The following is a 54,683-nucleotide window of genomic DNA, read 5'->3' as shown; positions in this document are numbered from 1 at the left end:
GATGATGATGCTCCCGCACCACCACAACCGGCGGCGGAGGCGCCGGACGGCCAACATTAATAATTACCTGCGCCCGAGCCGGGGCAGCAAAGGCCAGGGCCGCTGCCGTGAGCAAAACGGCTGGAAGAAAGAAATTAGACATACTCGTTGGGGTGAAGGAGTAAAGAAGCGAGAAACCCGACAGGCAGGGCAGCAGTCAGCTCAAAAAACACGCCAGCTTCATCTGCGTCCGGTAGTTTACGGTCCAGCTTAACCTCATGGCCGCGCGGCCGCGTACAAAAGCTTAGCCGTTTCATTTCACCGTTTCACCTCACCGCTTTACCCCATACAAGTATGCCACGCACCATTCTCCTGGGCTTGCTGCTGACTGCTGCCGCTACTACGGCCCTGGCCCAAACTACCCCCACCCGCAAACCAGCCCCGGCCCGTACTGCGGCCCCGGCTCCGCGCCCACAGCCAACTCCTGCCAAACCCGCTTCGGATGGGCAGGGCGAATACGTAGCCCCCGACATGACCGGCGCCCCCAACGACCGGGTAACCACTGACTACTCCAACCGCCCCTTCAGGAAGCCAGCCAAAGGCACCTCTACTCTTTCCTCGCAGCCGAAGAGCGCCCCAGTAAAAAAGCCGCAATAACTCTACGGGCAGTAGTAATACCGGGGTACTAATATCCGCCCTGGCCCGCTGCTCTGTGGCTCTGTTTCCTTGAGCAAAAACAACCACAATGAAGCCGAAACCACAGGGCAGCGGGCAAGGACGGGTAGTATAGTTAATCGGGCAGTTGGCTGATGCTACGGGGCTCCAGGCGGGGCTGAGCGTTCATGCGGTGGCGGTAGGCCGTGGAGGTTTCGTAGGCCTTGATACGGGCCCGGTTGATAGACCCCAGCGGCAGGTGCTCGGGCAGGCAGTGGAACGGATTGAACGACAGCACGTCATCAGCAAAGGCCCGGCGGGCAGGGCTGAAAGCATCCTGAGCCTGAATAACGATTTTGCCCAGGCCCTGATAAGGACTCTGGTCTTGGGGCCAGTCCACTGAGCCATCCTCTACGGGCATGGTCTTGAGGTCGGTGCAGAGCTGGGCGCGCAGCTCGTATTCCGCGCCTTGGGTACGAAAGAAATCCACTACCAGGTCGCGCCAGCCGGCGGGCTCCGTAATTTTCACCTGCTCGCCGGTCAGCAGCTGCACATTCGCCGACAGCGGCGCCACGCTGATTTTGGACACGTAGTCGCCGAAACGGATGGCGCCGAGCGTGGTAAAGGTTTCGCCCAGAATGTGGTTGTTAGGGTGGGGCGGCACTACCAGCGGGATTTCCTTTTTGAGGCCCACGGCATCCAGCGCCTGGTTTACCAGCGTACCCGCCTCCGTCATGAGCTTGGTGACTACCTCTGGGGCATTAGTTATTATCTTTTCCTGGCGCAGCTGCATATCGTGGTAGCTCTTGATGTCGCCAGTGGGAATGATGGTGTCATTCACCAGCAGGAAATCCTGAGTTACCTCATCGGCTTGATCGGGCAGAAATTTCTTGCCTTCTACCCCAATGATTTTCACGGCCAACCCCTTCACCGCCGACTGGGTATCGGGGTCGATGGACCCGGGAGCCGACGACAGCCGGATGATAACCGGGTAGATTTTCGGTTCCCGGAACATCCCCTGGGCCAAGTGCTCGGGCAGATTGGGATACACGTGTAGCTCTCCGCGCAAGATGCCGTGGCTTTTGGCGTGAGCGTCGCGGATGGCGTGGCGGTGCTTCTCAAACATGAAGCGGTTCACCCGGGCCATTGACTCCACGGTTTCGTTAATGAGCTCCTGCTCGTTGGGCTGAATTTCTTCTACGCCGGAATCGAAGCGGACGTAGGGTGGAACAATTTCGGACATAGGCATGAATTGATAGCCCGCGGAACTGCGGAGGCCATTCTTCCGGTACGGTCGACCTTGTCGGGAGTTGTGGTTGAACTCTACAACGAGCCTCCTCTGCCATGCACCTGCTGAAAGTTGGCTTTACGGCCGCTTACGGCGGGCGGGAGTACTCCGCCGGGGCTGCGGCGTTACCTGTACCGAATCAACGGTTACTTCGCCGGTAGGCAGCTTAGGCTGGGCCAGGGAGCCGTTGGGATTTACATCGGTAGGAATGGGCAGCGGCTCCGCTTTGCCCTGGCCTACTCCGGATGGCAGTGTTACGCCCGGCACCGGGCTAATACGCTCCGTGGGGTGGTGGCGGGTAGGCATAACGGGGGCGCGGTTTTGGGCCCAGGCGGCGGTAGTGCCCAAACTGAGCAGACCGGCAACGGCAAGAAAACGAGACAGGAGCATAGCAAAATAGCGCAGAAGGTGGCAGAGACAAAGCCGGTGACGGCAGCGCCCCGGGTGGTCTTCTGCCCTACGGCCCACCTGCGCGAAGGTTCCTGCCCGGGGCCGGCTAAACGGAGAAGGGCCCGCCGCCGTAGGCAGGAGAAAACCGCCACCCTCCTTCCTTATCCACTGCTATGCCTCGCCTCCTGCTTGTATTTCTGTTTTTCCTGGGGGTAGGCAGTATGCCAGCCACCCTGGCCCAGTCGGGTGCCGGCATACCGCCCCGCCCCACGCCCTTCCAGTTCGTGAACGACCAGGCCCAGCTGCTGAGCCCCACCGATGCGAAAACCCTGGAAAGCGGCCTGCGCCGCTACGCCGACAACAACGGCATCCAGATAGTAGTAGTAACGGTGCCTACGCTGGGCGGGCAGTCGGCCGCCGACTACGGCCGGGCGCTGGGCACGGCCTGGGGCCTAGGCCAGCGCGACAAAAACAACGGCGTGGTGCTGCTGCTGAGCAAGCAGGAGCGCGCCGTAACTATTCAGGCGGGCTCGGGGCTGCGCAGCCGCATTACGCCCGAGGTAACCAGCCGGGTAATTGGGCAGATGACGCCCCGGTTTAAGCAAGGCAACTACTTTGCGGGCCTACGCACGGGCCTAAACTCCCTGATGTACGCCGCCGACCCCAGCTCCGCCCCCCAGCCCGCCGGTACTGCTGCCTCCGCTCCTAATAGTTCCCCCCAAGCTTCAGACCAAGTTGCCACCTCCCCCGATGAGCTGGCAACAGCCGCGCCTGAACCGGCCGCCGCATTGCCCTCCGCCCCGGTTGCCCCGGCCGAGCCAGAGTCGTCGGGGTTTGGGATTGGCACATTGGTGTTGGCCGTAGTGGTCATTGGCGGCGGCCTGTGGCTGGTGTCGAAGCTGTTTCGGCGGCGAAGCGCGCCGGCAACGGGCAGCACCCCCGACTTCCTGCCCCAGCAGCCAAATCAGCCAAACGGCCCGGCCGGCAACTACGGCCACAACGGCTACGGCAACCAGCAGGGCGGTAATCAACAGGGCCCCGATTTTCTCTCGAACCGGGGTAGTGGCGTAGGAGGCATGGGCGGCGGTTCGGGCATGGGCTCTGGCATGGGCGGCGTGCTACTAACGGGAGCCGCCGCTGCGGCCGGGGCCTACATGGGTAACCGCATGGCTAACCGCAACGACGATAACACGCCCCACCTCTCCCCCGATGCGCCCGCCCAGCCCCTGGACAATCCCGCCCACTCCAACCCGGATGCTGCCGGTGGCAGCGGGGCCTTTCCCTTTCTGGGCGGGGCAGCCTCAGAAGCCGATAGCGCCCCCGATTACTTCGCCCCGGACAGTGGCAGCGCGGAGCCCGACTACTTTTCCGGCGACGGCTCCTCCTACGACGACTCATCCTCGGATGACACCGGCGGGGGTGGCTTTGATGACACCAATGACAACAGTGGCTCCTGGTAAGCTACTGTAGCAGTGCACGTAACCGGCGGCGAGTAGCGAGGCTTTGGCTCTGCTACTCGCCGCTCCCTTTTTCGGGAGGGCTGCCTGAATAGCTCAGCGCTGATTTTCGATGCTTTCGATGGGGGCGGGCAGCTATACGTTGCTGGTTTTCGGGAACCCCAGAAAGCGGCTGACACGGGGCGCTTCGGAGCCGGTATGGTACTGTAGCACTTGGGCTTCGGTGGCCTGATCCTCACGGGTGAAGCGGTGGTGCTGGCGCTCATACTCGCCCCAGGTAGCCACGTAGTAAAACTCCGTCAGGCGGGTAGGCTCCAGGATATCCGTGTACACGCCGGCGCGCAGTGCACCGTTGCGCAGGCGCAGGCGGGTGAGGCGGGCCACGGCCTCGCGGAAAGCTAGCTGGCTGCTGAGCGGCACCTGGTAGTCTACCATTACCACTACGGGCCCATCATCGGCCTCCAGGGCGCCGGGCACATGGGGAGGTGGCCCCAGTTCGGCGGGGTCGAGGTTGAGGCCATCGGCGGAGCGCATGGGAAATGGCAGCGCCAGCGCCAAACTGATCAGCATCCAGGCGGCGGCGGCCAGCAGGGCTGCGTGCAGGGAGGCGCGGTCGGCCAGTTCGCCCCACGCCACGCTGCCCAGCGCCAACCCGGCCTGAAACACCAGCATGTACACGCTCACCACCCGGGCCTGCACCCAACGAGGCACGTGCAGTTGTACGGTAGTGCTAAAGCTGGTCATTACCATCAGCCAGCCTACCCCCGAAAGAAACATCACCGGGTACAGCCCTATTTCGGAGGGAATGAAAGCCAGCCCCAGGTTGGTGCCTACAAACACTCCTGAGCCCAGCAACACCCGCTGGTTATAGGTGAGCCGCCGGCCGGCCCGGCCCATCAAAAATGCCCCGGTAATGGCCCCCGCTCCCAGCCACGACAACAGCACCCCATAGGAACCCGAGCTCAGGTGTAGCCGCCGCGCCGCCACCACCGACAGCAGCGCCCACATGGCACTGGCCCCGAAAGCAAAGGCAAACGTGCGCACCAGCACCGCATAAATAGCCGGTGAGTACTGCACGTACCGCAGCCCAGTGCGTAGCGCCCCGGCAAATCCTTCGGCCGGGCCCGGACTGGCATCCGGGGGGCGCTGCCAGCTACGCACCACCCACCAGGTACCCACAAACGAGAGGCCGTTGAGCAGAAACACGTACCCCGCCGAGTAGTGCGCTATAATCAGTCCGCCCAGCGCCGGCCCAATGGCCCGGGCAATGTTGTTGCTGACGCCGTTGAGCGTAATGGCAAACGGCAGCGCCGGCCGGGGCACCAGCTCCACCGTTACCGTTTGCCAGATGGGCATGTTGATGGCCGCCCCAATTCCCAGCAGAAACGTGAGTCCCAGCACACTGGCAGCCGATATGTACCCGGCCAGCGTGAGGCTACCGAGCACCAGCGCCACCACGGCCATAAATGCCTGCGTGAACAGCAACAGCCGGCGCCGGTCTACCAGGTCGCCGAGGGCACCGGCGGGCAGGCTCAGCAAGAAGGCCGGCAGGCTGGTGGCGGTTTGCATAAGGGCCACCAGCAGGGCCGAAGTGGTTAGGGTAGTCACGAGCCACACTCCGGCCACGTTCTGCATCCAGGTACCCACGTTTGATACCACGGAAGCCAGCCAGACGGCCCGAAACACCGGGTACAGGAAGGGCGTGCGCAGGGAAGGCGCTTTCATAAGGAAACAGAAGCCGTAAAGTGGCGGCCGCACCGCAAATAACCCCCGGAGTCCGCCCAGGGTTGCGCCCCCGCTAATTACCCGGCCTACTTTCTCTCGAGCAACTCCACACGCAAACAGCCGCTTCCCAAGCTGGAAAGCGGCTGTTGCTCTACTATTTAGCGGCTCGTGGCCGAGGCAGCTATTTTTTCAGCGTCCGAACGGGGGCGCCTACTTTCACGCTGGGCTGGAGGCCACGGCTGCGCTTCTTCTTCTTCTGCGCTTTCACGCGCAGACGCCACCGTTTGTACACGCCCAGTTTTTTCATTTTGTGGCGGCTGTTACCACGGTACGGCTTGTAGTTGGGCCGGCCACGCTTGGTAGCCTTGCGGAACAGAGAAATGCTGCTCGCCATTTCGGTGCTGGCGGGGTCAGCTACTCCGGCGGTGCGGGCCAGAACCACCTCTGGTTCCAACAGCATAACGAAGGCCAAAAGCAACAAGAGTAGTGTTTTGAACATAAGAGAGGAAAAGAGGTGGTGAAAAGAAAGCAAGCCTTCTGTGCCAAACGAAATTCAGTACAGCCATCTTGCTAACAGTGAAGGTATAATAAACTCATTCACTAAAAAAATTCATATTTTCATGAATATTTTGCACATCTAATGTTACAAACAAATTATTGTATTTTTTCTACACACACTCATGTAGCAACCTTTAAAAGTAGGTGGGCAGGAATACGTCCGGCTACTTTCAGCACTAGGTCAAAGTCTATTGCTCACAAAAGTTTGTTGCTCACACATGAAAAAACCCACTACCGGTAACGGCAATGGGTTTTGGCGGCTAAAAAAGGCCTGTGGTTTTGGCTTTATACTCTGGAACACAGCCAGCGTACTGCCTCGCCCTCGTCCGTAAACTGGTTTAGGGAGCAATAGTCGCCGTGGGTATGGGGCAGCTGCGGGAGGCTTTCATCCTGCACATCATCGGCCTGGTAGGGCGCAATCAGGAAAGCCAGGTACACATGGCCGCCCAAGTACTGACGCAGCAGCGGATAGAAGTCCTCGGTGAGCCAGTGCACATCCCGGGCATCTACCTGGGTCCGGCGGCGGGAGTCAATCAGCCAGCGGCGGCACGACTCGCAGGAGGTAGCGTAGCGCATGAGTTCCTGGTAACCGGCCCGTAGCTCGGGCGAGGTAGTTGGGCGCGTCCAGCGGGCAGTTACAATACCCAGGTCGGAGCGGTGGGTTAGCTGAAGGAAATCGGCAAGGGAGGTAGTGGTCATGCAGACAACGCGACGTGGCACATAGGGAAAGGAGTACCCCGATACGGGCCCGCAGGCAGTTACGTTGGTACGGCTGAGCTTACTGGCGGCTACGGCTGCTGCGGCTTGGCTGGTGGCACCGGCGTTTCCGTGGGCCGGATATCGTAACGGCGGTTGAACTCTGCCACGGCCCCGGAGCCCACGTTGCGCTTGGTCACCACTATCATTACGCCGTCGGCCGCCTCCGCCCCAAAAATGCGGGTAGCGTCGGGGCCCTTCACTATGTTCACGCTGGCAATGGTGCGGCGGTTAAGCTGGTTGATGACCTCCTGGGTGGAAGGTTGCCCATCCAGAAAATATAGGCTGGGGCCGCTGGCCTGAGCGGGCGCGGCCGGAGTAGCCTGGGCCCGCGCGGCCGGAGCCGTAATGCCCAGCAGCAACAAAAGGCTGGTGCCGAAAGCAGTAGAACGAAGAGTGGTAAGGATACGCATAGGCCCAGGCAGCTCACAAAGTTTGTGCCGCAAGCACGAGCCGCTACCTGTTGCCCCATTTTAGGCAGGGCAGCGGCTCATACTTGGTTTTGTGCTACTCTACGTACTTACGCTTATTTGGTGGTAATCAGAACAGCGCCTTGCCGGCCTTTTTCACCGTACTTCTTAACTGCCTGTTCTGCATCGAGTACATACACGCTCTTCATACTTCCGGCGGGTACGGAGAAATTATCCAACGGCATTTCTACCCCATCCACGACTAGAAGCCGCCCCTGCAGCTCAGCCGCCGAAACTTTCTTGCCCGCAACCAGTGCCTCCGTTATGGTCTTGTCTTGCGGGCTCTGCCCTTGGAACGTGATGTTGTACTTGGTATGGAAAGCGCGCAACGCATCAGAATTTTCTCCCTCCTTGGTAACAAGCAATATCACACCCTTATCACCCATTTCGCCAAAATCCTGACGAAATGCGGCTTCGTTGAAGCCCGGCATGAATTTGCGGCCTTTCAGCACATGCATGCTTTTCAGAGCGGCCGGGTCTAATTGCCGGGCTGCTGCCTGGGTGGAAGGAAGACCATCAACAAAGTAGAACGCTTGGTCAGCCATAGTTTGGGCCTGCTGCTCTACAGAACTTACGGGTTTGGGTAACTCAGCCTGTTTTGGCGTAGCGCAGCCCACGGCCAAGCCAGTGAGCAAGGTAAAGCCAGCGGCGTAGCGCAACAGCTGCCGCCGGCCGGAAGGAAGGGAGTTCATCATACGAATACGGTTTTTGAGGGTGATAAAGGAGAAAGGCGTGACCAATGCCGGCCCCGCGGCCAGCGTACTCAGCCGCACCAGACTGTATTGGTATTGCTTCGGGGCCAGCTGGCTCTCATGCAGCACGGCGGCATCGGCAATGAACTCCAGGTTTTCCTGGGCGGCCCGCAGCCACAGCCAGGCGGCGGGGCTGGCCCAGGCCAGCATGCGGTGCAGGTGGCCCAGCAGCACATCCAGGGTGTGGGCCTGGCGCACGTGCACCCGCTCATGCAGCAGAATGGTAGGCAACTCAGCCGGGGCGTGGTGGGCGGGGTTGAGGTAGATGGCGCGCCCAAACGAGAACGGGCTCACCTCCCCTGCCACCGCCCGAAACTGCAGTCCAGCAAGTTGTGCCGGCCGGGAAGCCCGATGCAGCCGCCACAACGATGCGCCCTGCACCAGCAGCAGTACCAGCAGCACAGCCACGCCCAGCCCATAAGCCATCAGCAGCCAGGTTTCGGAGGTAGGCCCGGTAGCAACTACAGGTAGCGCACCCGGGGCGGCTGGCCAAGTAGGCAGCACTACAGCCAGCGGCACGGATGGCGCTACCGCTGGGCGCAGGCTACTCAAATCGAGCACCGGGTACAGGGCCGCCAACCCCAGGGCGGCCAGCAGATACGCCCGGTTGAGCTGATGAAACGTGAGCCGGCGCAGCAGCCCATAGTACACCCCCAGCAGCAGCAGCAATGCTACTTGGGTTTTAAGCAGATACAGCAGCAGGGGCGGTATCATGGCCGGGACTTACGGTTTTCAATCATGTCAATAATATCCTGCAGCTCCTCGGGCGTAATTTTCTGCTCCTGGGCAAAAAATGACACCAGCTCTTTATAGGAGTTGCGGAAGTAGTTGCCCACAAAGGAGCCCAGGAAACGCCGCCGGTACTCCTCGGCCGTCACGCTAGGCACAAACCGAAACGTGTTGCCCAATTTGCGGCTGCTCAGGTAGCCCTTGCGCTCCAGGTTGCGCACCGTGGAGGCCAGGGTGGTGTAGGGAGGCCGGGGCTCGGGCAGCAGTTCCAGCACATCTTTGATGAAGCCGCCGCCCAACTGCCAGAAGCCCCGCATAGCCTCTTCCTCGGGTTGAGTTAATCGTTCCATTGGGTTACATCTTTTTATACGAATCTTTCGTAATTCTACGAATAATTCATACTTGCTGGTTATCAACGATAAATATTTTTTCTATCAAAAAAGAAAGAGGCCACTTGCATGATGCAGGTGGCCTCTTTGGTCTTGGTGCTTTTGTGACAGCAGGGCACTAGCTCAGCGGCTGCTGAACGGTGTAGAGACGCGAAGTGTCGCGTCTCGTCGTTGCTGAGGTTGTTTACCGGGTGTGGTTCCAGTCGTTCAACAATGAGACGCGAAGTGTCGCGTCTCTACACCCTTCTTAGAATCACCCTTCACTAAACAGCATCAGCACGCTCAGAACGGCCCGGCGGCTAAAAAAGCCGCCGGACCGGGACGCTCTGGGCTACCAGATGTTGGCGCGCACGTTCTGGGCGCGCACCATTTTGGCGTCTTCCTTGCAGCCAAAGGCTTCGTAGAACTCGGGCATGTTCATGAGGGGGCCGTTGGTACGGTACTGAGCTGGGGAGTGAGAGTCAGTAAGCACCTGCTGGCGTAGGTACTCGGGGCGGGCGTTGGTACGCCACACCTGCGCCCAACCCAGGAAGAAACGCTGCTCGGGCGTGAAGCCGTCGTAGCGGGGGCGGGGGTTGCTGCCGTACTTCTGTTGTAGTTCTTTTTGCAGGGCCGAGTAAGCCAGGGCCAGGCCGCCGAAGTCGGCCAGGTTTTCACCCATCGTCAGCTTGCCGTTCACAAACACCGAATCCAGGGGCTGGAAGGCCGAATACTGGGCGCCCACCATGTCGGCGCGCTTCGTGAATTCGGCGGCGTCCTCCTTGGTCCACCAGTCGCGCAGGTTGCCCTGGGCGTCCGACTGCCGGCCCCGGTCGTCGAAGCCGTGGGTGATTTCGTGGCCGATTACCGCGCCCATACCACCGTAGTTTACCGCGTCGTCGGCCTTGGGGTCGAAGAACGGGGGCTGCATGATGCCAGCCGGAAACACGATTTCGTTGAGCGAGGAGTTGTAGTAGGCATTCACCGTGGGCGGGGTCATGCCCCACACCGAGCGGTCAATGGGCTTACCGTAGCGGCTCAGGTTGTCCTTTGATTCCCACTCGCGGGCGGCCAGCACGTTTTTCAGGTACGATTCGCGGCTCATCGAGAGGGCCGAGTAGTCCTTCCACTTGTCGGGGTAGCCGATTTTGACGGTGAAGGCGTTGAGCTTCTTGAGGGCCTCCTCCTTGGTGGCGGCACTCATCCACTCCAGCCCACGGATATGCTCGCCCATGGCTTCCTTGATGTTGGCCACCATCTGCTGGGCCTTCACCTTGGTTTCGGGCGCGAAGGCCTTGTCCACGTACAGCTGGCCGAAGGCTTCGCCCAGCGCGCCATCGGTGGCGCGGAGCATGCGCTTCCAGCGGGGCTGCTGCTGCTTGGCCCCACTCAGCACCTGCTGAAACCGGAACGATTCATCCCCAAACGACTGCGGCAGCGCCGACATCAGCGAGGACGTGAGGTGCCAGCGCAGGTAGGTTTTCCAGTCCTGGAGCGGCTCCTGCTTGAGGGCGGTGCTGGCTTCCTGCAGGAACTCGGGCTGGCCCACAATCACCTCTTTGGCCGAGCTGAGGCCCAGGGCGGGCAGCATCACGGGCAGCCCCAGGTTGGGGTATTTCTGGGCGGCCTCGGCCACCGTCATCTTGTTGTAGTTGGCGTACGGGTCGCGCAGGGCTACGCGGTCCTTGCTGGCTTTGGCGAGCCGGGTTTCGAGGCGCAGCACCGTGGCGGCGCTTTTGGCAGCTACAGCCGGGCTTTCACCCAGCATCTTGAACGTGTTGGTGAGGTAGGTAGTGTAGGCTGTGCGGATGGCTTTCGAGCGGGCGTCGTCCTTGAGGTAGTAGTCCCGGTCGGGTAGGCTGAGGCCGCCCTGGCTGAGGTAGAGGGCGTACTCGTCGCTCTTTTTACGGTCCTGGCTCACGCCCAGCCCGAATACCGAGCGGGTTTGCAGGCGCTGGGCGCGCACCAGCTCGGTTTGCAGCCCTTTGAGGTCCTTCACGGCGTTGATGCGGCTGAGCTCTGGCTGCAGGTACTTCAGGCCGGCTTTATCAATAGCCACCGAGTCCATGGCCGTGGCATAGTAGTCGCCTACTTTCTGCAGGTTGGAGCCCTTGGCGGCGGTTTTATTGGCGGCCGAGGTTTCCAGGATCTGGCGCATCACGGCCTCGTTCTGGTTGATGAGCCCATTCCAAGAACTCCAGCGCGACTCGGCGGCCGGAATAGGATTGTTCTTCAGCCAAGTGCCCGAAGCGTACTGAAAGAAGTCGTCGCAGGGGTTTACTGACTTATCAATATTGGCTGGATCAATCCCGACACCGGGCAGCACGGGGCCAAGCTGGGCCGTAGCCGAAGCATCGGCCGTAGCCGGAGCAGCGGCGGGCGGTGTGGTGGCGGTGGTAGCGGGCGTGCTGGCGGCGCAGCCGGCCAGTGCCATACCGGCTGCCGTGCCCAGGGAGAGCAGGAAGGTGCGTTGTGGGGTCATTGGTGGAAGATTGGAGGTTGTGGAAGAAGTTGAAGACGTTACAAACTAGAGCTAGTTCCCCTCCTTAGAAAGGAGGGGCTAGGGGTGGTTGATGGCCGGTAGAACGGGTTTTAGAACTAGCTCTAGATGATGTTCAACGGGTATCAACCACCCCTAGCCCCTCCTTTCCAAGGAGGGGAACTAGTTTTTAGCTTTGGCTACCAAATCACCGCCCGCTCGGCGGCGGGGCGGACCATTTTCTGGCCCGGCGTGCAGCCAAAGGCCTGGTAGAACTCGGGCATGTTCATGAGGGGGCCGATGGTGCGGTACTGGCCGGGCGAGTGGGGGTCGGTGAGGATTTGCTGGCGCAGGGCTTCGGGGCGGATGTTCTGACGGCGCAGCTGGGCCCAGCTTAGGAAGAAGCGCTGCTCGGGCGTAAAGCCGTCGATGAGGGGGCGGTTGCCTTTGCCGTACTGCTTGTCGAGCTGCTTCTGGAGGGCGGCGTACACGATGGTGAGGCCGGCGAAATCGGCCAGGTTTTCGCCCATGGTCAGCTTGCCGTTCACGTACACTGAATCCAGGGGCGAGAAAGCCGAGTACTGGGTGCCCACCACGGCGGCGCGCTTCGTGAATTCGGCCGCATCGGCGGGCGTCCACCAGTCGCGCAGGTTGCCTTCCGAGTCGTACTGCCGGCCGGAATCGTCGAAGCCGTGGGTCATTTCGTGGCCCATCACGCCGCCGATGGCGCCGTAGTTCACCGCGTCGTCGGCTTCGGGGTCGAAAAACGGGGGTTGCAGATAGCCAGCCGGAAACACGATTTCGTTCATCGGCGGGCTGTAGTAGGCGTTGATGGTGGGCGGCGTCATGCTCCACTCGGTACGGTCAATGGGCCCGCCAAACTTCTTCACGTTCTGCTGGTATCCCCACTGACGGGCCGCCAGCACGTTTTTCAGGTAGGAGTCCCGCGAAATAGTCAGTTGGGAGTAGTCTTTCCACTGGTCGGGGTAGCCGATTTTCACGCGCAGGGCGCTGAGTTTTTTGAGGGCTTCCTGCTTGGTCGATTCGCTCATCCAGGTGTTGGTCCGGATGTGGTCGGCCATGGATTCGCGGATGTTGGCCAGCATATCCAGGGCCTTCTGCTTGGCGGCGGGCGAAAACGCCTGATCCACGTACAGCTGCCCAAAGGCTTCGCCCAGGGTGCCATCGGTAGCGGCCAGCATGCGTTTCCAGCGGGTGGGCTGCTGCCGGGCCCCGCTTTGCACCTGCGCAAACCGGAAAGCTTCGTCGCTAAAAGCCTTCGGCAAAGCTGAAGGCACTGACGACACCAGCTGCCAGCTCAGGTAGGTTTTGAGGTCCTGCAGCGGCTCCTGTTTCAGTACGTCGCTCACTTCCTTGAAGAACTCGGGCTGGCCCACAATCACCTCCTGGGCCGCACCCAACCCGTTGCGCTTGAGCAAGGCCGAAGGTTGCAGGTTCGGGAACTGCCGGTCGGCCTCGGCCACCGTCATCTTGTTGTAGCTGGAATATGGGTCGCGGAGCGAAACCCGGTCTTTGCTGGCTTTGGCGAGCCGGGTTTCCACGCGCAGCACCGTAGCGGCTTTAGTGGCGGCTATTGGCTCAGCATCGCCAAGCAGCCTGAAGGTGTTGGTGAGGTAGGTGGTATAGGCCGCACGGATGGTTTTGGAGCGGACATCGTCCTTGAGGTAGTAGTCCCGGTCGGGCATACCCAGGCCGCCCTGGCTCATGCTTACGGCGTACACCGAGCTGTTTTTGCGGTCGGGGCTAACGCCAGCCCGGAAAAAGGCGCCGGTACCCAGCGTCTGCTGGCGGGCCATTTCTACCCGAAAAGCGGGCAGATCTTTAATGGCGGCAATGCGCTGCAGCTCCGGTTTCAGGTACGTGAGGCCCGCCTTTTCCAGTCCCACTGAGTCCATACCAGAGGCATAGAAGTCGCCTACTTTCTGCAAGTTAGATCCTGCGGTGGCCGAGCGGTTGGCCGCGGCATCTTCCAGAATCCGGCGCAGCGTGGCCTGGGTACGGTCGCCGAGCAGGTTGCGCGGGCCCCAGCTGGAGGCGTAGCCCGGCACCGGGTTGTTGCGCAGCCAGTTGCCACCCGAAAATTGGTAGAAATCCTCGCAGGGCGACACGGCGCGGTCCACATCCTGGGGGTTGATGCTACGGCCGGGTACAGTGGCGGCAGCGGTAACGGCCGGCGTGGTGGTGCTAGGCGTGGTAGTGCTACTGGTAGTGGCTGGCTGGGTGGTGGCGCAACCGGCCATGGCCAGCAGCAGAGCCGCCGCGCCGGCTCGGTTTGGTGCAGAAAGGTTTTTCATTCGGCGAAATACAGAGTAGGCTTCGCCTAAGGTCGCGCTGAATAGGGAAAGGTTGCGGCAGCCGGGCAGCTCGCTAAAGCGTAGCGGCCGGCAACCCACTGGGCTACCGGCCGCTACGCCCGCGCAAAACGCGGGTTTGGCACCTTACTGGGACTGATTCTGCTGGGCCTGCAACCAGGCAATGGCCTGGCCCTCGTCGGTGAACTGGGCCGACATGGGGTGGCCGGTAACGGGATGAAACAAAGCCGGGAAGGAAGGCGAATCGGTGGATGCCAACAGTTGACCGGGAGCCAGCAGGAAGGCAATGCGGATTTCCCCGTCCAGCTTTTCCAGGGCTATGCCAGGCACCTGGGAATTTACCCAGGTGGTAATTTCCACCACTGTGCGGAAACGTCGGCGGGCATCCAGCAGCCAGAAACGGCAACTATCAACTTCCGCCGCCGCCCGGAACAGCTGAATATAATTCTCTTTCACCTGCTCGGCCCTGGTTATTTCCACCATCCACCGCCCCACCAGAATGTGCAGGTCGGGGCGGTAGACGATGGGGAAATCGGGGGTGGAGTAGTCGGACATGCGCAGGAAACCAGCCGTAGGGTGCACCGGGCACCTGCAGGCTGACCTTGAGCACATACGTAAGCTAGCTGGGCAGTTGTTACTTGCTTTGGCTTTTTAGTGGCGCGGCTTGGCCCGCTCGTACTGCACCGGCCAGGCTACTTCGGCTCCTAGCTCCCGGGCGGCGCGCAGGGGGAAATAGGCATCCCGCAACGACTCCCGGGCCAGCAGAATAACATCAGCCTGCCCGGCCGCCAGAATTTGCTCAGCCTGCTGCCCTTCAGTAATCAGGCCAACGGCACCGGTAGGCAGGCCCGTTTCGCGGCGCACCTGCTCGGCAAACTGCACCTGGTAGCCGGGGCCCACCGGAATATCGGCCTTGGGTACATTGCCACCGGTTGAGCAGTCGAGCAGGTCCACGCCGTTTTCTTTCAGGATGGCCGCCAGCCGCACCGTATCCTCGGCAGTCCAACCGCCCTCCATCCAGTCGGTAGCCGAGACGCGCACCCATAGCGGCAGGTGCTCAGGCATTTCGGCGCGGGTGGCGGCCACTACGTCCAGCAGCAGCCGAATCCGGTTTTCAAAGGAGCCACCGTAGGCATCAGTGCGCTGGTTGCTGAGCGGCGACATAAACTGGTGGAGCAGGTAGCCGTGGGCCGCGTGCACTTCCAGCACCTCAAATCCCACCTCCACGGCCCGGCGCGCACCCAGGCGGAATGCCTCTATTACTTGCTGAATACCGGCTTCATCCAAGGCCTGAGGGGCGGTTTCTTCGGGAGTGAAGGCTAGGGCCGAGGGGGCTACCGTGAGCCATCCACCGGCCCCGGGGCCAAGCTGCTGGCCGCCTTTCCAGGGGCTGGCGTGGCTGGCTTTGCGGCCGGCGTGGGCCAGCTGAATACCGGGTACGCAGTCCTCCTGCTTCAGAAACTCCACAATGCGCCGGAGGCCGGGCAGGTGGTCATCGTGCCAGATGCCTAAGTCGTCGGGGGTAATGCGGCCCTCGGGCACCACAGCCGTGGCTTCCAGCAAAATAAGGGCAGCCCCACCCACGGCCCGGGAGCCCAGGTGCACCAGGTGCCAGTCGTTGCTGAAGCCATCCTGGGCGCTGTACTGGCACATGGGCGAGATGACAATGCGGTTTTTGAGCGTAATGCCGCGCTGCTGCAGCGGCGTGAAAAGCTGGGCCATTGTAGTAAGAAGGGTGACGTCAACGTAGGGGGAAAGATTCCTAAACCATCAGTTCCTGCTTAGGGTTATCAGTGGCCGGAGCAACTACCTGGGTTGGTGACTTCAGGCGGCGTATTGCTGGCAGAGAATAAAGTATTTCCGCTTCTTGTTCGTCAGCCGGAGTGGAACCAGCTATTTGGCCAGTTTCACTACCGCATGGCAGCAACTGTACATATTTATTTCGGGCAACAGATTGCGTACAACCAATTGGTGTCGTACATTTGTAACCAAATTTGTTACTTACTCTCGCATGAACACCCGTTTCGCCGTGGCAACGCACATTCTGGCCTATCTGGCGCACGCCGGCAGCCAGCCAGTGTCGTCGGAGGTGTTGGCCAGCAGCGCGGGCACGCATCCGGTGGTGGTGCGCCGCCTGGTGGGCACCCTGCGCGAGGCGGGCTTGGTGCAGAGCCAACGCGGCGCGGGTGGCGGCACCCTACTGGCCCGCCCGGCCACCGACATTTCCCTGCTGGATGTGTTCCGGGCCGTGCAGGAGTCGGAGCCCGATTTGTTTCAGGTGAACAGTACCAACCCCAGCTCCCACTGCGACCTGGGCCGGGTAATGCAGGAAACCCTGGACGGCCTGTTTGGCCCCGCTATTGAAGCCATGCGCGCCGCCCTGGCGGCCGTGTCGGTAGCGCAGGTGAAGGAGGAGCTTGGCAAGCACTTACCCCAGGGCTGTCCCGGGGCTTCTGGTTGAGGCTTTTTTATTTCCCCGGAAATGTAACCACATCGGTTACTATCTGTTTTTCACGCACTTCCGTCGCCCGCAGTGCAGGCGGCATGTTTCCACCACCTGGCCGCCCACGGGCGCCGCTGGTGCAGGCCGGTAAGCCCGGCACCCCGTTTCCATGAAAAAACTTGTTGGCCTGGGGCTGATTCTGACGGTTGCGGCCGGTAGCGCTATGCTGCCGCTGTGGCTGCCTACCACCGATGCCCAGGCAAGCTCCTTCTCAAGTACGCCTGCCCAGTTTCAGCTGGTGGCGCGCACCCTCCCCGATTCGGCCACGGCGGTAACCGGGCAACCTGTTCTGGCTGGCCAGGCTGGCCGCGTACACGAGGTGTACATTCAGGAGGGGCAGCGGGTGAAGCAGGGCCAGCTGCTGCTAAAGCTGCTGGAGCGCCTGCCCAGCGTGCAGCAGCAGCAGCTTCAGGCCCGGCTGCACCGCCAGCAGCGCACCCTCGCGGCCCTGCAGCAACAGCCCGCCGCCGCCGCCGAGCTGGCTACTGCCTGGCAGCAGCTGGAGGATACCCGCACCCGGCTGGCTCAGTGCGTGCCCATGCTCAGCTTTGTGTACGTGACGGCCCCGGCCGCTGGCATCATCCGGCAGCCTAGTGCCACCCTGGGCGACCAGCTAACGGCTTATTCGGTGGTGGCTTTGCTGGCGCCTGAACTCCCCGCCGATACCACACTCCTACTTACCAGCGTTGAGTAGCCTCCCGCCGGAGGCGTAATCCGCATTTTCTTGTTTTTGCCTCGTTTCTTATGGAACAGCTCATTCACTACCAAGTGGAGCGCATGCTCCGCCGCAAGCGCCGTAATCCGGCGCTCACGCTCACCTCTTCTTCCCGTCTTCAGGAGGATATCGGCCTCGATTCCATTGATTTAGTGGAGCTGGCCATTAACCTGGAGCACCGTTTTCACATCGAAATCAAGGACGCGGAAATGGAGCAGCTGCGCACTGTGCAGGACGTGCTCAACTGTGTAGACCACCACCTCAGCGGCCTGCTGATTGATTAGCCCCGTGGGCCTTTGCCGAGCGTAAGGGCCCGCAACTATTTCCGCCAGCACCCAGCTGGGGCAGACCAGATTAGGTTATTTTTCCACTGGCTCCTGGTGAGCGGCCTGCAACCAGGCTATGGCCTCCCGCTCATCAATGAACCGCTCCCCCACAAAGGGCTTGTCGGCAAAGAAGCTGGCGGGTGGGAAGGCGGCGTCGGCCTCCACGTCGCGCATGATAATGGGCACCAGCAGGTACGCCAGGTAGGTACGGCCGCCCAGACGGGTGTGCAAACCAGGCAGGAAGGTATTTATCATCCAGCCGGCCCCTTCCCGGTCGGTGTTGGAGCGGCGGCGGGCATCCAGCAGCCAGTAGCGGCAGGTATGCACCTCGGCCTTCTCCAGCAGGTACCGGTAGCCCTGCTGCATTTCATCCAGCGTTACGCGGCGCATCCAGCGGGCCAGCAGCACATCCAGGTCGGCGCGGTAGGCAACATCCAGGTAATCAGGAATGGGTAGCGGCATCGGGACAAAGAAGAAGTGCTCAAAGGTAGGTGTTGAAGTAGGCATTCAAACAGCCACCTCGGCCTGCTTTGGCAGAAACTCGACTAAATTCGTATAGTTGCCCATGATTCCACTGATTGCCTATACCCAACGCCTCACGCTGCTGGCTGCCAGCCGCGCTTTGCTGACGGCTGAACTTCAGAAACCCCGGTATTTCCCTGTTTTGCTGGGCGCCGAAATGCCTCAGCACTGGCCACCCGGCGAGTACGATGCGGATGCCCAGCAATTCTTTCTGGACCAGCTCACGGCCGGGGGACGAGACGCGGCCGGCTGGTACGGCTGGTACGCCCTGTTGCGGGCCGGGGCGGAGGCCCCCAAAAATACGTTGGTCGGGGCCGGCGGCTTCCACGGTCCGCCCATTGATGCCACGGTTGAAATCGGGTTTTCGGTGGCTGAGGATTGGCAAGGCCGGGGCATTGGCTCCGAGCTAGTAGCCGGGCTGCTGCGTCATGCCGCCGATACCACTATGGTGCGCTACATCACCGCCCGCACCACGCCCACCAACGAGGCGGCCCGCCGCACCCTAGAGGCCAACGGCTTCAAGCGCATTTCCGATGCCCTCGACGCGGAAGGCCGGCAGCTCTATGGCCGCGACATAACGGAGGCCGACAAAACCCCACCCAAGGCCTGATTTGCTGGTTGTTAGTTGGTGGTTGTCAGAACGGAATTCTTCCTGACAACCACCAACTAATACCTTATTTTTCCGGGTACTGCGGATCAAGCTTTACCAAGGCGTCGCGGAGGGTGCGGGCTACCACGTAGGCTTTGTACCAGTTCTGGTCGGCGGGCACGATGTGCCAGGGGCAGGCGGCGGGGTTGCAGTGCGCAAATACGTCTTCGTACACTTCTTTGTAGGCCGGCCATTGGCTGGCTTTGTGGTCGTCGGCGGCCTCGTACTTCCACTGCTTGGCGGGGTCGGTGCGGCGCTCCTCCAACCGCTCCCGCTGCTCCTCCTCCGATACGTGCAGGTAGAATTTAAGCACCGTGGTACCGGCCTGCTGCAACAGCTTTTCAAACGCGTTGATGGCCGTGAACCGTCGGCGGGCCTCTTCGGTGGTAATCAGCCCGTTTACCCGCGTAATGAGCACATCCTCGTAGTGGGAGCGGTTAAACACCTGTACCATGCCCCGGGCCGGTACCTGCTGATGCACCCGCCAGAGGAAGTCGTGGGCCAGTTCCAGCTCGGTGGGCTCCTTAAAAGAGTGTACCTGCACGCCCTGGGGGTTGATGCCACTGAACACCCGCCGAATCAGCCCATCCTTGCCGCTGGCATCCATGCCCTGCAAAATCACTAGCACACTGTGCTTGTTCTCGGCGTACAGGCGGTCTTGCAGGTCAATCAGTTCCTGGCGCAGCTTTTTCAGCTCCCGGAGCGTAGTGTTTTTGTGGTGGTTTTCCGGGGCCCGTGTGGGTAGTTTTTTGAGGTAGAGGGCAGGCATAGCGGTAGAAAACAGGGGCTGAATGTTGCTAAAAAAGGGGACCGTTTTACGCGGATACTCCAGTACTACTCATCTGCTTCCCTGCCCTATGCTGCAAGGACTGCGCACCATAGTATACCCCGTAGGCAACTTGGCGGAGGCCAAAGCCTGGTATAGCCAAGTGCTGGAACAGGGGCCGTACTTTGATGAGCCGTTCTACGTGGGCTTCAATGTGGGCGGCTATGAGCCGGGCCTCGACCCCAACGGCCCCGTAGCCGGGCAGTGCGGCCCCGAAACGTACTGGGGCGTTTCCGATGCAGATGCGGCCTTTGCGCGCCTGGTAGCGCACGGCGCGCACCCTCACCAGCCCGTGCATATGCTAGCACTGCTGAGAGCCACCTCCTGGCGCTTTATTGAAGGCCTGCTGGACCAACTGAAACGGCACCTGCGCTACGCCTAACCAGGCAAAAGCAGACAAAACGCCATTGTAAATCCTGCTTGTCGGGTATTCATCAGACTTTTTGTCTAGCTAATAAGTGTAACTGGAGCAGTTGCAGTTTGGTACGGGATTTGAAATACTCCTGCTACAACTAGAAAGGACCTTTCGTATGAACCTGATCAGCAAAGATTTCATCCGTACTATCATGCCTCACCTCGACCTGATGAACACTTTGGGTGGCGGTATTGCGCAGGCTAGCCTGCGGGTTGATAAGCGCGAGAAGGGTGTGGTGGTGCGCATTGCGGCACCATCCGTCAGCCCCAACAACTTTCATGTAGTCCTCAACGAAAACACCCTGACGGTATTTGCTGAGTTCCGGCACTCACCCGAAGACCAGCTGGCGGCTCCGTTGTTCAGCCGCGTGCTGGAGCTGCCCGCCGGCCTCGATGCTGCCCGTATTGATGCTGTGTTCGAGGGCCAGGAGCTGCACGTCCGGATTCCGTATCAGGACAACGCCGAGCCCCGCGAAATCACCATCAAGCAGCGCTAACCCGCCCGACTTTCCTTACCTGCCCATAACGCCGGGACCGACCGGCCGCTTGTTTCACCCGCCACTGCTACCCGCAGTGGCTTTTTTATTGCCCGTTAGGGGTTGAACAGCGGCCAGAGCAGCACGAAGGCCAGGGCCAGCGCCACGTAAAACCAGCCCATAATCTGGCCCCGGTAGCGCCGGGGCAGGCGGTTGCTTAGCACCAGCACGGCCACTACCAGCACCGCCAGATACAGCAGCAGAAACACCACCGCCTTCACCCAGTTGCTCACAATGGTGTTTTCGGGCTGCATCTGGTCGGGCATGCCCATGCCGGAGGTAACCAGCTTGAGGGTGTAGTACGTCACCACCTCAAACGCCACAAACAAACCCGCCCCCGCCCAAAAAGCCAGGGGGCCGTTTTTCTGTTGCACATCAGCCATAGTAGTGGTGAAGTTGTGAAGGGTGAAATTGTGAGTTGTTCGCCCTGTTGGCGCGGATGATGCCGGGTGAAACCGGAGCGGTAAAGAAGTACAAGGGTGCGGCGCGGGCAGCTGCTCCACCATTGCACAACTTCACCCTTCACAATTTCACCACCCTACCGCCGGCCCAGCACCTGAGCCGTGCGGGTGCGGATGTACAGCTCCTCAACCTTGGCGCGGGCCCAGGGCGTACGGCGCAGAAACGTGAGGCTGGATTTGATGCTGGGGTCCACGGCAAAGCAGTTGATGCGGATGCGGCGGTCCAGCTCCGGCCAGCCGTAAGCGGCCACCAAGTACTCCAGAATTTGGGCCAGGGATACGCCGTGCAGCTCCCGAATCAGGTGGCCGGATTCGTCGCGCACATCCTGGGGCAGGTTTGATAAATCAGCCATACGTTCGAGCAGATAAGATACAAAAGTGCAAAAACGCCCAGGCATTTAGCTATTCGCCGCCAGCTTTTCGAGGGTTTTGGGCACCAGAAACGTACGTGGGCACGTTACCTTTGGCAGTAATCGGTCTGTTTGTATGCGCGCAACCCGCTCTTCTCCTCGCTCCGTAGCTGCCCCTGCCCGGTGGCGGCGGCCGTTGCTGCTGGCCGTGCTGGCGGGGCTGCTGCTGGGTGCCGTATGGTACGCGCGCCATCAGCGCCAGGTACACCGCTACGCCCGCCGCGTATACGCTTCCCTTACCAGCGGCTCGCTCACGGGCCGCGAGAAAACCCCTTTGCTGGAAGGCTATTCGGTTCACGGTATTGATGTATCCTCCTACCAGGGACGCATCAACTGGCCGCTGGTGGCCGACCACCGGGTGCGGTTTGCCTTCATTAAGGCCACGGAAGGCGTCACGCTGCGCGACAGTCGGTTTCAGGGCAACTGGCGCGGGGCGCGGGCGGCGGGCATCTACCGCGGGGCCTACCACTACTTCCAGCCCAACTACGACGCTACCAAGCAAGCCAACCTCTTCACCCGTACCGTGCCCCTGGCCCCCGGCGACTTGCCCCCCGTACTGGACGTAGAGCACGCCGAGTTTCACGATGTAGCCCAGATGCGCCGGGGGGTAGCTACCTGGCTGCGGCTGGTGGAGCGCCACTACGGCGTGCGGCCCATCCTGTACTCCAACTATAGCTTCTACAAGCGCCACCTGGCCGGTCACTTCGATACGTATCCGCTGTGGCTGGCGCATTATGAAGTAGCCCAACCCGCACTGCCCCGCGAAAAATGGATTATCTGGCAGCATTCCGATGAGGCCTACATTCCCGGCATTCGGGGCACAGTTGATTTCAACGTGTTTCAGGGCAACTTTCAGCGGCTGCTGGCCCTGCGGATTCCGGCCCGGGGCCAAACGGGCACCTCCAACTAACTCCGATTGTATTTATGCGCATTTCCTGGCGGCTTACTACTTCCTCGGCTTTACTTGCTGGCCTGCTGCTTGCGGGCTGCGCGGGTGGCTCCGGTGCCTTTACCCAAAGCGGCAAAGCCTCTTTCTACGCCGATAAGTTTGACGGCCGCAAAACGGCCAGCGGCACCGTGTACCGTTCTGAAAAGCGTACCGCCGCCCACAATACCCTGCCGTTTGGCACGGTGGTGCGCGTGACTAACCCGCGCAACCACCGCTCCGTGAAAGTAACCGTCACTGACCGGGGGCCCCACGCCAAAGGCCGGGTTATCGACCTCTCCAAGAAAGCGGCCCGGAAAATTGGCATTATTGAGGCCGGCGTGGCACCCGTAGAGCTGAAAGTGGTGCGTAAAGCCCGCTAGTTTTCCCCGGTTTTCTTTACCCTTATTGCCCAATGCGAATTCGTAAGAAAGTACAATGGACGCAACCGGCCGAGGCTGACCGGTTTACTCAACTCGGCATTTTTGTAAAAGCCGCTGAAGCCCAGGGCTGGAGTGAGGCTGAAATTCAGTTTGTGATGGACGAGGTAGTGGAAGCCCGCGACGAGGCTGAGGTGGCTCTCATCTTCCAGGATTACACCCAAACGGCCCGCCGCTAAACCAACACCGGCTGCCCCGGCCCAAAAGCCCGAGCAGCCGGTGGCTGGCCTGCGCATAGTGGTGTGCGGGAGGCTATTTTTTCTTCATTTTGACTTTACCCTTGCCGTTTTTGGCCAGCTGCATCAGGCTGTCCTGCTCGGCCTTCATAGCCATAGTAGTCAGACGGCCTGTCAACGACATATAGTCGCCTTCTTTCAGTACGGCCGTAGTGCCGTCGGGCATGGTTACGGTGCCCGTGGGGTTGATTTTGGTGCCATTCACCACGCTGGTTTCAGCACCCAAGGCCTCGGTGTGCGCGTCGCGGGTTACCATTACTTTGCCCTCTTTCATCATGAAGCCATCCTTCATGGTCACACCTACGGGCGCGGCAGCCTTGGGCCGGGGCTGAACCGGGCGGCGAGGGGGCAGTTTGGTCTGGGCTTCAGCCGTGAGAGTGGTCAGGCTCACAAATAGCAGAGCCCCGGTGAGAGTAGGATACCATTTCATACAGAAGAGAGGGAGTTGGTGGAAAATAGTTGATGAGAGAATGGACTTGCAGCTGAGCGGAGCAGAGTTACCAAATTACGGAACTGCCGCCGATTCAGCCACGCATGAGCCGGTAACCCCACACCGAATGGTTTCGTTTCAAAATAGTCGGGTCGCATTTTTTCGAGGTTGTGGTCCGGCCTATTCCCCTCTCATTCCGCCCTCTCCTGCACAGCCGTGGACTACAAAGACTACTACAAAACCTTAGGTGTTGAGAAAACCGCCACCAAGGACCAGATCAAAAAAGCGTACCGCAAGCTGGCCCGCCAGTACCACCCCGATGTGAACCCCAACGACGCCGAAGCGGAGCGCAAATTCAAGGAAGCCAACGAGGCCAACGAGGTACTCAGCGACGACGAGAAACGCCAGAAATACGACCAGTTAGGGGCCGACTGGCAGCGCTACCAGCAGGCCGGCGCGGGCCGTGGCAACCAAGGCGGCGGCTTCGACTGGGGCCAGTATGGCCAAGGTGGGGGGTACGGAGGCGAAGACCCATTCGGCGGCGCTGATTTTTCCGACTTTTTCAGTTCTATGTTTGGGGGTATGGGTGGTGGTAGCGGCGGGGGCAGCACCCGGCCCCGTGCCGGCCAGGACTACCAGGCCGAGCTGGAGCTGAGCCTGGAAGACGCCTACCACGGCGGCCCCCGTACCCTCACTGTAAACGGCAAAAGCCTGCGCATCACCATTCAGCCGGGCGTGGAGGACGGGCAGGTCATTCGCCTGCGCGACCAGGGCGGCCCCGGCCGTAGTGGCGGCCCGGCTGGCTCCCTCTACATCACCCTGCGCATCCGGCCCGATGCCCGCTACTCCCGCGCCGGCAACGACCTGACGATGGACGTACCCGTGAGCGTATACACGGCCTTGCTTGGAGGCGAGCAAACAGTTGACACCCTGTCGGGCCCGGTAAAAATCACCCTCAAGCCTGAAACCCAGAACGGTACTCGCCTGCGGCTGCGGGGTAAAGGCTTTCCGGTGCATCGTCAGCCTGGGCAGTTCGGCGACTTGTACTTACGCTTGAGTCTGACGCTGCCCCAGAACCTGACCGAGCAGGAAAAAACCTTGTTCCGCCAACTGGCCGACCTCCGCAACTAAGCCTTCCCCACTCTCTTCCATCGACGCCTGACCTATGGAAACTCATATCATCACCATCACTTACCACGACTGTGCAACCTGGTACGGGCTCAGCGAAGCCGACGTGCGCGAGTTTGTGGACCTTGGCCTGCTACAGCCGGCCCCCGATGTGCCCAATGCCCTCCGGGAGGAACCCATTCATGTAGCCCGCTTGGCTCGCCTGCACCACGATTTGGGCTTGAACAAAGACAGCCTGGAGGTGATTTTAGCTATGCGCCAGCGCCTGGAGCAGATGCAGCAGGAACTGCATCAACAGCGCGCCCGGGTTCACCAGTTGGAGGTATTTCTGCGTGGATCAGGCCCTCTGCTAGACGTAAACTTTCGGTAAGCAGTGCGCCAGAAATGGAAGACCCGTTCCGAAATGTTGCATTATGTAAAGGTAAAGCTCAACTATGGGCACAACCTTTCTTGGTAGTTGGGGTATAAAAGGCCAATCTGGAAAGCAGATAGTTCCTCATCAGCCACCTTTTTTTTTCGAATATGCCTCCACGCATTCCCCTCCCGAAGGTGCTGGCGCTGGGCCTCGTTGCCTGTGCTGCCACCCCTCATTTCTCGCACGCCCAAACGGCCGACCGCAAAACTGCCATCGGCATTAATGTGAGTGCCATGCAGTACAAGGGCAACTACGGCTCTGACTACTGGGACTGGAGCGAAAACAAGTATGCCCCCGGCATCACCTTCAGCCGCTACATTTCCAAAGGCCTAGATGTGCAGCTGAGCGGCAACTACGTGGAGCTCAAAAAAGACACTCCGGCTGGTGCTCCCTTCTTCGGTAGCAACTTCGCTACCAACGTGGTGAACGTTAACCTGGGCCTGAAATTCAAGCTGTTTGGCGAGGATTCTCCCGTGCGGCCCTACTTGCTGGCTGCTCCCGGCCTCACCTACACCAGCCGCGAGGGTACGTTCAACCGCAATGGCGTAAGCACCAACATTGCTAACGACAAGAACCACTTCGACCTGTTCGGTGCCGCTGGTATCGACTTCCACTTGGGCGATGCCGTAACGCTGTTTGTGCAGACCGGCCAGCACGTGCCGCTGAATGCCAACATCGATGGTGTTGAGCCCCGCGACGACAACAAGTTCGACGACCGGTTCCTGCAGCACACTGTGGGCCTGAACGTGAACCTCGGCAAAATGAAAGACGAGGATAACGATGGTGTATCGGACAAGAAAGACAAATGCCCCGGCACTCCCGCTGGTGTAGCAGTTGACCTGAACGGTTGCCCCCTCGACGGCGACGGTGACGGTGTGCCGGATTACCAAGACAAATGCCCCACCGAGAAAGGCCTGGCGGCGCTGGAAGGCTGCCCCGACCGTGACGGTGATGGTGTGCGCGACGGCGACGACAAGTGCCCCGACACCCCCGGCAAAGCCGAGCTGCAAGGTTGCCCCGACTCGGATAACGACGGTGTAATCGACCAGAACGATAAGTGCCCCAACACTCCCGGCGGCGTAGCCGTGGATGCCAACGGTTGCCCCTTGGACAAAGACGGTGACGGTGTTCCTGACTACCAAGACCGTTGCCCCAACCGTCCCGGTCCGGCCTCGAACAAAGGCTGCCCTGAGATGAAGGTGGAAGAGAAGAAGCGTCTGCAGGAAGCTACCAAGTACATCCAGTTTGAGTTCGACAAGGCTACCCTGAAGCCCGTTTCGTTCCCAACCCTGGACGGCCTAGTGAAAATCCTGAACGACTACCCCGACTATTTCCTCGGCATTTCGGCCCACGCCGACAACAAGGGTGATGACGCCTACAACCTGCGTTTGTCGGATGAGCGTGCTGCTTCGGCCCGCGCCTACATGCTCCGCAAAGGCATCCCCGAGGACCGTATCGTGTCGCATGGCTACGGCGAAACCAAGCCAATTGCGCCGAACACTACGGAAGCCGGCCGCGCCATGAACCGCCGCGTAGAGTTTGACGTGTACCTGCCCGGTGACCCGAACCCTGCCGAAACCAAGTACGGTGCAGCCCCCGAAATTCCGGCCGCTCCAGTAAAAGCAGCGCCCGTTAAAAAGGCTCCTGCCAAAAAAGCCCCGGTACGCCGCAAATAAGTTGCGCACTAGCTAAAAGTAAAAGAGGCCCGCTCAGTTGAGCGGGCCTCTTTTTTTGTTGCCTCCTGCGTACATTTCCGTTGCCACCAGATGAGTTGCGTTTCGGAAGCGGCAAGCCGACGAGTTGGTTTCAATTCGCTGAACGTCATGCTTGGGCGTTTTCAGACACAGTCTAATATGCGGCCGTCCCAACGTCAGCATAGGCCGTTTGTGGTTGAGGTAGCAGTGTGAGTTAAGCTGCAACAATCGTCACGGTGCCAGCAGCCGGCACCGTATGGCACCGAAATGCCGCTTACTTCCTACACCAGATCTACGGCCAGGGCCAGTAGCAAACCAGCCAGAGTAGCCAGCAGCTTACGCACGTTTAGGCTATGGTCGGGGCTGGTTTCAAAAAGGATGGTGGTGGATACGTGCAGGAAATTGCCAGCCACCAAACCCAGCAGGCCCGCGTATAGCCCGCCCGTCAGCAACTGCTCCAACACCACGTAATTGCTCACCACAATACCCACTGGCCCGGCCACTGCAAACAGCAGCAGATACGGTACCGCCCGTTTAAAGGAGCCCAGGCGCAGCAGTAACGCCGCCATCAGGGCAAATGCCGCCGGAATGTGGTGCAGCGCTACCCCCGCCAGAATAGCGTAGAAATTCTGGCTGACGTCGCCAGCCTCCGGGGTTTTCACTAAAATACTGCCTTCCAGAAAGGAGTGCAGCACCAGAGAGAATAGCAGCAGAAATGGCACCCGGCCGGCGTGCTCGGTGTGGTGGTGTACGTGGCCGTGCTCCACGCCCTGCGAAAACACTTCCAGCACCATCTGACCGAAAAAACCCGCCAACACGAAGTAGCCCACCCGATGCCCCGGCAGCATTTGCAGGGCCTCAGGCAGCAAGTGCGTAACCGTGAGAGTGAACAGATAAGCCCCGCTAAAAGCCAGCAGCGGCTTCATCCAGGTGGTGCGCGCAGTGGGCAGCAGGCGGGTAAGCCAGCCAGCTCCCAGCACGGTCAGGAACAGCGCAGCAACAGCAAACCACATAAGCAAGGCAAAATTGGGCTACCCGGCACGCATCGATCCAAAGCCGATGCCCGCGGCGCGGCATGAAACTACTTTTTAAGCACAAAAATCATCCGGGGGCTGGTAGCCGGGTCAAACGGCCGTAACTGGTAGTCGCCCAGCACCTCGGCCAGGCGCAGCCCCGCCATCCGGAAGTATTCCTCAAACCGCTCCTGCGTGAGGGCGCGCACCCGCTCCTCAAAGCACTGCTCCTGTCCCTCATCGTCCCGGAAACGGATTTCCTTCACAATGAAGTCGTTGTTGAAATGCCGGTACAGGTAAAAATCGGTACCATCCACCGTTTTGGTTTCGTGGGCTACCAGGGTCCGAACAGCTTGCTCTGTGTTCAGAAAGTCAATAACCAGCTTGCCCCCAGGCCGCACTACTGCTGCGGCGTTGCGCAGGGCTACCACGTTTTCGGCCTCCTGCTGAAAGTAGCCAAAGCTGGTAAACAGATTCAGCACCAAATCAAACGGGCCGTAGGGCAGCGGGTCGCGCATATCGTGTACCTGAAAGTGCAGTAGTTCGTGGGCAAACTGCCGGGCTGCCCCAATGCTCTGGGGCGACAGATCCACGCCCGTTACTTCAAAACCCTGTTCGCTGAGGTAGCGAGCGTGCCGGCCTTTACCGCAGGCCAAGTCTAGCAGGCGAGCACCGGACTTAGGGTGCAAATGTGCCAGCAACCGGCCCAGAAACTCCTGGGCTTCCGCGTAGTCGCGGCTTTGGTACAGGCGATGGTAATACGGCGAGTCAAACCAGGTACTAAACCATTCGGCGGGTTCTGGGAGCATAGCGAGAAGCAATCAAAAACAGAAAAAGGGCGTTTACACGCCCTTTTTCTGTTTTTCAGTAACAAATACGGGGCTCCATATTTGCAATAATGTTGCAAATATGGAGCCCCGCTCGTTTAAATCAAAGCTGAGCAGCAGGCTTGGCAGCTGGGTTGGGCTCCAGGTCCATCTGGCACACCGGGCATTTACCGGGCTTGTCGCTGGCGCTACCCTCGCACCCCATTGGGCAGATGTAGGCCGCTGTAACCGCCGGCATGGCAGCCGAATCAGCGGGAGCCGTGGTATTCGCTGCTGAGGACGTAGCAGTTTGCTCAGTGGCCGTTTTGGCTTCGCAGCCGGCTAATAGCACCACTGCCAGCAGCCCACTAAGGCATCCTACCTGTTTCAGAAAGTGTTGTTTCATTGAAGCGGCTTACTTCTTAACGTCCGTCGTGTTGTTGGAAGTTGCCCCTTGGTTGGTAGCCCCCGTGGTGCTGGAGTTGTTCTCATCCTGCTTGGGGTTGGTGCGTACACTCTGGCGAGCTTCGGGGCTATTGGTTTCAGCGGCGTCCATTGCATCGGCGCTACGGGCACCCTCGGCGGTAGTGCGCTTGGCCTGGTTAGGCTCGTCCAGGGTTACTTCCGAGCTAATTGGCTCCTCAATGGCGCCGCCTTTGTGCTGGCTGGGGGCCTCGGCGGTGTGCTGGTCAAAGTTATCGGACGAGCGGGTACCGGGCTCAATCATATCCGTCGATACCTTTTTGTCGGGGCGCCAGTCAGATGGTTCGCTGCTGCAGGCGTTCAGGGCCAGCGTGGCTACGGCCAGGGCGGAAAGGGCGAGTTGCTTGGTCATGAGGAGGGTTCAGTTATCTAGTATCGTGAGTTCAGAAACAGAGAAGAAGTGCTTACCCGCCGGGCAGCAGGTTTTTGCGCCGCAACATAGCATCAAACAGCTTTTGGTCGTTGGCGGAATTGAAAATCCGGTCGGGCACCTGCACGAAGATGGGGGTGTCAAAGGTTTTGGCCACCCATAGGCGCCAGCCTTTCAACTCTTGGGGCATTTCCGGGGCCTTCAACGACAGCAGATATCCATCGGCCTCCCGCTGTACGTGCCCGATCATGTCCCAGGTTAGGCGCATGCCTTCTTTCTCATTACGGCGTAGCACAATCTGTTTGTTGTCAAACTCATACGCTAATTTTTCGAATAGCGGCTTGGTCTGCTCCACCTGGGTTACGCCCGTTACCTGGGCCGAGCGGAACAGTACGTAGGCCAGCGTGAGCAGCAATGCTACCGCCACCCACCACCAGGAAGGCCAAATCAGGGCGGGTATCAACCCCACTGCCAGCGGAATAAGGGCGTACCACCACTCCTTGCGCCACACCCGGCCCATGGCTATTTTGGTGTAGGTGTCGGTGTCGAGCTGGTGTTTTTTGGTCCGGATGGCCAGCGGTGAAGCGGCCTGTTGCTGCTGTTGTTGCCGGTAGCCGCCGCGTTGGTTAGGAAGTTGCATTGTATGTTAGTTGTCAGTTGTTAGTTGCTGGTTGTTAGTTGTTAGAACTACACTAACAACCAGCAACCAGCAACTAACAACTTATTAAAATGCTTTCAGGCTCATGTCCAGGCTGCGGATAGAGTGCGTGAGGGCACCCACTGAAATGTAGTCGACGCCGGTAGCGGCTACATCCGCTATGGTTTCCTCCGTAATACCGCCGCTGGCTTCCAGGGGGAAGCGGCCCGCTACCAGGGCCACGGCCTCACGTAGCTGGGCTGGGCTCATATTGTCGAGCATAATCCGGTCGATGCCGCCGGCCTCCATAGCCTGCTGTACTTCGTTCAGGGTGCGCGTCTCTACCTCTATGGGCAGCTGGCGGCCGGTGCGGGCTAAGTAAGCCTGCGAGGCTTCAATGGCCTGGCGGATGCCGCCGGCGTAATCCACATGGTTATCCTTGAGAATAATCATGTCGAAGAGGCCATAGCGGTGGTTTACCCCTCCCCCGATCAGCACGGCCCATTTTTCGCAGAGGCGGAAGTTGGGGGTGGTTTTGCGCGTGTCCAGTAGCCGGGCCTTGGTGCCAGCCAGCAGGCTGGTAAGGTGGGCTGTGCGGGTGGCAATACCGCTCATGCGCTGCATGCAGTTGAGCACCAGCCGCTCAGCAGTCAAAATACTCTGGGCCCGGCCCTCCACAATAAATGCCACGTCCCCGTATTTCACGCGGGCTCCATCGGCCAGGTGCTGCTCCACGCGCAGGTCAGCGTCCACGGTCCGGAAGATGTGGTGGGCCAGCTCTACCCCGGCCAGCACGCCCTCGTCCTTGATCAGCAGGTGGGCACGGTTGCGAGCCTCGGCCGGAATAGCCGACAGCGCCGAGTGGTCACCGTCGCCAATGTCCTCGGCCAAGGCAGTACGAATGAAGGTGTCGAGAGCTTCGGAGGTGAGATACGAGGGGGTTTGCACGGTGCAAAAATAGCAAAAAGGGGCCGTTCCATTGCCCTCGGCTCCCAAACCAGATTTGGGTAATTACCAAGCACAAAAAAAGCGCCGTGGAAGGTTTCCACGGCGCTTTTGCTCACCGGCAGCTCCCGCTGCGGGGTTAGTTATTCCTTAGTAAAGTCGATGGTAGCAATTTTGAGGCTGCCACCTGCCTGTTTCATTTTCACAAACATGCGGTACGCCCCATCTTTCCCGGTGTATTTGCCCACGGCGTAGGGCGTGCCTTCGTTGCTGCCGCCGTAGTGAATGAAGTCAAAGGAGGCCGGGGAGTGCTTGGCGAAGAAGTCCCGCATCACAAATTCGGCCTGCGTGGCGCTGTAGCTCTGCTTGTCGCCATCAAAGCCCAGCTCCACGGTGGGCGCAAAGTACTGCGCCAAATCACGGGAAGAGGAACTGCGGATAGCGGTGCGCACGGGCCCAAAAGCCTCGCCCTGGGCCATGGCCCCGGCGGTTAGCAGCAGGCTGCACACCAACGCAAGGGCCAAAAAGAATGTACGTTTCATGCTAACAGTATAGGTTCGTCATGCAGGGTGCTAAAATGGTGCCAAGCTGGCGGATTGCCCGGTGGCTGGGCCGGACGGGTATTTCTCTGCCACCAAGTTAGGCAAAACGTGGGCGTTTCGCCGCATCTGGCCTATCTTTGCCGGCATGAACAAACAGGTATTGCTGGTTATTCTGGACGGCTGGGGGCTGGCGCAGAACAAGGAGGTTTCGGCTATTGATCAGGCACGTACGCCTTTCGTCGATTCTCTGTTTCAGCGCTTCCCGCACAGCAAGCTGCAAGCTTCCGGCGAGGCCGTAGGCTTGCCCGACGGGCAGATGGGTAATTCTGAGGTAGGCCACATGAATATTGGGGCCGGCCGCGTGGTGTACCAGGATCTGGTGCGCATCAACAAAGCCATTCGGGAGCGGAAGCTGGCTGCCATGCCCGCCTTGCTGAAAGCTTTCGAATACGCCCGCCTCAACAACAAGCCCGTGCACCTGATGGGCCTGCTCTCCGATGGGGGCGTGCATTCCCACATCGAGCACCTGAAAGCGCTGTGTACCATTGCCCACGACCAGGACGTGCACAATGTGTTCATCCACGCCTTCACCGATGGCCGCGACACCGACCCCAAGGGTGGGGTGAGCTACGTGAACGACCTGGAACAGCACTTGCAGCGCGGAGCCAGTGGCCGCATTGCCTCCATTGTGGGCCGCTATTACGCCATGGACCGGGACAACCGCTGGGAGCGGGTAAAACTAGCCTACGACCTGCTGGTGAATGGTAAGGGCACACCCTCCCAGAACCTGATCCAGAGCATGCTGGACTCCTATAAAGAAGGCGTGACGGATGAGTTTTTGAAGCCCATTGTGAAAACCGGGGCCGATGGGCAGCCGCTGGCGACCATTCAGGAAGGTGACGTGGTGCTGTGCTTCAACTTCCGCACCGACCGGGGCCGGGAGATTACGCAGGCCCTCACGCAGCAGGATTTCCATGCGTTTCAGATGCACCGCCTTAACCTGCACTACCTCACCATGACCAACTACGACGCCACCTTTACCGGCGTCACCCCCATCTTCGAGAAGGACAACCTGGAGCAGACTTTGGGGGAGGTGCTGGCGGCCCACGGCAAAACCCAGATCCGCATGGCCGAAACCGAGAAGTACCCGCACGTGACGTTCTTTTTCTCGGGAGGCCGGGAGGTGGAGTTTGCCGGGGAGAAACGCATTATGCGCAACTCGCCCAAGGTAGCCACCTACGACCTGCAGCCCGAAATGAGTGCCTATGAACTGCGCGACGCCCTGGTGCCGGAGCTGCAGGCCAAAACCACCGACTTTGTAGTGCTCAATTTCGCCAACACCGACATGGTGGGCCACACCGGCGTATTTGAAGCTGCTGTGAAGGCCGCCGAAGCCGTGGACGAATGTGCCAAAGGCGTAATTGAAGCGGCCTTGGCCTCCGATTATGCCTGCATCATCATTGCTGACCACGGCAACGCCGACATGATGATTAACCCCGACGGCTCACCCAACACGGCCCATACCACCAACCTAGTGCCCTGCATCTTGGCTAGCAACGACTACCGGGGCGCCGTAGCCGACGGCAAGTTGGGTGATATTGCTCCCACGGTATTGCAGCTGATGGGCCTTTCCCAGCCCGAGGCCATGAGCGGCCAAAGCCTGCTCCGCCCGGAATCCGCCCCGAATGCGTAAGTACGCCGCCGCGCTCCTGGGCGGGTTGCTGGGGCTGGCAAGCTGTGGCCCCGGCGACACGGCCACCGTGCGCCCCAACCCAGCCAACCGCAAGCCGGCGTACTTCAACCTGCTCGGCTTTCTGGAGCAACAAAGTACCCTGCTGGGCCAGCGCCGGCCAGCCGTGGAAAAGCAAGTGCTGCTGCGCGACGGCCAGCAGGAAGTAACCCGGGTGCAGCCTACCGAATGGGCCAAGGAGCTACAGATTTTTCAGCAGGCAGACATCAACAAACCGGCCCTGCGCGGCCTCTACGTCGTCGATTCAGCCGCTTTGTCCTCAGGCTTGGTGCAGCACACCTACCGCCGCCTGCCCGGCACCGACCACCCTGTGGAACAGCTTACCGTAGTGAGCCGGGACAGTGTGGTGCAGGATATTACCGCCTCAATAGATCAGGACAACCCGCTGGTATATTCTGCCAAAACCGTGGAACTGCACTGCCAAAATGGCCAGCTTACCAGTTACCGCGTGAACGGCGTGCAGAAGCTGATTCTGTTCGACTCGGTGCGCTACGCGGTGCGGGGCCGGGTGCTATAGCCTATTCCAGGTAGGGCTCCACGTGTACCGTGCTGAGGCGGCCGCTTTGGTACACCATTGAAACGTAGTTCGTGCGCTCCGAGTCGCCAATACGCACTTTGTCGATGGTGCTGGCGGCGGGGCGGTGGGCTGAAGCCAGGCGGGTGCGCAGGCGGCGGCCATAGGCGGGCTCGAAGTTCACGACTACGGCGTCGCGTAGCAGATCCTTTTCCGGGGCGCGATAAAACTGAAACACATTGCCTTGGTGGCGCACTAGCAGGATGGTATCTATCTGTCCGGCCTCGTAGAGGTTGCGGTGGGGTTTGCGTGCTGCTATGTGGCCACCATTCCGAAGTAGCTCCTTCACCGTGGGTTCTTCGCCAAAGGGCTGCCCGGCCAAGGAGTCGTTGGTGAGTCGGACCAGCCGGGTAGCCACGGGCGCAGAAGCAGGCTTGGTGGCGCGCGTAATCTGGGCCGAGGGTTTGCGGTTGGAAGCTTTACCCGTTGTTGGTCCCGTACCGGCAGTACCCCACCACAGGGCCACGTACAACGTGGCCGCAAGGGCAGCTTTTCCGGTGGCAACGAACAACAGGGCAGGCATGGGGCTTTTTTTCAGCCCTATACGCGAAAGTAAGGCCAGCGGCTTGCCGGGCTGCGAATATTTCGCTCAGTCAGTGTGCTTTACCCCACAAGCCCCGCTACTGCCCCATAAGCGTGGCCAGCACCCAGCGGCGGCCGCCGTGGGTGCGGTGCTCTCCCAAGTAAATGCCCTGCCACGTACCCAGGGCCAACTCTCCGCGCGTAATGGGCACTTGCACGGCATGGCCCAGCAGGCTGGCTTTGAGGTGAGCCGGCATATCATCGGGGCCTTCCAACGTGTGCTTGAAGTATGGGGCGTTTTCGGGGGCCAGGCGGTTAAAAAACTGCTCGAAATCGTGGCGCACAGTAGGGTCGGCGTTTTCGTTGATGCTCAGGCTTGCGGAAGTGTGCTGGATGAAGAACTGGGCGGTGCCCACCTGTATCTGCTCCAACTCGGGCAGCTCCGCTACCAGCAAATCGGTAATTAAGTGAAACCCTCGGCCTACTGCCGGCAGCCGCAACCGTTTCTGAATGAAGTACATGGGTTAGTTTAGTGACGAGTAGTGGGTAGTGAGACATTCGCCTGATAACCAAAGAAAAAGTCAGCCGCATGAGCCTCTCATTACTCCGTACTTTCTACTTACTACTCCCTCTACGGATTCACCCGCTCGTAGGCCCCAACGTCGGGAGTGGAGCTGTTGCGTGAGCGGTTAAGCAGGTCCCGGGTAAGGCCCGGCAGCGGCAGACCTTTGTTACTGGCCGGCGAAAGGGTATCCAACTGGAAATCCAGGGTTTTGCCCCGGAAGCGTATCGGCGTGCTTTTGAACAGGTAAGCGGGGCCTTCCGTGGGGTTGAGGATATTGCCGTTTTTGCGCTGGCCCAGCGGGTTAGTATTGTCGTACTCCTTGGTTTTCAATACACTGCTACTGATGCTGATAGTACTGGGGTACAGCTCCCCATTGGCAAATGCCAGCTCATTCCCGTCCTTGTTGGTGCCCCACACAATACTGTTGCGTATGGTCAGACGTGGGGCCACGGGTGGGGTGGGCATCTTGTTGATTTCGATGGAGGGAGCCAGCAGCACCGAGGGCTTGTCGTGCAGCAGGCGGGGGTAGTTGGCCACCGTCACGTAATCCAGCTGGTTCACGTTGCCAACCCCGAACAGGGCGTACTGCTCACAATTGGTGATGAGCGTGTTGCGCACCACGAAGTCCCCGTATATCCCCAATAAAGCGGCTCCATCAATCCCGAAGCCACTGCCGGCAGTGGAGATATTGCTGAACAAGGAATTCTCCACCAGCACGTTGGGGTGGGGCTGGTAATTGCGGCGGTTGAAGAAAAACAGACCGTAGTTGCTGTTCTTGATTTCCGTGAAGCGCACCACATTGTCGCGGCTCAGGGTGTCGAACTGAATACCGCCCCACTGCCCGGGCACTTCCCGGTATTGCTCCTCGCGCCGGTCGCCCTGGAAACGCACAAAGTTGCGGTCCTCGGGCTTCAGCTCCCCGGTAGGCTGGAAAGCAGGGTTACACAACAGCCGCCCCTGCACCACCAGAAACGAGCCGGCGTGGGAATAAATGCGCGCCCCGGCCTCAATAGTAAGCGTGGCGCCGCGCTCCACCAGCACCGAGTTGTAGATAACGTGCGGTTTATCGGAGCGCCAAGTAGTGCTGCGCCGGATGCGCTCTGCGTCGTGGAAATAGGCATTCTGGCCGTAGCTAAGCACCTTCACCAATTGCTCGTTACCGTTGGTGCGGAAGCGCAAATCATCCACCACCAGGAAGGGCTTGAGGTCGGAGGGTGTGGGGTCGATGGTGGCACGCACCAGCACCAGCAGGCTGTCTTTACCCCTGATTTCCACGTCGCGGGCTGTGGAGGTGGCGTCGCCGTTGATGAGCAGGCTGTAGTTCACGCCCGGACGGTTCTGCAGACTGATTTCGGCCACGCGCACGGCCCGGGCGTTGCGGTTGTACACCCACAGGCGCTTGCTTACGGTGCCCACTGAGGCGAATACCGTGTCAAACTTCACCGTATCCTCGGCAAACTCCAGCTTGGCGCTGCTATCCGTGGTAACTATATCCTCCTTCGGCTCACAACCGGGCAGCACTACTACCAACGACGAAAGCAACAGGAAAAACGGGAGTAGAAAGCGCATAGAGCAAGCCGGAGAAATCGTCTAAAACTACTCATCCTGAGCGCGGCGCAGAACCTTCTCACCGCAAAGTTGCTACCGAACGGTTTCGTTCTGGTGTGAGAGGGTCCTGCGCCGCGCTCAGGATGACAAACGCTTGGGCAGTTGGATAAATTACACCACGCCTTCCTGCAGACGCTCGGCGCTTTCGGCAATGCGCAGCTGCTCCACAAACTCGTCGATGTTGCCGTCCATTACCGACGACAGGTTATACACCGTGAGGCCGATGCGGTGGTCGGTTACGCGGCCCTGCGGGTAGTTGTAGGTGCGGATTTTATCCGACCGGTCGCCGCTGCCAATCATGCTCTTGCGAGTCGCGCCTTCGGCTTCGTTCTTTTTGGCCAGCTCGATTTCGTAGAGGCGGGAACGGAGTACCTGCAGGGCCTTATCGAAGTTTTTAAGCTGCGACTTCTGGTCCTGGCACTGGGCCACAATGCCGGTGGGCAAGTGGGTGAGGCGCACGGCCGAGTAGGTAGTGTTTACCGACTGCCCGCCGGGACCCGACGACATAAACAGGTCTTTGCGCACCTCGTTCATATCAATCTGCACATCCAGCTCCTCGGCCTCGGGCATCACCACAATGGAGGCTACCGAGGTGTGAATACGGCCCTGCGTTTCGGTGGCCGGCACGCGCTGTACGCGGTGCACCCCTGATTCAAACTTTAGCTTGCCGTACACGTCCTCGCCTTTCACGGCTAGGATAATTTCCTTGTAGCCGCCCGAGGTGCCCTCGGTGGCGTCTACCAGCTCCATTTTCCAGTTCTGCTTTTCAGCGAAGCGCATGTACATGCGCTGCAGGTCGCCGGCAAAAATGGCCGCCTCATCCCCCCCGGCCCCAGCCCGGATTTCCATGATAATGTCCTTGCTGTCGTTGGGGTCTTTGGGGATAAGTAGCTCCTTGATAACGGCTTCCAAACGCTCCTGCTCCGGGTAAAGCAGTTCCAGCTCGTCCTTGGCCATCTGGCGGAAGTCCTCGTCTTTCTCGGTGGAAATGACCTCCTTAGCGCCGTCGATGTTGGCCAGCACGTTCTGGTAGGCCTTGTACTCGGCCACGATTTTGCCGAGGTCCTTGTATTCCTTATTGAGGGCCTTGAAGCGTTTCATGTCGCTCATGGCTTCGGGCTGGGTGAGCTGCTCGCTCACGTCCTCAAAGCGCTGTTGGATGGCCTCCAGTTTATCTAGCATCTTGCCTTCAGAAAATGTATTGGGAGTGCAAAGGTAAGCAAACGCCGCCGAGGATATATACGGCTGATGCTCTTGACGAAGAACAGCCTTATCCTGCCCGTTACTAGCTCGCTCCCCGGCCTGCAGCACGCCCGTAGAAATCGTAAATATTTCTCTGTCTAACTGTTGGCCGTTTCAAATAATTCCTACTTTGTGGTCATCAAACCCGCGCTTATGGTCCGGCCCTGTGCTACCCATGCTCTGAACTGCGCACTGCCAATTGCTCCAATTGGTACCGGGACACCCGTGACTACAACCCGCTAAGCGGGCCGCGGAACTCCTTTTCACCCTATACTTCGCAGCCCGCTTCGCCGGTACGCTCCCCACGGGAGCCACCGGCCCGAAGCGGGCTTTTTCTTGTCCTTTATGCAGCTGAACGCTATGCAGGTGTTGAAATTCGGGGGCTCGTCGGTGGCGACGGCCGAAAACATGGGTAAAGTGCTGGTACTGGCCAAAGCCGCCGCCCGGCAACGCCCCACGGTGGTAGTAGTATCGGCGCTGGGCGGGGTGACGGATACGTTGATTGACGCCGGCCGCCGCGCCGCCGCCTCCAATGCCTCCTACCGGGACTTGTTGCGGGAGCTGGAGCAGCGCCACCTGGAAGCCGTGCGCGGCCTGCTGCCCATCACTGGCCAGAGCGGGGTACTCAGCCTGGTGAAAACGCACTGCAACGAGCTGGAAAGCCTTTGCGACGGAGTATTCGCGCTGGGCGAGCTATCGGCGCGGACGCTGGACCGGCTGGTGAGCTACGGAGAGTTGCTGTCGTCGCGGCTGCTGTCGGCAGCGCTGGCGGCCCGGGGCACGGCCCATCAGTGGCTGGACAGCCGGCAACTCATCTGCACCGATGCCCGCTATGGCCATGCCGCCGTGGATTTTGCCAGCACCAACCCGCTCATTCAGGCGGCTGTGACGGGCGAGGTGGCGCTGTATGTGGCCCCCGGCTTCGTAGCCAGCGCCCCCAACGGCAGCACCACCACCCTGGGCCGGGGCGGCTCCGATTACACTGCCGCCATTTTTGCCGGAGCCCTGGGTGCCGAGCGACTAGAAATCTGGACGGACGTAAGCGGCATGATGACGGCCGACCCGCGCCTGGTGCGGGCCGCCCGGCCCATTGCCCGCATCAGCTACCAGGAGGCCATGGAGTTGTCGCACTTCGGGGCCAAGGTGCTGTACCCGCCCACTATTCAGCCAGTGATGCGCGCCGGTATTCCCCTCTGGATCAAGAACACGTTTGCCCCCGATGACGCGGGCACGCTGGTGGAAGTGAGTCCGCCGGCCAACCATGCCTTTGTACGGGGAATTTCCAGCATTGGGCCAGTGGCGTTGCTGCGGCTGGAAGGGAGCGGCATGGTGGGCGTACCGGGCTTTTCGCGGCGGCTGTTTGCGGCCCTGGCCCGGGAGCAGGTCAACGTGATTCTCATCACCCAAAGCTCCTCGGAGCACTCCATTTGCGTGGCCGTGAGCACCCCCGACGCCGACCGGGCCCAGCAGGCCGCCAACCAGGAATTCATCCACGAAATCAGGGCGGGCCTGCTTGACCCACTGGACCGGGAGGACGAGCTGGCCATTGTGGCGCTGGTGGGTGAGCAGATGAAAAACCACCCCGGCATCAGTGGGCGGCTGTTTGGGGCGCTGGGGCAGAATGGGGTGAACATCCGGGCCATTGCTCAGGGCTCATCGGAGAAGAATATTTCGACGGTGATTCGGCAGCAGGACGTGCGCAAGGCCATCAATGTGCTGCACGAAACCTTCTTCGAGGCCACCACCCGGCAGGTGAACGTGGTGGTGGCGGGCGTGGGCAACGTGGGCCGCAAGCTGCTGGAGCAATTGCACCGCCAGCAACCCTGGCTGCGCGAGAAGCTGCACCTGAACCTGCGGGTAGTGGGCCTGGCCAACAGCCGGCAGTTTGTGCTGGCCGAAGAAGGCATTGACCTGGGGGACTGGGAAACGACCCTGGATACCGGGAAACCCTTGAACCTGGAGCAGCTCACGCAGGAAGTACTGGCCCTGAACCTGCGCAACACGGTGTTCGTGGATGTAACGGCCAGCGCCGAGGTGGCCCAGGTGTACGAGCAGCTGCTGGCCCGCTCGGTGGCTGTGGTGGCCTGCAACAAGGTGGCCGCTTCCGCGGAGTATCAGAGGTACGCCCGGCTGAAAAGTCTGGCCCAGGAGTTCAACACGCAGTTTCTCTTTGAAACCAACGTGGGCGCGGGCCTGCCCATCATCGGGACGCTGGGCGACCTGCTGCGTAGCGGCGACGAGGTGCAGCGCATGCAGGCCGTGCTGTCGGGTACGCTCAACTTCGTGTTCAATAACTACGACGGCACCCGGCCCTTTGCCGAAGTAGTGCGCCAGGCCCAGGCCGAAGGCTACACCGAGCCCGACCCCCGCCTCGACCTGACCGGTGTGGACGTAGCCCGTAAAATCCTGATTCTGGGCCGGGAGGCTGGCTATGCGCTGGAAATGGAAGAAGTACAGAACGAATCCTTCCTGCCCGCTGCTTGCCTGGAGGGTGACGTGTCGGCTTTCTACGAGCAGCTGGCTGCTCACGAAACCCACTTCCGCAGCCTCTATGATGCGGCCGCGGCTCAGGGCCAGAAGCTGCGCTTCGTGGCCAGTTTTGCCGAAGGACAAGCCCGCGTGGGGCTGGAAAGCGTGGCTCCCGGGCACGATTTATACAGCTTACAGGGCAAAGACAACGCCGTACTCTTCTACACCAACCGTTACGTGGAGCAGCCCTTGGTAATCAAAGGCGCCGGGGCCGGGGCCGAGGTTACAGCTTCCGGCGTATTTGCCGATGTACTGCGGGCGGCACAGGCGTAGCGTGTCTTACCCGAATTGAATTCTATCCAAAGCCTGTACAGCCTCTTACCCTTATACTTTTTCGATGCCTTTTTCCTCTGAGACTGTCCGGGTGCTCGCCCCGGCCACCGTGGCCAATGTGGTGTGCGGCTTTGATGTGCTGGGGTTTGCCCTGAGCGAGCCCAACGATGAAATGCACCTGCGCCTGACTGATGAGCCGGGAGTCCGTATTATTAACGAGGATAAGTTTGACCTGCCGACTGAGCCCACGCGCAACGTGGCCGGCGCGGCGTTGCTGGCCATGCTACGGGCCGCCCCGGAAGTAACGGGCGTGGAGGTGCGCATCCATAAAACCATCCGGCCGGGTAGCGGCATTGGCAGCAGCGCCGCCAGCGCGGCCGGGGCCGTGGTGGGCCTGAACCATCTGCTGGGTAACCAGTTCAGCAAGTCGGAGCTAGTAGAGTTTGCCATGTATGGGGAGGAAGTCGCCTCCTGGGTACGCCATGCTGATAACATTGCTCCGGCTATTTACGGGGGCGTCACGCTCATTCGGGCCACTACGCCCGCGCCCGATGTGGTACCCTTGGATGCCCCGCCTCTGTTCGTGACGGTAGTACACCCTCAGATTGAGGTGAAAACAGCCGACGCCCGCCGGATACTAAAGCAAGACGTACCGCTACGCGACGCTATCCGGCAGTGGGGCAACGTGGGCGCGCTGGTGGCCGGGCTGCTGAAGCATGACTACGCCCTCATTGGGCGGGCCCTGGAAGACGTAATTGTGGAGCCCGTGCGCAGCATCCTGATTCCGGGGTTTGAGCAAGTGAAAAGTGGCAGCCACGCCGTTGGGGCCTTGGGCGGGGGCATATCGGGCTCAGGCCCCTCCCTGTTCATGCTCAGCCAACACGAAGCCACCGCCCAGGCAGTAGCGGAAGTAATGCGCCGCACCTACGAGCAACTGGGCCTGGCGCATTTCGTGTACCAGACGACCATAAACACAACCGGCTGCCGGATTCTACCCGTCTGATGTAGAGACGTGACACTTCGCGTCTCGTCGTTGAACGACCTGGACTTGCGCCAACCAAACAACATCAGCAACGAAGAGACGCGAAGTGTCGCGTCTCTACATCGGCCTTCCCAACTCAACCGCCATGCACTACTATAGTCTCAACCGCCAGTCCGATTCCGTTGATTTCCGGACGGCTACCGTGGCGGGTCAGGCCCCGGATGGGGGTCTGTATTTCCCCGAAACCATTCCGCGCTTCCCGGCTGGGTTTCTGGAACAGCTACCCCAGCTGCCTGCGGCCGAAATTGCGCTGACTGTGCTTCGGCCCTACGTGGGCGACACCATACCAGAAACGGAGCTGGCCCGCATCTGCGCTGAAACCGTGAATTTTCCGCTGCCGGTTGTGCCCGTGACAGAGCGAATCAGTGCGCTGGAGCTGTTTCACGGGCCCACGCTGGCGTTCAAGGATGTGGGGGCGCGGTTCATGAGCCGCTGCTTGGGCTACTTCTCCCGCCACGAAACCCAACCTGTAACGGTACTCGTGGCTACCTCCGGCGACACCGGCGGGGCCGTGGCCAGTGGGTTTCTGGGTGTGCCGGGTGTGGAGGTGGTAATTCTGTACCCGCAGGGCCGGGTGAGTCCGGTACAGGAGCAGCAACTGACGGCCCTGGGTCAGAACATCCGGGCCCTGGAAGTGCGCGGCAACTTCGACGACTGCCAGCGGCTGGTAAAACAGGCCTTCCGCGACGAGGAGTTGCGGCAGCGGCGGCAACTCACTTCAGCCAATTCCATCAACGTGGCCCGCTGGCTGCCCCAGCAGATATACTATGTAGCGGCGCTGGGCCAGTGGCCCCGCGCGCAGCCGCCGGTGGTGGCCGTGCCCAGCGGCAACTTTGGCAACCTGTGCGCCGGGCTGCTGGCCTATGCCTCCGGGCTGCCGGTGGCCCACTTCGTGGCGGCCTGCAACCAGAACGACGCTGTGCCCCGCTACCTGCAGTCGGGCCAGTACGCCGCCCAAGCAGCCGTAGCCACGCTGTCCAACGCCATGGACGTAGGCGACCCGAGCAACTTCGGCCGGATTTTGGAGCTGTTCGGGCACCAGTACCCGGTATTGCGCGAGCTGCTGAGCGGTTACTCTGTATCGGATGCGGCTACTACGGCTACCATTACGCGGGTTTTTCAGGAAACCGGGTATGCGCTCGACCCGCACGGGGCCGTGGCCTACTACGCGCTGGAAGACTACCTGCGCCAGCATCCGGAGCAGCGCGGTATTTTTCTGGAAACCGCCCACCCCGTCAAGTTTCCGGCAGCTGTGGAAACTGCCACTGGCCAGCCAGTACCTATTCCAGCCGCGCTCCAGGAGTTGATACAACAACCCAAACAAAGCACCCTGCTGGAGCCGGAATACGAGGCCTTACGGGCATATTTGTGGGAGTAAATGCGTTGTTGCCGGTTGTATCATGTACATCCTGAGCCTGCGAAGGGCCTTGTTGCGTTGGCACGAGTTGCTGGACCCAGGATAAGACCCTTCGCTTCACTCAAAATGACAGCCCCTCACTCCTCCCGTCTGCCTCCCATGCGTCCGATTATTCGCCTTCTGCTCCTGCTGCCCTTCCTGCCTGCCTGCCGCCCCGACCAGGTGGAGCACCTTAGCAACACCAAAGAGCTGGCCGTGGAGTCGGCGAACTGGGAGGTGAAGCGCATTATGCCCGCCGACTTGCTACGAGCCACCCGCTGGGCCGGCGACTCTCTCACGCGCACGGCCGAGCGGGAGCTGCGCCGAGTACTAACGCAAAAACTGGCCGAAGGCGGCGTAACAGCGGCCCTGCCTTACTGCCGGCCCGAAACCCTACCGGCCCCTGATTCGCTGGCCAAGGTCTTGCAGGCTTCCTTGCGGCGCATCAGTGGCCGGCCCCGCAACTCGGCAAACAAAGCTCCCATTTCTGCGGCCGAGTTGAACCCCGCCGACACAACCCGCCGCGTAGCCCGGCTCAGTGCTGAAGTATTCACGTATCAACGCCCTTTAATGCTTAACGACCAACTCTGCCTGCGCTGCCACGGTACTATTGGGCAGGATGTTTCGGCCGCCGACTATGCCCTCATCCAGAAGCAATACCCCCAGGATCAGGCCACGGGCTACCAGCTGGGCCAAGCCATGGGCGTGTGGCGGGTGAGCCTGCAGCGCCCCGGCGTGGCCGAGTTCTGGACGATGAAGACGCGCAAGGTGATGAAGAAGCGCAAGCCGCTGTTCTAAGGACGGGACTAACCTTTGCGGTCGTTTTTCAGTTTGCGGTGGTATGAACACTGCCGATTCTACTCAACTTCCGGTTATCATTATTGGCGCGGGCATGGCCGGGTTATCCTGCGCCTGCTACCTGCACCGCGCCGGCCGGCCCGTACTGCTGCTTGAAGCCGCCGATGCCGTGGGCGGCCGCGTGCGTACCGATGTAACGCCCGACGGCTTTCGGCTTGATCGGGGCTTTCAGGTGCTACTCACGCGCTACCCCGAGGTAGAGCGCCTCATCGACTACGGTGCCCTGAACCTGCAAGCCTTTCGCTCCGGAGCCGTTATCCGCCTGCCCGATGGCCAGGAAACTACTCTGCAAAATCCCTTGCAGCAACCCACGGCCGCGTTTTCGGCGCTTACCTCCCGCATTGGTACCCTGCCGGATAAGCTGCGTATTGTGAGTATGGTACAGCATGTGCGCCGCTTCACCAGTGAGCAGCTGTTGAGCCGTAATTCCAGCAACCAGTTGTCTACCGTGGATTTCCTGCGGCAATACGGCTGGAGCGAGCAAATCATTCAGAACTTCTTCCGCCCGTTTTTCGGGGGCGTGTTTCTGGACCGGAGCCTGAGCACGGCAGCCAACTTCTTTGAGTTCGTGTTCAAGCAGTTTGTGGAAGGTGAAGCGGCCATTCCGGCCCTGGGTATGCAGCAGATTCCGGAGCAGCTGGCCGCCCGCCTGCCCACCGGTAGCCTCCGCCTGAATACACCCGTCCGCTCCGTTGAGGGCACCACCGTGCACCTTGAAAGCGGCGAAACCCTGCAGGGCGCGGCAGTAGTAGTGGCCGTTGATGGGGAAGCGGCGGCCCAGTTGCTACCGGCCGCTGCGCCTACGCCCGTACAGTGGCGGCGCACCACCTGTACCTACTTTGCGGGCCCCGCCTCCCCAGCTCGTGCCGATAAGCTGTTGCGCCTGAATTCCTCCCCAACCGCGCTGGTCCACAACGTAGCATTTCCGTCGGAGGTGGCGCCGGCCTATGCTCCGGCCGGGCAGCGGCTGATATCCGTCAGCACCCACGGGGAGCATGGTCTGTCTGAGGCCGACCTAACGGCCAGGCTGCGGCAGGAGTTGACTGAGTGGTTCGGGGCGGCGGCAGCCCGGTGGCAGCATTTGCGCACCTACGCTATTCCGTACGCGCTGCCTGTTTATCCCGCCGGGCAGGCAGCGCGCCAAACGCTCAAACTCTCAAATGGCCAGTACCGCTGCGGCGACTACGCGGCTTATCCTTCGCTCAACGCCGCCCTGGCCTCGGGCCGGGAGGTAGCCGACATGATTCTGAGCGCGTAGCTTCTTCCTCATGTAACACCGCAACGGGCGGCCCGCACTACTGCCGGGCCGCCCGTTGCGGTGTTATGCGTTGAAGTCCAACTCGACCTGCACGGGGCAGTGGTCGGAGTGTACCACGTCGTGCAGCATATCGGCGTGGCGGATATGCGGGGCCAGGGCATTGTCAACCAGCAGGTGGTCGATGCGCCAGCCCACGTTGCGGGCCCGGGCTCCGGCCCGGTAGGTCCACCAGGAGTACCGGTCGGGCACGGGGCCGTGGTGGTGACGGAAGGAATCGGTGAAACCATCGGCCAGAAAATCCCGGAACCACTGCCGCTCCTCGGGCGTGAAACCGGGGCTGTTCTGGTTGGTTTTGGGGTTACGCAGGTCTAGCTCGGTTTGGCAGCAGTTATAGTCGCCGGCAATAACCAGCGGGGCTACTCCGGCGGCTTGCAACTCCCGCACGTAGCGCCGGAAAAAGTGAAGCCACTCCACTTTGAATGCCTGCCGCTCCGGCCCGCTGGTACCCGAGGGCATATAGGTATTCAGCACCGAGCAGTGGGCAAAATCCAGCCGGAGCACCCTCCCTTCATCGTCGTAGCAGCTCTGCCCGCAGCCCTCCACCACGGCCAGCGGCTTTTCCAGACTGAAGGTGGCTACGCCGCTGTACCCGGGTTTCTGGGCCGTGTGCAGATAAGCGTGGTAGCCCAAGTCCGTCAGCGCCGACACATCCAGCGGCTCCCGCCCGGCCTTGATTTCCTGCACGCACAGCACATCGGGCCGCACCTGGGCTACCCAGTCGGCCAAACCCTTGCTGAGGGCTGAACGGAGGCCATTGAGGTTATAGGAGATGATGTTCACTTAGTCTTCCTGCGAATCGAAATACTCCAAAATGTGCCACTTGAGCATGCGCTCCTGCTCTTTGAGGTTGGCAAAGGGCAACGGCTGCAACAGGCGGTAGTGGGGCCAGCCTTCCTCGTCTACCCGCTCCAGCTCGTAAAAGCCCGAGAAGCTGAACAGTCGGCAGGTAGCAATGTGCATCAGGTCCTGCTTCTGCTCCTTGGTAAACGGGCCGGCGCCCTGCCCCAGTTCCTGCACGCCAATCAGCAGCAGCAGAGCGTTCATATCGGGCTTTTTGCCGAAGCGGGCGCGCATCTCGTTCATCAGCTCCCACCAGCGCTGCTCAAACTGGGCCTCGGTTTCCTGCGGGTCCAGCATGGCTAGGCGTTGTGCAGATGCTCGGGCGCGGGCGTGGCGGCTTCTTCCTTCAGCGCTTCCCAGTACTCCACGGCCCGGCGGAAGTGCGGAATCACAATGCTGCCCCCAATCAGGTTGGCAATGGCAAATACCTCGTATACTTCCTCGTCGGTGAGCTTTTCCTCGAAGCACTTGCCCAGGTGGTACTTGATGCAGTCGTCGCAACGCAGCACCATGGAGCAGGCCAGGCCCACAATTTCCTTGGTTTTGACGTTGAGCGCCCCTTCCTGGTAGGTGTTGGTATCGAGGTTGAAAAACCGCTTGATGACTTTATTATCGGCCGCCAGGATTTTTTCATTCATCCGCTGGCGGTAGTCGTTGAATTCTGAAACGAGGCTCATAGGGCAGGTAGGTAACCGTGAAAACAACTTCCAGAGCTATTCCGGAAGTCGGGTTTAAACCTTAAAATTAGGGAGAAGTTTGCCGCCTTTCAGGCGCGTGCCGCTATTCTGTGACTTTATCCATTATCAACTATGCCCTTGCCCGCCATTCTCTCCGATTTTGTGAGCCTGCTGTTTCCCCAAGTGTGCCTGGCCTGTGAGGATGTGCTAGCCCGGGGTGAGGAACATATGTGCACCACTTGCCGGGCCCAACTTCCCTACACCGATTATCACCGCCTGCCCCTGGAGCAAAACCCTTTGGCCCGCCGATTCTGGGGCCGGGTGCCGGTGCAGCACACGCTCAGCTACCTGCGGTTCCAGAAGCACGGCCGGGTACAGCACTTGCTCCACCAGCTCAAGTACCGCGGCCAGCAGGAGGTGGGCCGCGTGCTGGGCCGCTGGTACGGGCAGGAACTCCGGGAAGCCCGCCTCCACCCTGCCCCCGATCTGGTAGTGCCCGTGCCACTCCACGCCCGCAAACTGGCCCAGCGCGGCTACAACCAAGCCGACAGCTTTGCCGAGGGCCTGGCCACCGGCCTCCAAATTCCGTGGGCGGCCGAAGCCCTCCGCCGCACTACCTATACCAACTCCCAAACTCAAAAAAACCGCATTCAACGCTGGCAGAACGTAGAAACCGTGTTTGCCGTGGCCCAGCCGGAGTTCATCCAGCAGAAACACGTGCTGTTGGTCGATGACGTCCTTACTACCGGCGCCACCCTCGAAGCTTGCGCCGCCGCGCTTTTGGCCGCCGGCGCTGCCCAGGTCAGTATAGCCACCATAGCCACCGCCGACCGGTAGTTGCGTAGATGGTACTCGGCGTATCGTGCGGTGCCTAAAAAGCAAAAAGGCCACCTCAAACGAGGTGGCCTTTTCGATTGCAGCCTGAATCCGGGGTTAGCGGTTCGAGCCGGCGTTGATCATGGCGCAACGGAAACCGATGGTTGCCGTGGCCGAGTCCTCGGCCATGAAGCGCCGGGTACCGGGCGAGAGCCAGTAGGCTACATCGCGCCAAGAGCCGCCTTTATACACACGTACGTGGTCGTCGATGAGCGACTGATAACCCTTTTTGTCATACTTCTCCGTGGGGTCCAGGAAGCCGTTCCGACGGAAGGGGTTCAGATCTTCCACGTCTTCGTAGGAAAGCGGACGGTAGATATCCTGCACCCACTCGTTCACGTTACCCGACATGTTGTACAGGCCGTAGTCGTTGGGTGGGTAGTTGTAGATATATTCCGTAATCATGGCGCCGTCGTTCAGCGAGCCGGCAATACCAGCGTAGTCACCACGGCCGCGCTTGAAGTTGGCCAGGAACTGACCCATGCCTTTACCATAAGGGTTCCGCACTTGGCGACCATCCCAGGGATAAATACGCTTGTTCTCCTGATTCTCGTTGCCGGTTTCCTGAGTACCGATGAGCGCCTGAGCAGCGTATTCCCATTCAGCCTCTGTGGGCAGACGGTAGTTGGGCAGAGTGTTGCCATTCTCGATGGCAATCTTGGTGCCGCCGCCGTCTTCAGAAGTGCCCTCAGCCGCGTCGCCGCTGTCGCCTTTCTTCTTCTTTTTCTTGCCAAACAGACCACCACCGCTGCTGCTGCCGCTGTCACCATCTTCACCAGCCAGACGCTCATTTACTTTCGAGGTCCGCCAAGTGCAGTAGTCGTTAGCCTGCAGCCAGCTTACACCCACTACGGGGAAGTAACGGAAACCGGGGTAACGCAGGTAATAGTCTACGTAAGGGTCGTTGAACGACAATTCGCGGGCCCACACCGTGGTATCGGGCAGCGCCGACTGGTAAAACTCCTCGGAGGAGTCTTTCCGCACGTAGTGCAGGTATTCCAGCCAGTGGATGTTGGCCACTTCGGCCTCATCCATGTAGAAGGAGGCCAGCGTTACGGTACGCTCCAGGTTATCGTGGGTCATGGCAATGTCCTCTTCAGCGGAGCCCAGCACGGTGCGGCCACCTTCGATAAACACCAGACCGGGACCATCCGGGATACCCTGGTAATCAGACACCTTCATGCCTTCCTCGGTATTGTACTCAATGCCCGTGGTGGAGCTGTACTTACCGGGTTTGGTAGCCGTGGGCGGTCCGCCCTTACAAGCGGCCAGTGCGCAGGCTCCCACTACAGCAAAGCGCAGGTACTTGGAAAAATTCATGATCAAGTTGAAACTACCTGTGAGAAAAGCGTTTAGACAAGGCAAGTCGGCTGCAATAATACAAAATTTTAGAAGGCGGGGCAAGGAATTGTCGGGTAATTCCGCCGTTTTAGCCGGCGCCAGGCCACTTCCAGCGAATCGAACTCCCGCAGGGCCAGCGAAATTTCGTGCGCTCCACCTAAATCGGCGCTGAACTGACTGAGGCTCATATCGTAGCTATACCCCAACCGAAAGCTGCCTACGCTAACCCCGGCAATGGCCGCCAGCACCTGCTGGGGCCGCTCGGCACCAGGCAGCGGAACACCCCGGTATACAGCTCCCACCGTGAGGGGCGTAGCTGTAAAGTACAAACCAGCTTCCGCGCGCTGGGAGCCCCCTTGCCGGGTATAGCTCACGGTGGGGGTCAGGCTGATTTCCTTAGGCTGCTGCTTCACAGTTGTTCGCACAAAGTATACCTTATAGCCTCCTTGCAGATTAAGCCGCAGAGGGAGTGTGGCTTGCGTAACGAAACCAAGGGTCGGCTGGTTCACATGGTGGGCGGCAGCGCCTACCCAAAACTGCTCCGTGTAGAGCAGCCCGCCCACCCCAGCCGTTACGTAGTGCACCGGCTTATAGTCGGCTACCTCCAGGCTAAGGTTTCTCACTACACCATCATCGGAAAGCTGGTCACCAAACACCAGATTCCCGTAGCTGACGCGCTGTAGCCCGTAGCTGACCGAGGCTCCGCCACTCAGATTGAGCTGCTCGTTGAGCCGCAGGTGGTAGGCGTACACTCCGCCAGCCTGGAAACGGGTATAGCCCACGCTGCCGGTTCGGTCATGGTTAACAAGCAGGCCGGCCGCACTGTGCTGGTTCCGGAACCGATAGTCGGCGGCCAGCTGGCTGGTTTGGAACGTGCCGGCCAGGGTAGGAAACTGGTTGCGGTAGCTCAGCGTGATGCTATAATCATCGAGCAAGCCGGCATAAGCCGGGTTTAACTGCATGCGGTTGGCGTAGGGCTGCGCGAAATAAAGGTCCTGGGCCTGCGCGCTGCCTGAGGCCGCCGCTACCCATAGGGCTAGGAGCAGCCAATGCTTTCGGGAGCAGAGCCATTGAGGGCAAAGACGATATCTGGCGCGAGAAACCCACATAAACTGCCTGACTAACGGCGGCCGCCCGTATTTTGGTACGTGCCCCCCTCATCTGGGCCTAAAATGGCATTTTCTTTCCTGATTCTCGGCACTATCCGCCGCATTGGCCGCGTTCAAGCAACTTTGGGCACGCTTTTTTACTCTGGATGCCAAAGGTCCGTGGGGGTTTCTCCTACTTTTACCTTAGCTGCTTGATGTGCTGGCAGCTCTGCTCCGGCACCAGCCCACTGGTTTTTGCTCCTCCTTTTTCTCCTTACTCTTATGCGTAAATTCTTTGTCGGACTGCTGATTTTCCTGGTTGTTCTGGTGGCGGGGCTAGCCTTGGCACCGGTACTGTTCAAGGACAAGCTCAAAGCAGCTTTTGATAAGCAACTGGCCCAGCGCGTACGGGCCACCGTGGAGTACGACCCTGCCAATGTGGACGTAACGCTGCTCAGCTCCTTTCCGGATCTGGCGCTTCGGCTCAACCAGCTGCGCGTAATTGGGCAGGATTCTTTTGCCCGCGACACGCTGGCTTACCTGCCTGAAGTGCGGGTGGGGCTGGATGTAATGAGTGTACTCAGCGGCAACCAGATCAAAATCAAGAACGTGGTGCTGGAGCAGCCCGATATTCATGTGCGGGTATTGAAAAGCGGCCGGGCCAACTGGGACGTGTATGTATCCGACTCGGCGGCGGCGGCCAAGGGCCAGGATACTACGGCGGTTAACCTGGCCATCCAGGGCTGGAAAATCAACAACGGCCGCCTGCGCTACGACGACCAGAGCATCCCGTTCGGGATGCAGCTGCGCGGCATAAACCACTCCGGCTCCGGCGACTTCGCCCGCAACATCTTCGATATGGTAAGCCAGACCACCGCCGAAAGCTTTTCCATGCAGTACGACGGCACGGAATACGTGACCAACAAGAAGCTCGACGCCGACGTGACCATGGCCATGAACCTGGAGCAAATGCTCTTCACCTTCAAGGACAACCAGGTGAAGCTGAACGATTTTCCGGCGTCCTTCCAAGGCTCCATTGGCTTGCCCAATGCCACCGACATCACCTACGACCTCACGTTCAAAGCCCTCGAAACCGACTTCAAGAACATCCTGAGCCTGGTGCCGGGTGCGTATACCAGCCAGTTCAAGGATATCAACGCGGCTGGCAAGGTGGCGTTTGATGGCTACTTCAAGGGCGTGCAGAACGCCGTAAAAATGCCCGGCTATGGTGTAAATCTGCAAGTGAAGGATGCCAGCTTTAAGTACCCGCAGCTGCCCCAGCAGGCCCGCAACATCAACGTGGACATGGTGGTGGACAACCCCTCGGGCTTTACCAACAACATTAAAGTAAATGTGAAGCAGTTTCACCTCGACTTGGGCACCAACCCTATTGATGGCAACGTGGCCATTGATGGCTTGGAGCCGATGAAGGTGGATGGCCGGGTGAAAGCCAACGTGGACCTGGCGGAAATGATGAAAGTATACCCCGTGCAGGATTTGCTGCTGCGCGGCAAGCTGTTCGTGGATGGTACGGCCAAAGGCGTTTACTCGAAAACCCAGATGCCCGTGGTGCAGGCCAAAATGAACCTGACCAACGGCTACGTCAAGAGCAAGCAATTCCCGGCTCCCATTGAAAACCTCACGCTTAACGGCACCGTCACCAACCCCACCGGCCAGCTCAACGATACCCGCGTCAGTATTCCCCAGTTCCGGATGCTGCTGGACGGGGAGCCCCTGGAAGGTCGCGTGGCTACCCAGGGCGTGGACAAGATGGCCTTCGACGCCGACGTGAAAGGCACCGTTGACCTGACCAAGCTCACCCGCATTTTCCCCCTGCAGGGCATGACGGTTACGGGCCGCCTCAACGGCAACGTGGCCGCCAAAGGCAATATGGCCGACATTGAAGCCGGCCGCTACCAAACCGTAGTTGCCTCGGGCACGGTCAATGCCCAGAACATAACCTACAAGAGCACCGACCTGCCCCAGGGTATGAAAGTAACCCGGGCTACGGCCACGTTCAACAACAACCAGATTGCCCTGCAGAACATGGCCGGCTCCGTCGGCTCCTCCGATGTTGCGGCTTCCGGCACGCTATCTAACTATATGGGCTACCTGTTCACGCCGGGCCAGCCGCTGCGGGGCAACCTCTCGGTGAACAGTTCCCGCTTCAACGTGAATGAGTGGATGGTAGACGAAGTAAGTGGGCAAACCACTGCCACCGGGGGTAGCGCGCCTACCACGGCCCAGGGCGTGCTGCAAATTCCCCAGTTTCTTGATCTGACGCTGAACTCCACTGTTGGGCAAGTGGTGTATGACAATCTAAAGCTGGATAACGTGAAGGGCACCGTAGTAGTGCGTGATGAGGCGGCTACCCTGTCTAACCTCACCTTCAACACCCTGGGGGGCTCTTTCGCCACCAACGGCAGCTACAGCAGCAAAAACTTAGCACACCCCAAGTTCAACTTCGGCCTCAACATCAAGAATCTGAATTTTCAGAACGCCTTTAAGGCATTCAGCTCAGTTAAGGCCCTTATTCCGCTGGCTTCGCAGGTAGAAGGTGTTTTCTCCACCAATTTCAACGTAAGCGGCGAAATGGGCCCTGATATGATGCCGGTGTACAGTACCCTTACCGGTAAGGGGCTGTTTGAGATTGTGCGGGCCGCTGTAGGCAATTCTACTGCCCTCACCCAAATTAGCAACCTAACCCAACTACAGGAACTCAAGCGCTTGGTGGTGGAGAATAAGGACGTAGCGGCCGAAATGCTCAACGGCAACTTTATCGTCAAGCCCTTCGATTTCACAGTAGGCCAAATCAAAATGACGGTCGGTGGCTCCAGCAACGTTAGCGGAAACTTGGAGTATGTAACGGCGCTCAACGTGCCCACTGGCCAGATAGGCAACCAACTCAACTCGAAGCTGACGCAATTAACCGGTGTGCAAAACTTGAAAGGTACTGACCGGGTAACGCTGGGCCTCAACATTGGCGGTACTATGAAGAACCCTGTTGTCAAGCTCACTACTGGCAGCGTGAAAGCGCAGGCCAAGGATTTGGTGCAAAACATCGTGCAAGCCAAGGTAGATGATGCCAAACTGAAGCTACAAGCCCAAGCCAAAGTCGCCCAAGACAGCCTCCAGCGAGACTTGCAGCGCAAACAGCAAGAGCTAACGCTGAAGGCTCAGCAAGAAATAGAAAAGAAGCGCTTGGAGGCTCAAGCCAAATTGCAGGATAAAGCCAAACAAGGGCTCAATAACCTCATCTTCGGCAAACCCAAGACCCAACCGGCCAAGCCCGCTGAGCAACCCAAAGCGCCAGCGGAAGAGCCAAAACCTGCCCCCAAGGCAGATACCACCAGTTCAGGACAATAGAACTGTAAAAAGCCAGTTACACCGGCAAATTGGCCGGCTTCTTGCCCCACCAAAGCAGCTGGTTGTGTATGTAGCGCGCCAGCTGCTTTTTTTCCACTCTTACACCATATTATGTTGCGCCGCCCTTTTCTCTACACAGCCCTCCTAGCTGCTCCATTGTACTTTGCTAGCTGCAGCAAAGACAATGACTCATCGGATAGTTCTAAGCTGGAGGTTCGCCTTATAGATGCCCCTGGCGACTTCCGCGCCGTTGTGCTCGATGTACGACAGATCGAGGTGCACACTAAAGAAGCCAGTTCTACCGAAGGTTGGTACACTCTCCCTTTCCAAACCCAAGCCATTAACGTGATGGAGTATGTGAATGGGAAGTCAGCCTTGCTTACAAACACAGATTTTTCGCCCGGCACCCTCACGGAGGTTCGCCTCTTGCTTGGCCCCGACAACTACGTTATCGGCCGCGACGGACAGCGCTATGATCTAAAAACTCCAAGTGGGCAAAGCTCCGGAGTTAAACTTAAACTCGATAACGTGACCTTGCGTGACCGGGAAACGTATCAACTCCTCCTCGATTTCGACGTAGCCAAATCCATTGTAGAGCGAGGCAACTGGAAGCCCAATAACGATAAGAAGGAGCGTTATCTGCTTAAACCGGTCATTCGGGTAGTTGCCCAGGACATCAGAGGTGGCTTACGGGGCACCGTAACTCCTACTGCCGCGCTGCCTCAAATCTTGGCAATTCGCTCCTCTATAACAGTGGCAGATACCTTTAGCACATCGGCCGATGCGGCCGGCAGTTTTCAATTGGGAGGTTTGCCCTCCGGCACATACCGAGTTGAGTTTTATCCTAGTACTAACGCTCCATCGGGTCAAGCTGCCTACAAGAATATTATCCGTAACAATATTACCGTCGTAAATGATCAGACAACTGATATCGGCCAGACTGCCCTAAACTAAAACGTCCTCGTAATAAAGCAGAAGCCCTACTTAAGTATTTAAGTAGGGCTTCTGCTTTATTACGAGGACATAAGCAAAGTTCTAAAGCCGAACAATGGTTTACTGCCGTCTTTTCTCTGAATTATTAGTCTACAGTAGAAAGCCAGTTTTGATACAGCATAACAACTATGCCTTTTCTATCAGCACTTAAAGCCATACAGCCAGAAGCTGTACTGTAGCATTGCCCCGAGAGTAGGTAGCAGTCCAACACAATCACCCACCCAGCCTGCGTACTGGCGGAGCCCAGCCAGCGAAGAAGCGCTTCCACTACTCCCATCAGAAGCACACAGCCCCACGGGCACGCAGCCACTCCCTGCCCTGCCCGGCAGCCCGGCAATCGGCAGCCCATGGCCCCGCCCCACCCCCAGCGGGGAGGAGCCACAGCACAGACGCAAGGCGGAACCCGGGAGCAGCAATCAGCGGCGGGCACTGGAAAGAGTCGGCCCGGGGCGTGGCCCGGC

General features: G+C 59.8%; 58 protein-coding genes (1 of these 58 running past the window's edge). 24 read left to right on the top strand and 34 right to left on the bottom strand.

Annotated elements, in window-relative coordinates; translation table 11 throughout:
* Positions 1–142 carry the 5' portion of a hypothetical protein gene (locus tag ROI90_RS09610; RefSeq protein WP_315998126.1) on the bottom strand. It extends 137 nt beyond the left edge of the window, so only the first 142 of its 279 coding nucleotides appear in the window; its start codon is at positions 140–142; its stop codon lies off the left edge, out of view.
* 191 nt (positions 143–333) lie between these two features.
* Here ROI90_RS09610 and ROI90_RS09605 point away from each other — a divergent pair, with 191 nt between their 5' ends.
* Positions 334–636: a hypothetical protein gene (locus ROI90_RS09605; protein WP_315998125.1), complete on the top strand. Its 303-nt coding sequence runs from the start codon at positions 334–336 to the stop codon at positions 634–636.
* 133 nt (positions 637–769) lie between these two features.
* On the opposite strand, the gene ROI90_RS09600 is transcribed toward ROI90_RS09605, so the two are convergent.
* Positions 770–1,876 carry a catalase family protein gene (locus tag ROI90_RS09600; RefSeq protein ID WP_315998124.1) on the bottom strand — a complete coding sequence of 369 codons (1,107 nt, stop codon included), beginning with the start codon at positions 1,874–1,876 and terminating at the stop codon, positions 770–772.
* Positions 1,877–1,999: 123 nt separating this feature from the next.
* Positions 2,000–2,311 (bottom strand): hypothetical protein, encoded by a 312-nt coding sequence (locus ROI90_RS09595; RefSeq protein ID WP_315998123.1) that lies wholly within the window; start codon positions 2,309–2,311, stop codon positions 2,000–2,002.
* A gap of 173 nt (positions 2,312–2,484) precedes the next feature.
* Here ROI90_RS09595 and ROI90_RS09590 point away from each other — a divergent pair, with 173 nt between their 5' ends.
* On the top strand, positions 2,485–3,771 hold the full coding sequence (locus ROI90_RS09590) for a TPM domain-containing protein (RefSeq protein ID WP_315998122.1): 1,287 nt from the start codon (positions 2,485–2,487) through the stop codon (positions 3,769–3,771).
* A gap of 132 nt (positions 3,772–3,903) precedes the next feature.
* Here ROI90_RS09590 and ROI90_RS09585 read toward each other — a convergent pair whose 3' ends face one another.
* The 10 genes from ROI90_RS09585 to ROI90_RS09540 all read right to left on the bottom strand — a co-directional run bounded on the left by ROI90_RS09585 (position 3,904) and on the right by ROI90_RS09540 (position 15,660).
* Complete coding sequence (locus ROI90_RS09585) at positions 3,904–5,493, bottom strand: MFS transporter (RefSeq protein WP_315998121.1); 1,590 nt, start codon at positions 5,491–5,493, stop codon at positions 3,904–3,906.
* 181 nt (positions 5,494–5,674) lie between these two features.
* Positions 5,675–5,992 (bottom strand): hypothetical protein, encoded by a 318-nt coding sequence (locus ROI90_RS09580; RefSeq protein WP_315998120.1) that lies wholly within the window; start codon positions 5,990–5,992, stop codon positions 5,675–5,677.
* 344 nt (positions 5,993–6,336) lie between these two features.
* On the bottom strand, positions 6,337–6,750 hold the full coding sequence (locus tag ROI90_RS09575; protein ID WP_315998119.1) for a hypothetical protein: 414 nt from the start codon (positions 6,748–6,750) through the stop codon (positions 6,337–6,339).
* A gap of 89 nt (positions 6,751–6,839) precedes the next feature.
* Complete coding sequence (locus ROI90_RS09570; RefSeq protein ID WP_315998118.1) at positions 6,840–7,220, bottom strand: hypothetical protein; 381 nt, start codon at positions 7,218–7,220, stop codon at positions 6,840–6,842.
* 113 nt (positions 7,221–7,333) lie between these two features.
* A complete protein-coding gene (locus ROI90_RS09565) occupies positions 7,334–8,743 on the bottom strand; it encodes a M56 family metallopeptidase (protein WP_315998117.1) in 1,410 nt (469 codons plus the stop codon).
* Entirely contained in the window at positions 8,740–9,108 is a 369-nt protein-coding gene (locus ROI90_RS09560) for a BlaI/MecI/CopY family transcriptional regulator (protein ID WP_315998116.1), read from the bottom strand. The genes ROI90_RS09565 and ROI90_RS09560 overlap by 4 nt, the downstream gene beginning before the upstream one ends.
* Positions 9,109–9,478: 370 nt before the next feature.
* Positions 9,479–11,608 carry a M13 family metallopeptidase gene (locus ROI90_RS09555; RefSeq protein WP_315998115.1) on the bottom strand — a complete coding sequence of 710 codons (2,130 nt, stop codon included), beginning with the start codon at positions 11,606–11,608 and terminating at the stop codon, positions 9,479–9,481.
* A gap of 197 nt (positions 11,609–11,805) precedes the next feature.
* Positions 11,806–13,920: a M13 family metallopeptidase gene (locus tag ROI90_RS09550; protein ID WP_315998114.1), complete on the bottom strand. Its 2,115-nt coding sequence runs from the start codon at positions 13,918–13,920 to the stop codon at positions 11,806–11,808.
* Positions 13,921–14,064: 144 nt separating this feature from the next.
* Positions 14,065–14,493: a hypothetical protein gene (locus tag ROI90_RS09545; protein ID WP_315998113.1), complete on the bottom strand. Its 429-nt coding sequence runs from the start codon at positions 14,491–14,493 to the stop codon at positions 14,065–14,067.
* Between the two features lie 96 nt (positions 14,494–14,589).
* Positions 14,590–15,660, bottom strand: a complete 1,071-nt coding sequence (locus ROI90_RS09540) for an NADH:flavin oxidoreductase/NADH oxidase (protein WP_315998112.1) — start codon at positions 15,658–15,660, stop codon at positions 14,590–14,592.
* A 289-nt stretch (positions 15,661–15,949) separates the two neighbouring features.
* Here ROI90_RS09540 and ROI90_RS09535 point away from each other — a divergent pair, with 289 nt between their 5' ends.
* The 3 genes from ROI90_RS09535 to ROI90_RS09525 all read left to right on the top strand — a co-directional run bounded on the left by ROI90_RS09535 (position 15,950) and on the right by ROI90_RS09525 (position 17,440).
* Positions 15,950–16,399, top strand: a complete 450-nt coding sequence (locus tag ROI90_RS09535; protein ID WP_315998111.1) for an Rrf2 family transcriptional regulator — start codon at positions 15,950–15,952, stop codon at positions 16,397–16,399.
* A 151-nt stretch (positions 16,400–16,550) separates the two neighbouring features.
* A complete protein-coding gene (locus ROI90_RS09530) occupies positions 16,551–17,135 on the top strand; it encodes a biotin/lipoyl-binding protein (RefSeq protein ID WP_315998110.1) in 585 nt (194 codons plus the stop codon).
* A gap of 50 nt (positions 17,136–17,185) precedes the next feature.
* Entirely contained in the window at positions 17,186–17,440 is a 255-nt protein-coding gene (locus tag ROI90_RS09525; protein ID WP_315998109.1) for a phosphopantetheine-binding protein, read from the top strand.
* Positions 17,441–17,515: 75 nt separating this feature from the next.
* Here the strand turns inward: ROI90_RS09525 and ROI90_RS09520 are convergent, their stop codons facing one another.
* A complete protein-coding gene (locus tag ROI90_RS09520) occupies positions 17,516–17,944 on the bottom strand; it encodes a hypothetical protein (protein ID WP_315998108.1) in 429 nt (142 codons plus the stop codon).
* A 103-nt stretch (positions 17,945–18,047) separates the two neighbouring features.
* Between ROI90_RS09520 and ROI90_RS09515 the strand changes: the two genes are divergently transcribed.
* Positions 18,048–18,614 (top strand): GNAT family N-acetyltransferase, encoded by a 567-nt coding sequence (locus ROI90_RS09515; protein ID WP_315998107.1) that lies wholly within the window; start codon positions 18,048–18,050, stop codon positions 18,612–18,614.
* Between the two features lie 64 nt (positions 18,615–18,678).
* On the opposite strand, the gene ROI90_RS09510 is transcribed toward ROI90_RS09515, so the two are convergent.
* Positions 18,679–19,422 (bottom strand): PPK2 family polyphosphate kinase, encoded by a 744-nt coding sequence (locus ROI90_RS09510; protein WP_315998106.1) that lies wholly within the window; start codon positions 19,420–19,422, stop codon positions 18,679–18,681.
* An 88-nt stretch (positions 19,423–19,510) separates the two neighbouring features.
* On the opposite strand from ROI90_RS09510, the gene ROI90_RS09505 reads away from it, so the two are divergent.
* Positions 19,511–19,861, top strand: coding sequence for a VOC family protein (locus ROI90_RS09505; protein ID WP_315998105.1), 351 nt, complete (start codon positions 19,511–19,513; stop codon positions 19,859–19,861).
* Between the two features lie 148 nt (positions 19,862–20,009).
* On the top strand, positions 20,010–20,390 hold the full coding sequence (locus ROI90_RS09500; RefSeq protein ID WP_315998104.1) for an Hsp20/alpha crystallin family protein: 381 nt from the start codon (positions 20,010–20,012) through the stop codon (positions 20,388–20,390).
* A gap of 95 nt (positions 20,391–20,485) precedes the next feature.
* Here ROI90_RS09500 and ROI90_RS09495 read toward each other — a convergent pair whose 3' ends face one another.
* Positions 20,486–20,812 (bottom strand): hypothetical protein, encoded by a 327-nt coding sequence (locus tag ROI90_RS09495; RefSeq protein WP_315998103.1) that lies wholly within the window; start codon positions 20,810–20,812, stop codon positions 20,486–20,488.
* A 155-nt stretch (positions 20,813–20,967) separates the two neighbouring features.
* Complete coding sequence (locus tag ROI90_RS09490) at positions 20,968–21,243, bottom strand: VF530 family protein (protein ID WP_315998102.1); 276 nt, start codon at positions 21,241–21,243, stop codon at positions 20,968–20,970.
* Between the two features lie 133 nt (positions 21,244–21,376).
* On the opposite strand from ROI90_RS09490, the gene ROI90_RS09485 reads away from it, so the two are divergent.
* The 3 genes from ROI90_RS09485 to ROI90_RS09475 are packed head-to-tail and all read left to right on the top strand — an operon-like array spanning position 21,377 to position 22,844.
* On the top strand, positions 21,377–22,210 hold the full coding sequence (locus ROI90_RS09485) for a glycoside hydrolase family 25 protein (RefSeq protein ID WP_315998101.1): 834 nt from the start codon (positions 21,377–21,379) through the stop codon (positions 22,208–22,210).
* A 14-nt stretch (positions 22,211–22,224) separates the two neighbouring features.
* Positions 22,225–22,608: a septal ring lytic transglycosylase RlpA family protein gene (locus ROI90_RS09480; RefSeq protein WP_315998100.1), complete on the top strand. Its 384-nt coding sequence runs from the start codon at positions 22,225–22,227 to the stop codon at positions 22,606–22,608.
* Between the two features lie 32 nt (positions 22,609–22,640).
* The gene (locus ROI90_RS09475; protein WP_315998099.1) at positions 22,641–22,844 is read left to right on the top strand and encodes a hypothetical protein; all 204 of its coding nucleotides are present in this window, start codon (positions 22,641–22,643) and stop codon (positions 22,842–22,844) included.
* 73 nt (positions 22,845–22,917) lie between these two features.
* On the opposite strand, the gene ROI90_RS09470 is transcribed toward ROI90_RS09475, so the two are convergent.
* Positions 22,918–23,331: a DUF6799 domain-containing protein gene (locus ROI90_RS09470; protein ID WP_315998098.1), complete on the bottom strand. Its 414-nt coding sequence runs from the start codon at positions 23,329–23,331 to the stop codon at positions 22,918–22,920.
* Positions 23,332–23,547: 216 nt separating this feature from the next.
* Between ROI90_RS09470 and ROI90_RS09465 the strand changes: the two genes are divergently transcribed.
* The 3 genes from ROI90_RS09465 to ROI90_RS09455 all read left to right on the top strand — a co-directional run bounded on the left by ROI90_RS09465 (position 23,548) and on the right by ROI90_RS09455 (position 26,550).
* Complete coding sequence (locus ROI90_RS09465) at positions 23,548–24,462, top strand: J domain-containing protein (RefSeq protein WP_315998097.1); 915 nt, start codon at positions 23,548–23,550, stop codon at positions 24,460–24,462.
* A 34-nt stretch (positions 24,463–24,496) separates the two neighbouring features.
* Positions 24,497–24,829 carry a chaperone modulator CbpM gene (locus ROI90_RS09460; protein ID WP_315998096.1) on the top strand — a complete coding sequence of 111 codons (333 nt, stop codon included), beginning with the start codon at positions 24,497–24,499 and terminating at the stop codon, positions 24,827–24,829.
* A 152-nt stretch (positions 24,830–24,981) separates the two neighbouring features.
* On the top strand, positions 24,982–26,550 hold the full coding sequence (locus tag ROI90_RS09455; RefSeq protein WP_315998095.1) for an OmpA family protein: 1,569 nt from the start codon (positions 24,982–24,984) through the stop codon (positions 26,548–26,550).
* A 299-nt stretch (positions 26,551–26,849) separates the two neighbouring features.
* Here ROI90_RS09455 and ROI90_RS09450 read toward each other — a convergent pair whose 3' ends face one another.
* From ROI90_RS09450 to ROI90_RS09420, 7 genes are all read right to left on the bottom strand, one after another.
* Positions 26,850–27,581 carry a ZIP family metal transporter gene (locus ROI90_RS09450; protein WP_315998094.1) on the bottom strand — a complete coding sequence of 244 codons (732 nt, stop codon included), beginning with the start codon at positions 27,579–27,581 and terminating at the stop codon, positions 26,850–26,852.
* A gap of 68 nt (positions 27,582–27,649) precedes the next feature.
* Positions 27,650–28,390 (bottom strand): class I SAM-dependent methyltransferase, encoded by a 741-nt coding sequence (locus tag ROI90_RS09445; protein WP_315998093.1) that lies wholly within the window; start codon positions 28,388–28,390, stop codon positions 27,650–27,652.
* Positions 28,391–28,511: 121 nt separating this feature from the next.
* On the bottom strand, positions 28,512–28,793 hold the full coding sequence (locus ROI90_RS09440) for a heavy metal-binding domain-containing protein (protein ID WP_315998092.1): 282 nt from the start codon (positions 28,791–28,793) through the stop codon (positions 28,512–28,514).
* A 9-nt stretch (positions 28,794–28,802) separates the two neighbouring features.
* Positions 28,803–29,222 carry a hypothetical protein gene (locus tag ROI90_RS09435; RefSeq protein WP_315998091.1) on the bottom strand — a complete coding sequence of 140 codons (420 nt, stop codon included), beginning with the start codon at positions 29,220–29,222 and terminating at the stop codon, positions 28,803–28,805.
* A 52-nt stretch (positions 29,223–29,274) separates the two neighbouring features.
* Entirely contained in the window at positions 29,275–29,880 is a 606-nt protein-coding gene (locus tag ROI90_RS09430) for a hypothetical protein (protein ID WP_315998090.1), read from the bottom strand.
* Positions 29,881–29,964: 84 nt separating this feature from the next.
* Positions 29,965–30,825 carry a carboxylating nicotinate-nucleotide diphosphorylase gene (gene nadC, locus ROI90_RS09425; RefSeq protein WP_315998089.1) on the bottom strand — a complete coding sequence of 287 codons (861 nt, stop codon included), beginning with the start codon at positions 30,823–30,825 and terminating at the stop codon, positions 29,965–29,967.
* Between the two features lie 140 nt (positions 30,826–30,965).
* Positions 30,966–31,364 (bottom strand): DUF4783 domain-containing protein, encoded by a 399-nt coding sequence (locus tag ROI90_RS09420; RefSeq protein WP_315998088.1) that lies wholly within the window; start codon positions 31,362–31,364, stop codon positions 30,966–30,968.
* Between the two features lie 145 nt (positions 31,365–31,509).
* Between ROI90_RS09420 and gpmI the strand changes: the two genes are divergently transcribed.
* Complete coding sequence (gpmI, locus tag ROI90_RS09415) at positions 31,510–33,057, top strand: 2,3-bisphosphoglycerate-independent phosphoglycerate mutase (protein ID WP_315998087.1); 1,548 nt, start codon at positions 31,510–31,512, stop codon at positions 33,055–33,057.
* A complete protein-coding gene (locus tag ROI90_RS09410; RefSeq protein WP_315998086.1) occupies positions 33,050–33,631 on the top strand; it encodes a hypothetical protein in 582 nt (193 codons plus the stop codon). Before gpmI ends, ROI90_RS09410 begins: the two co-directional genes overlap by 8 nt.
* A 1-nt stretch (position 33,632) precedes the next feature.
* Here ROI90_RS09410 and ROI90_RS09405 read toward each other — a convergent pair whose 3' ends face one another.
* The 4 genes from ROI90_RS09405 to prfA all read right to left on the bottom strand — a co-directional run bounded on the left by ROI90_RS09405 (position 33,633) and on the right by prfA (position 37,565).
* Positions 33,633–34,211 (bottom strand): hypothetical protein, encoded by a 579-nt coding sequence (locus tag ROI90_RS09405; RefSeq protein WP_315998085.1) that lies wholly within the window; start codon positions 34,209–34,211, stop codon positions 33,633–33,635.
* 97 nt (positions 34,212–34,308) lie between these two features.
* Positions 34,309–34,731: a secondary thiamine-phosphate synthase enzyme YjbQ gene (locus tag ROI90_RS09400; protein WP_315998084.1), complete on the bottom strand. Its 423-nt coding sequence runs from the start codon at positions 34,729–34,731 to the stop codon at positions 34,309–34,311.
* 110 nt (positions 34,732–34,841) lie between these two features.
* On the bottom strand, positions 34,842–36,344 hold the full coding sequence (locus tag ROI90_RS09395; RefSeq protein ID WP_315998083.1) for a hypothetical protein: 1,503 nt from the start codon (positions 36,342–36,344) through the stop codon (positions 34,842–34,844).
* Between the two features lie 150 nt (positions 36,345–36,494).
* On the bottom strand, positions 36,495–37,565 hold the full coding sequence (gene prfA, locus ROI90_RS09390; RefSeq protein ID WP_315998082.1) for a peptide chain release factor 1: 1,071 nt from the start codon (positions 37,563–37,565) through the stop codon (positions 36,495–36,497).
* A gap of 405 nt (positions 37,566–37,970) precedes the next feature.
* On the opposite strand from prfA, the gene thrA reads away from it, so the two are divergent.
* The 5 genes from thrA (at position 37,971) to ROI90_RS09365 (ending at position 44,981) form a co-directional block, all read left to right on the top strand.
* Positions 37,971–40,427 carry a bifunctional aspartate kinase/homoserine dehydrogenase I gene (gene thrA, locus ROI90_RS09385; protein WP_315998081.1) on the top strand — a complete coding sequence of 819 codons (2,457 nt, stop codon included), beginning with the start codon at positions 37,971–37,973 and terminating at the stop codon, positions 40,425–40,427.
* Positions 40,428–40,491: 64 nt separating this feature from the next.
* Positions 40,492–41,430, top strand: a complete 939-nt coding sequence (locus tag ROI90_RS09380; RefSeq protein WP_315998080.1) for a homoserine kinase — start codon at positions 40,492–40,494, stop codon at positions 41,428–41,430.
* A 124-nt stretch (positions 41,431–41,554) separates the two neighbouring features.
* Positions 41,555–42,847 carry a threonine synthase gene (gene thrC / locus ROI90_RS09375; RefSeq protein WP_315998079.1) on the top strand — a complete coding sequence of 431 codons (1,293 nt, stop codon included), beginning with the start codon at positions 41,555–41,557 and terminating at the stop codon, positions 42,845–42,847.
* A 138-nt stretch (positions 42,848–42,985) separates the two neighbouring features.
* Positions 42,986–43,663 (top strand): c-type heme family protein, encoded by a 678-nt coding sequence (locus ROI90_RS09370; RefSeq protein ID WP_315998078.1) that lies wholly within the window; start codon positions 42,986–42,988, stop codon positions 43,661–43,663.
* A 43-nt stretch (positions 43,664–43,706) separates the two neighbouring features.
* A complete protein-coding gene (locus ROI90_RS09365; protein ID WP_315998077.1) occupies positions 43,707–44,981 on the top strand; it encodes a protoporphyrinogen/coproporphyrinogen oxidase in 1,275 nt (424 codons plus the stop codon).
* Between the two features lie 63 nt (positions 44,982–45,044).
* On the opposite strand, the gene ROI90_RS09360 is transcribed toward ROI90_RS09365, so the two are convergent.
* From ROI90_RS09360 to ROI90_RS09350, 3 genes are read right to left on the bottom strand one after another with little or no spacing between them, the layout of a single operon-like run.
* Positions 45,045–45,821 (bottom strand): exodeoxyribonuclease III, encoded by a 777-nt coding sequence (locus ROI90_RS09360; RefSeq protein ID WP_315998076.1) that lies wholly within the window; start codon positions 45,819–45,821, stop codon positions 45,045–45,047.
* Positions 45,822–46,178, bottom strand: a complete 357-nt coding sequence (locus ROI90_RS09355; protein ID WP_315998075.1) for a hypothetical protein — start codon at positions 46,176–46,178, stop codon at positions 45,822–45,824.
* Between the two features lie 2 nt (positions 46,179–46,180).
* A complete protein-coding gene (locus tag ROI90_RS09350) occupies positions 46,181–46,558 on the bottom strand; it encodes a carboxymuconolactone decarboxylase family protein (RefSeq protein WP_125433822.1) in 378 nt (125 codons plus the stop codon).
* Between the two features lie 132 nt (positions 46,559–46,690).
* Between ROI90_RS09350 and ROI90_RS09345 the strand changes: the two genes are divergently transcribed.
* Positions 46,691–47,395: a ComF family protein gene (locus ROI90_RS09345; RefSeq protein WP_315998074.1), complete on the top strand. Its 705-nt coding sequence runs from the start codon at positions 46,691–46,693 to the stop codon at positions 47,393–47,395.
* A gap of 96 nt (positions 47,396–47,491) precedes the next feature.
* Here the strand turns inward: ROI90_RS09345 and ROI90_RS09340 are convergent, their stop codons facing one another.
* Together ROI90_RS09340 and ROI90_RS09335 are read right to left on the bottom strand one after the other, a co-directional pair.
* Positions 47,492–48,754 carry an SUMF1/EgtB/PvdO family nonheme iron enzyme gene (locus tag ROI90_RS09340; RefSeq protein WP_315998073.1) on the bottom strand — a complete coding sequence of 421 codons (1,263 nt, stop codon included), beginning with the start codon at positions 48,752–48,754 and terminating at the stop codon, positions 47,492–47,494.
* Positions 48,755–48,822: 68 nt separating this feature from the next.
* A complete protein-coding gene (locus ROI90_RS09335) occupies positions 48,823–49,884 on the bottom strand; it encodes a PorP/SprF family type IX secretion system membrane protein (RefSeq protein ID WP_315998072.1) in 1,062 nt (353 codons plus the stop codon).
* A 261-nt stretch (positions 49,885–50,145) separates the two neighbouring features.
* Between ROI90_RS09335 and ROI90_RS09330 the strand changes: the two genes are divergently transcribed.
* The gene (locus ROI90_RS09330; protein WP_315998071.1) at positions 50,146–53,229 is read left to right on the top strand and encodes an AsmA family protein; all 3,084 of its coding nucleotides are present in this window, start codon (positions 50,146–50,148) and stop codon (positions 53,227–53,229) included.
* Between the two features lie 111 nt (positions 53,230–53,340).
* Positions 53,341–54,183 carry a DUF4382 domain-containing protein gene (locus tag ROI90_RS09325; RefSeq protein WP_315998070.1) on the top strand — a complete coding sequence of 281 codons (843 nt, stop codon included), beginning with the start codon at positions 53,341–53,343 and terminating at the stop codon, positions 54,181–54,183.
* Positions 54,184–54,683: the final 500 nt, after the last annotated feature.

It is taken from the genome of Hymenobacter endophyticus, from assembly GCF_032464715.1.
Lineage (GTDB): Bacteria > Bacteroidota > Bacteroidia > Cytophagales > Hymenobacteraceae > Hymenobacter > Hymenobacter endophyticus.
The sequence above is the reverse complement of the archived record's forward strand: the minus strand, read 5'-3'. Positions and strand labels throughout refer to the sequence as shown.

Bases quoted from the DNA above. Each gene is read 5' to 3' on its own strand.
- ROI90_RS09605 (WP_315998125.1), top strand. From the start codon at position 334: ATGCCACGCACCATTCTCCTGGGCTTGCTGCTGACTGCTGCCGCTACT.
- ROI90_RS09600 (WP_315998124.1), bottom strand. From the start codon at position 1,876: ATGTCCGAAATTGTTCCACCCTACGTCCGCTTCGATTCCGGCGTAGAA.
- ROI90_RS09595 (WP_315998123.1), bottom strand. From the start codon at position 2,311: ATGCTCCTGTCTCGTTTTCTTGCCGTTGCCGGTCTGCTCAGTTTGGGC.
- ROI90_RS09590 (WP_315998122.1), top strand. From the start codon at position 2,485: ATGCCTCGCCTCCTGCTTGTATTTCTGTTTTTCCTGGGGGTAGGCAGT.
- ROI90_RS09585 (WP_315998121.1), bottom strand. From the start codon at position 5,493: ATGAAAGCGCCTTCCCTGCGCACGCCCTTCCTGTACCCGGTGTTTCGG.
- ROI90_RS09580 (WP_315998120.1), bottom strand. From the start codon at position 5,992: ATGTTCAAAACACTACTCTTGTTGCTTTTGGCCTTCGTTATGCTGTTG.
- ROI90_RS09575 (WP_315998119.1), bottom strand. From the start codon at position 6,750: ATGACCACTACCTCCCTTGCCGATTTCCTTCAGCTAACCCACCGCTCC.
- ROI90_RS09570 (WP_315998118.1), bottom strand. From the start codon at position 7,220: ATGCGTATCCTTACCACTCTTCGTTCTACTGCTTTCGGCACCAGCCTT.
- ROI90_RS09565 (WP_315998117.1), bottom strand. From the start codon at position 8,743: ATGATACCGCCCCTGCTGCTGTATCTGCTTAAAACCCAAGTAGCATTG.
- ROI90_RS09560 (WP_315998116.1), bottom strand. From the start codon at position 9,108: ATGGAACGATTAACTCAACCCGAGGAAGAGGCTATGCGGGGCTTCTGG.
- ROI90_RS09555 (WP_315998115.1), bottom strand. From the start codon at position 11,608: ATGACCCCACAACGCACCTTCCTGCTCTCCCTGGGCACGGCAGCCGGT.
- ROI90_RS09550 (WP_315998114.1), bottom strand. From the start codon at position 13,920: ATGAAAAACCTTTCTGCACCAAACCGAGCCGGCGCGGCGGCTCTGCTG.
- ROI90_RS09545 (WP_315998113.1), bottom strand. From the start codon at position 14,493: ATGTCCGACTACTCCACCCCCGATTTCCCCATCGTCTACCGCCCCGAC.
- ROI90_RS09540 (WP_315998112.1), bottom strand. From the start codon at position 15,660: ATGGCCCAGCTTTTCACGCCGCTGCAGCAGCGCGGCATTACGCTCAAA.
- ROI90_RS09535 (WP_315998111.1), top strand. From the start codon at position 15,950: ATGAACACCCGTTTCGCCGTGGCAACGCACATTCTGGCCTATCTGGCG.
- ROI90_RS09530 (WP_315998110.1), top strand. From the start codon at position 16,551: ATGAAAAAACTTGTTGGCCTGGGGCTGATTCTGACGGTTGCGGCCGGT.
- ROI90_RS09525 (WP_315998109.1), top strand. From the start codon at position 17,186: ATGGAACAGCTCATTCACTACCAAGTGGAGCGCATGCTCCGCCGCAAG.
- ROI90_RS09520 (WP_315998108.1), bottom strand. From the start codon at position 17,944: ATGCCGCTACCCATTCCTGATTACCTGGATGTTGCCTACCGCGCCGAC.
- ROI90_RS09515 (WP_315998107.1), top strand. From the start codon at position 18,048: ATGATTCCACTGATTGCCTATACCCAACGCCTCACGCTGCTGGCTGCC.
- ROI90_RS09510 (WP_315998106.1), bottom strand. From the start codon at position 19,422: ATGCCTGCCCTCTACCTCAAAAAACTACCCACACGGGCCCCGGAAAAC.
- ROI90_RS09505 (WP_315998105.1), top strand. From the start codon at position 19,511: ATGCTGCAAGGACTGCGCACCATAGTATACCCCGTAGGCAACTTGGCG.
- ROI90_RS09500 (WP_315998104.1), top strand. From the start codon at position 20,010: ATGAACCTGATCAGCAAAGATTTCATCCGTACTATCATGCCTCACCTC.
- ROI90_RS09495 (WP_315998103.1), bottom strand. From the start codon at position 20,812: ATGGCTGATGTGCAACAGAAAAACGGCCCCCTGGCTTTTTGGGCGGGG.
- ROI90_RS09490 (WP_315998102.1), bottom strand. From the start codon at position 21,243: ATGGCTGATTTATCAAACCTGCCCCAGGATGTGCGCGACGAATCCGGC.
- ROI90_RS09485 (WP_315998101.1), top strand. From the start codon at position 21,377: ATGCGCGCAACCCGCTCTTCTCCTCGCTCCGTAGCTGCCCCTGCCCGG.
- ROI90_RS09480 (WP_315998100.1), top strand. From the start codon at position 22,225: ATGCGCATTTCCTGGCGGCTTACTACTTCCTCGGCTTTACTTGCTGGC.
- ROI90_RS09475 (WP_315998099.1), top strand. From the start codon at position 22,641: ATGCGAATTCGTAAGAAAGTACAATGGACGCAACCGGCCGAGGCTGAC.
- ROI90_RS09470 (WP_315998098.1), bottom strand. From the start codon at position 23,331: ATGAAATGGTATCCTACTCTCACCGGGGCTCTGCTATTTGTGAGCCTG.
- ROI90_RS09460 (WP_315998096.1), top strand. From the start codon at position 24,497: ATGGAAACTCATATCATCACCATCACTTACCACGACTGTGCAACCTGG.
- ROI90_RS09455 (WP_315998095.1), top strand. From the start codon at position 24,982: ATGCCTCCACGCATTCCCCTCCCGAAGGTGCTGGCGCTGGGCCTCGTT.
- ROI90_RS09450 (WP_315998094.1), bottom strand. From the start codon at position 27,581: ATGTGGTTTGCTGTTGCTGCGCTGTTCCTGACCGTGCTGGGAGCTGGC.
- ROI90_RS09445 (WP_315998093.1), bottom strand. From the start codon at position 28,390: ATGCTCCCAGAACCCGCCGAATGGTTTAGTACCTGGTTTGACTCGCCG.
- ROI90_RS09440 (WP_315998092.1), bottom strand. From the start codon at position 28,793: ATGAAACAACACTTTCTGAAACAGGTAGGATGCCTTAGTGGGCTGCTG.
- ROI90_RS09435 (WP_315998091.1), bottom strand. From the start codon at position 29,222: ATGACCAAGCAACTCGCCCTTTCCGCCCTGGCCGTAGCCACGCTGGCC.
- ROI90_RS09430 (WP_315998090.1), bottom strand. From the start codon at position 29,880: ATGCAACTTCCTAACCAACGCGGCGGCTACCGGCAACAACAGCAGCAA.
- ROI90_RS09420 (WP_315998088.1), bottom strand. From the start codon at position 31,364: ATGAAACGTACATTCTTTTTGGCCCTTGCGTTGGTGTGCAGCCTGCTG.
- gpmI (WP_315998087.1), top strand. From the start codon at position 31,510: ATGAACAAACAGGTATTGCTGGTTATTCTGGACGGCTGGGGGCTGGCG.
- ROI90_RS09410 (WP_315998086.1), top strand. From the start codon at position 33,050: ATGCGTAAGTACGCCGCCGCGCTCCTGGGCGGGTTGCTGGGGCTGGCA.
- ROI90_RS09405 (WP_315998085.1), bottom strand. From the start codon at position 34,211: ATGCCTGCCCTGTTGTTCGTTGCCACCGGAAAAGCTGCCCTTGCGGCC.
- ROI90_RS09400 (WP_315998084.1), bottom strand. From the start codon at position 34,731: ATGTACTTCATTCAGAAACGGTTGCGGCTGCCGGCAGTAGGCCGAGGG.
- ROI90_RS09395 (WP_315998083.1), bottom strand. From the start codon at position 36,344: ATGCGCTTTCTACTCCCGTTTTTCCTGTTGCTTTCGTCGTTGGTAGTA.
- prfA (WP_315998082.1), bottom strand. From the start codon at position 37,565: ATGCTAGATAAACTGGAGGCCATCCAACAGCGCTTTGAGGACGTGAGC.
- thrA (WP_315998081.1), top strand. From the start codon at position 37,971: ATGCAGCTGAACGCTATGCAGGTGTTGAAATTCGGGGGCTCGTCGGTG.
- ROI90_RS09380 (WP_315998080.1), top strand. From the start codon at position 40,492: ATGCCTTTTTCCTCTGAGACTGTCCGGGTGCTCGCCCCGGCCACCGTG.
- thrC (WP_315998079.1), top strand. From the start codon at position 41,555: ATGCACTACTATAGTCTCAACCGCCAGTCCGATTCCGTTGATTTCCGG.
- ROI90_RS09370 (WP_315998078.1), top strand. From the start codon at position 42,986: ATGCGTCCGATTATTCGCCTTCTGCTCCTGCTGCCCTTCCTGCCTGCC.
- ROI90_RS09365 (WP_315998077.1), top strand. From the start codon at position 43,707: ATGAACACTGCCGATTCTACTCAACTTCCGGTTATCATTATTGGCGCG.
- ROI90_RS09355 (WP_315998075.1), bottom strand. From the start codon at position 46,178: ATGCTGGACCCGCAGGAAACCGAGGCCCAGTTTGAGCAGCGCTGGTGG.
- ROI90_RS09350 (WP_125433822.1), bottom strand. From the start codon at position 46,558: ATGAGCCTCGTTTCAGAATTCAACGACTACCGCCAGCGGATGAATGAA.
- ROI90_RS09345 (WP_315998074.1), top strand. From the start codon at position 46,691: ATGCCCTTGCCCGCCATTCTCTCCGATTTTGTGAGCCTGCTGTTTCCC.
- ROI90_RS09340 (WP_315998073.1), bottom strand. From the start codon at position 48,754: ATGAATTTTTCCAAGTACCTGCGCTTTGCTGTAGTGGGAGCCTGCGCA.
- ROI90_RS09335 (WP_315998072.1), bottom strand. From the start codon at position 49,884: ATGTGGGTTTCTCGCGCCAGATATCGTCTTTGCCCTCAATGGCTCTGC.
- ROI90_RS09330 (WP_315998071.1), top strand. From the start codon at position 50,146: ATGCGTAAATTCTTTGTCGGACTGCTGATTTTCCTGGTTGTTCTGGTG.
- ROI90_RS09325 (WP_315998070.1), top strand. From the start codon at position 53,341: ATGTTGCGCCGCCCTTTTCTCTACACAGCCCTCCTAGCTGCTCCATTG.